Source organism: Streptomyces sp. NPDC052721 (assembly GCF_040678315.1).
GTDB lineage: Bacteria > Actinomycetota > Actinomycetes > Streptomycetales > Streptomycetaceae > Streptomyces.
Genome location: NZ_JBFATL010000034.1, coordinates 1 through 55,959 on the forward strand (window position 1 = coordinate 1; position 55,959 = coordinate 55,959).

The following is a 55,959-nucleotide window of genomic DNA, read 5'->3' on the forward strand; positions in this document are numbered from 1 at the left end:
TGCAGATTTCGCAATCCACACCGAACCCAGAAGGCCCTCACCTGTTCAAGCACCCAGCACGCGTGTCACCAACGTCCCGGGACAGCACACCTAGGTCCTGTCGTCAAACTCCCGTCGTCCGCCCGGAGGGCACCGAACCCAGAAGGCCCTCACCTGTTCACGCACCCAGCACGCGTGTCACCAACGTCCCGGGACAGCACACCTAGGCCTCTTCGGGCAGGTCGTACGAGCCGTACTCGGGGCTGCCCGCCAGGTCGTACGTCTGGAGGGAGATGCCCGAGCCGGTGACGTGGCCGGAGCGGTGGGTGAAGCGGGTGGGGAGCGTGCCCTCCGTGAACAGGCGGCGGCCGGCGCCGAGGACGACCGGGAACGTGAGCAGGTGCAGGGTGTCGACGAGCCGCAGGTCCAGCAGCGAACGGACCAGGGCGCCGCTGCCGTGGATCTGGAGTTCGCCGTCCGTGCGCTCCTTCAGGGCCGTGACCTCCTTGGCGAGGTCACCGGAGACGACGGTGGTGCCGGCCCACCCGGGTGCCTGGAGGGTGGCGGAGACGACGTACTTCGGGAGGGCGTTGAGCTTGCCGGCGATCGGGTGGGCGGGGTCGGTCACCTTCGGCCAGTAGGAGGCGAAGATGTCGTACGTACGGCGGCCGAGCAGGAAGCCGCCCGCACGGGCGAAGACCTCGGTGACGAACCCGCCGAAGTCGTCGTCGGCGAGCGGGAAGCTCCAGCCGCCCTGGTCGAAGCCGCCTGAGGTGTCCTCCTGGGGGCCGCCGGGCGCCTGGTGGACGCCGTCGAGGGTGACGAAGATCGTGGAGACGAGCTTGCCCATGGCGGGTGCCTTCTTCCGGGTGCGGGGTCTGCGGTCATCAGGTCAGACCCCGCGCCCGCCCGCAACTCATCGGTCCGCCCGCGTGTCCCCGGGAGAACCCGGCTCAGCCGGCGTGCGTGGAGAACAGTCCGCCGGTCGGGCCCTGCTTGTCGCCGCCCTGGGCCTTCTTCAGGGCGTTGGCGAGGCTCTCGATGGTGAGGGACTGGAGGATCACCCGGCCGTTTCCCTCCAGCGTGGCCAGGGACAGGCCCTCGCCGCCGAACACGGCGTTCATCAGACCCTGGCGGTTGAGGCCGCCGACGCGCTGGACGCCGTACTGGATGCCCTCCTCGAAGGCGACCACGCAGCCGGTGTCGACCTCGATGCGGCCGCCGAAGTCCGCCGGGTTCAGGTCGATGAAGTTGCCCGCGCCGGCGATGATCACCGTGCCGTGCCCGGTGAACTTCTCCAGGATGAAGCCCTCGCCGCCGCTCATGCCGGTGCGCCCGCCGGCGAAGGCGATGCCGAAGTCGACGGTGGACTCGGCGGCCACGAAGGCGTCCTTCTCCGCGAACCACGCGCGCGTGCCGTCCAGCTCCAGGGCGCGCATCTCGCCGGGGAGCACGCCCGCGAAGCCGACCGTGCCCTCGCCGCCCTGGGCGGTGAAGTACTGGAAGGCCAGCGACTCACCGGCGAGCATGCGCTGGCCGACCTGCATGGCGGTGCCCATGGCCTGGCGGAGCAGACCGCCCATGCCGCCCGAGCCGCCCTGCTGCTGCCCGCCGCTGCCGGACGGGCCGGACAGCCGCGTCTCCATGGTCACGTTCGTGGTTTTGAACAGGAACTTCCCGGCCTCGCAGTACACGGTCTGGCCGGGGTGCAGGTTGACGACCGCCATCTGCATGGCGTTGCCGACGATCTCTTGCTTAAGGGTCACGAGGGGAGAACGCGAAAGGAGGAGGGAAGAGTTCCGACGGCCCGGAACAGGGTCCGCGCGGGTGCCGCGCGGGACGCCCCGGTGCGGTCCGGCCGGGGCGCCCCACGCGCGCGTGGACGGGCATCGGCGCGGGGATCAGCCGCCCAGTTCCTGGTGGCGGGCGGCGAGGCCGCTCGCGCCCTGCTCGGTCAGGGAGCCGAACAGGCGCAGGCGGGAGATGCCGCCGTCGGGGAAGATGTCGATCCGCGCGTGGGTGCCGACCGCCGGCTCGGGCAGGACGAAGCGGTGGTCGGTGTCGGGCTGGAGGCGGGTGCGGGGCAGGATCTCCCGCCACTCGCCGTCCTCCCCGTCCTTCACGGACACCGAGGCCCAGCCGGCGCTGTTGCCCTTCAGGTAGGCCGTGTCGATCTCGATAGCGCGGATCCGGGACTGGGCGGCCAACTGGTAGCGGATCCAGTCGTTGCCCTGGTCGCGGCGGCGGCGGGTCTCCCAGCCGTCGTCCATCTTGCGGGAGCGGCCCGGCTGGATGGTGTGGGTGGCCGGGGAGTAGAAGAGGTCGGAGGCGTCCTCGACCCGGCCGCCGTTCTCCAGGGCGACCACGTCGAAGGTGCCGAGGACCGCCAGCCACTCGGGGTCCGGGACGACCTCGCCGTAGACGCGCAGGCGGGCGATGCCGCCGTCGGGGTGCTGGTTGACCCGCAGGTGGGTGAAGCGCTGCTCTACGGTGACCTCGAAGCCGTTCGCCGCGTGGCCGCCGACGGCGGTGCGCGGGACGATCGTCGTCCACTTGACGTCGTCGCCCAGCAGCTCCTCCGGGGAGGGCGAGCCGGGTACGGACGTGGCCTCGACCGAGACGGCCTGCGGGTAGTTGCCGCGGAAGTGGGCGGTGTCGACGACGATCCCGCGGATCACCCCGGGCGCGCCGAGGCGGACCAGCGCCCAGTCGTGGTCCTCGGCGGTCGGCCACGGGTGCTCGGCAGAGGCACCGCGCCGGCGGCGGGTCTCCCAGCCGTCCATGATCTTGCCCTTGTGCCCGAAGCGCTCGGGGTCGAACTCGGCCCGCTCGGGCACCAGCAGGTTCTCCCGCTCGGCGAAGAACTCGTCGTTGGCGGCGATGACGCCGGCGCCGAGCCGCCGGTCGGCGAGGTTGGCGTACTGGGTGAAGGGGAAGTCGGCGGTGCGGTAGTCCGCGTAGGGGTCGCCGCCTCCGTAGGGGTTCGCGTCGCCGGTGAAGCTGGCCCAACTCGAATGTTGCTGCGCCGTCACGGTGATCAGGGGGTCCTTTCTGGAGTCGGCCGGGTGCGGGGGGTGGCTCACTGGGGGCGGGCGAGCAGCGTGCCCTTCGGCGCGGTGAACTCGCCGTCGGCGACGATGCGTTCGCCGCGCAGCCAGGTGGACTTGACGACGCCGTACAGGGTCCTGCCGGCGTAGGCGGTGACCCGGTTGCGGTGCTGGAGGCCGGCCGGGTCGACGGTGAAGGTCTCGTCGGGGGCGAGGACGGCGAAGTCCGCGTCGTGGCCCGGGGCGATGGCGCCCTTGGAGGCGCCGAGGCCGGCGAGGCCGGCGGTCCGCGTGGACATCCAGCGGACGACGTCCTCCAGACCGTGGCCGCGCCTGCGGGCCTCGGTCCAGACGGCGGACAGGCTGAGCTGGAGGCCGGAGATGCCGCCCCACGCGGTGGCGAAGTCGTCCGTCTTCAGGTCGGCGGTGGACGGCGAGTGGTCGGTGACCACGCAGTCGATGGTGCCGTCGGCGAGCGCCTCCCAGAGCAGGTCCTGGTTGGCGGCCTCGCGGATGGGCGGGCAGCACTTGAACTCGCTGGCGCCGTCCGGGACTTCCTCGGCGGTCAGGGTGAGGTAGTGCGGGCAGGTCTCCACGGTGATGCGGACGCCCTCGGCGCGGGCGGTGCGGATCAGCGGCAGGGCGTCGCTGGAGGACAGGTGCAGTACGTGCACGCGCGCGTTCAGGCGTGTGGCCTGCGCGATGAGGTTCGCGATGGCGGTGTCCTCGGCGTCGCGCGGGCGGGAGGCGAGGAAGTCGGCGTACTTCGGGCCGCCTTGCTGCGGGGCCGCGGCCAGGTGGTGCGGGTCCTCGGCGTGCACGATGAGCAGCCCGTCGAACCCGGCGATCTCGGCCAGGGACCGGGCGAGCTGCCCCTGGTCGAGGTGCGGGAACTCGTCCACGCCGGACGGGGACAGGAAGGCCTTGAAGCCGAAGACGCCGGCGTCGTGCAGCGGGCGCAGGTCCTTGACGTTGTCGGGCAGGGCGCCGCCCCAGAAGCCGACGTCGATGTGTGCCTTGTCCCGGGCCACGTCCTGCTTGATCCGCAGGTGTTCGACCGTGGTGGTCGGTGGGAGGGAGTTGAGCGGCATGTCGATCAGGGTGGTGATGCCGCCGGCCGCCGCCGCGCGGGTGGCGGTCCAGAAGCCCTCCCACTCGGTGCGGCCCGGGTCGTTGACGTGCACGTGGGTGTCGACCAGGCCGGGCAGCAGCACGTGGTCCCCGACGTCCTCCAGCCGGGCGGTGGCCGGGACCTCGGCGTCGTAGGGCAGGACGGCCGTGATCGTCCCGGCGGACACGGTGACGGTGGCGGCCCGTGTCCCTTCCGGAGTGATCACGCGCGTGGAGCGCAGCACCAGTTCAGCGTCGGACACCCGAACCCCTCTCTCTACCCCGCCGTTTTACGTCCAGGAAACGGGATTTACACCCACGCAACGGACTTCAACGTTCTGTTGAAGGAGTCTTCACTCCCGGTTCTCCGCCGTCAAGAGGCACACTTCCGGGCAGCATCGAAGCGGTACCCGCTCTGGACGTTTCCACAAAGCGGAATTAGAATTCCAGCAAGCAGAACGTAGCTATGGACAAGCAGGGAGTCAACCGACTGCCGGGTAGGCTTCTGCTCCCCCCGCCAGTCCCGAAAGGAACGCGCCGTGCCGACGTCCAGCGCCAGCACCACCGACTCCGCCAAGCCCTCCGCCGCCGGCGGGGTGCAGTCCCTGGAGCGCGCCTTCGACCTGCTCGAGCGGATGGCGGACGCGGGCGGCGAGGTGGGTCTGAGCGAGCTGTCCGCGGCGAGCGGACTGCCGCTGCCGACCATCCACCGGCTGATGCGCACGCTGGTCGCCTGCGGCTACGTCCGCCAGCAGGCCAACCGGCGCTACGCCCTCGGACCCCGGCTGATCCGCCTCGGCGAGTCCGCCTCCCGGCTGCTCGGCACCTGGGCGCGGCCGTATCTGGCCCGGCTGGTGGAGGAGACCGGCGAGACGGCGAACATGGCGCTGCTCGACGGGGACGAGATCGTGTACGTGGCCCAGGTGCCGTCGAAGCACTCGATGCGGATGTTCACCGAGGTCGGCCGGCGGGTGCTGCCGCACTCGACCGGCGTGGGCAAGGCGCTGCTGGCCGGGGTGCCGGACGACGAGGTGCGGGCGCTGCTGGCCCGGACGGGCATGCCGGCCGCCACGGAGAAGACCATCACCACGCCGGAGGGATTCCTGGCGGCGCTGGAGGAGGTGCGGCAGCTGGGCTACGCCGTGGACGACAACGAGCAGGAGGTCGGGGTGCGGTGCCTCGCGGTGTCCGTGCCGGACTCCCCCACGGCGGCCGCCATCTCCATCTCCGGACCGGCGGGACGGGTCACGGAGGCGGCCACGGAGAAGATCGTGCCGGTGCTCCAGCAGATCGCCGGCGAACTGTCGACGGCGCTGGCCAGCCAGAACCAGGGCTGACGGGGTACGGCGCCGGCCCGGCCGGTACGCCGGGCGTCGCCACGGTGAGCCGGACGGCCGGGGGCTGACCAGGACGACGTCGGGAGCTGATCCCTGCAACGCTCGGGGCGTCCGCTTCGAGGGCGACGGCCACGTGCGTCCCCCGGGGCGCCCAGCCATGACCACCTGCCGCCGGCGACCGGGGCACCGGGGATCGCTCCCGCACCCCGGCTCGCACCCGGCTGAGTACCCGTACTCATGCGCCCCTCCAGCCCCCGCGGACAAGGTGGCGGGTATGGACCTCCCCGTCGCCCCGCCTGCCTTCGACGCCACCACCGGTCCCGCACCTCACCGCCGCCGTGCCGACCGGGGTGCGGATGTCGGAGCCGGGTGCGGGCTGGTGTTCCTGGAGCTGGTCGCTCTCGTCGTGATCTTCGGGCTCTGGGCGTTGTCCGGCTGGACCCTCTATACGGCCGAGACCGTCACCACCGATCCGTTGTGGAACTACCTGGCCGCCGCCGGCGGAGTCGGCGTCCTCGCCCTCGCGGCGGGCCTGATCGCCGCGCGGTCCGGTGCCGTCGTGACGGCGGTCACCCAAGCTGTGACGGCCGCCCTGGTGTGCCTCATCGTCTTCGGCGGAGCCGCCGCGCAGTCCCACCAGGACCAGGTCTGCCGTGACCTGCCGTCGGCATCGGGCTGCCGGGGCGACGAGCAGCCGTAGCGGACGGCCAGGCCCTGTCGTTGTGATCATCCCGGCGTCGCGGGCCCTGGCACGCGCATCTGCCGCGTTGTCGTCGGTTGCCGGCTCCCCCACGCCCGGCTGCGCTCACGCGGGACCCCTCGCGTTGGCGCCCTCCTCCGCCGCGCAGCTGCACGCACCGGGCCCCGCCCGGCTCGGCTCGAAGGCACCGCACCTCGCAGCCGGCCCGATCCGAACGACAGGGCCTAGTCGCGGGGCGGTTCGCCGAACAGGTCGACGGCGTCGCGGACCTGGGACAGCCCGGGGGCCAGCGCGCTCATCGAGCCGATCGCGCCGGCGATCAGCAACAGGGAGCTGCGCAGGCGCGGGATCTCCGGCAGGCCGCCGGCGGCCATCGCGGCCAGCGCCGCGAGTTCGTCCTCCGCTATCGCCCGGTCGGGGAAGTCCGCCGGTATCGCGGCGAGTTCGCGGCGCAGCCGGGACACCGCGGTCCGCAGTCCCGCCACCCTCGGGTCCTCGTCGCTGCCGGTCACTGGCCTCTGCCCCAAGCTCCGCAACACAGCCCTCCCCCCAGACACGCGGTCGTGCGCGGGCCAGTAAACGCCACCCCGTGCGGGAGCGCCACAGCGCGGACCGAAATTCAGCCCAAGGGAATCGGCACCGGAAAACCGGCCGATTCCACGGCCGTCGGGTATGCAGGACCCATGACGGACAACCAGGATCTTCAGGTGGATGTCGCGGGGCTGCTGCTCGCCGCCGGCGGCGGCAGACGGCTCGGCGGACGCCCCAAGGCACTGCTGCCGCACCGGGGCCGGCCCCTGGTCGAGCACGCGGTCGGGGTGCTGCGCGCGGCCGGATGCGAGCGGATCCACGTGGTGCTGGGCGCCGCGGCGGACGAGGTGCGCGAGCGCGCCCGGCTCGACGGCTGTGTGCTGGTGGACAACCCGGACTGGGCGGCGGGCATGGGCTCCTCCCTGCGCGCGGGGCTGGCCTCCCTCGCCGGTACGGGTGTCCGCGCCGCCCTGGTGAGCCTGGTCGACCAGCCCGGCATCGGGCCGGCCGCGACGGCCCGGGTGCTCGGCGCCTACAAGGACGAGACCTCGCTGGTCTCGGCCGCCTACGCGGGGGTACGCGGGCATCCGGTGCTGTTCGGTGCCGCGCACTGGGCGGGCATCGCGGAGACGGCCACCGGCGACCGCGGGGCGCGGGCCTACCTGACGGCGCACGAGGGGGAGATCCGGCTCGTGGAGTGCGCGGACGTCGCCGAGCCGTACGACATCGACACGGAGGCCGACCTGAGCCACCTTCAGTGAACCGGTGGCACCGGGCGCCACCTTGCCTCGTCTCGAAGAGTCTCGACATCAACAAACCATTGAACTTCCACGATGAGGAAACTAGTATCCACTGATCAGAAGCGCCTGTCCGCACAGTCGGCGCTCACTGTCCCGTTTCGTGCCACTTGGCACCAGGTGCCACCGCTGAAGGAAGTGACAGCTCATGTCCGCACCAGCGCCGTCCCCGCTGGCCATCGTCGACGCCGAGCCCCTGCCCCGGCAGGAGGAGGTCCTCACGGACGCGGCGCTCGCCTTCGTGGCGGAGCTGCACCGGCGGTTCACCCCGCGCCGTGACGAACTCCTGGCCCGCCGGGCCGAGCGCCGCGCCGAGATCGCCCGCACCGCCACACTCGACTTCCTGCCGGAGACGGCCGCGATCCGCGCGGACGACTCCTGGAAGGTGGCTCCGGCCCCGGCCGCGCTGAACGACCGGCGCGTCGAGATCACCGGGCCCACCGACCGCAAGATGACCATCAACGCGCTCAACTCTGGCGCGAAGGTGTGGCTCGCCGACTTCGAGGACGCCTCCGCGCCCACCTGGGAGAACGTGGTCCTCGGCCAGCTCAACCTGATCGACGCCTACACGCGGAACATCGACTTCACCGACGAGCGCACCGGCAAGTCGTACGCCCTGCGGCCGGACGAGGAGCTGGCGACCGTCGTCATGCGCCCGCGCGGCTGGCACCTGGACGAGCGGCACCTGGCCGACACCGGCGGCCGTGCCGTCCCCGGCGCCTTCGTCGACTTCGGCCTGTACTTCTTCCACAACGCGCAGCGGCTGCTCGACCTCGGCAAGGGCCCGTACTTCTACCTGCCGAAGACCGAGTCGCACCTCGAAGCCCGCCTGTGGAACGACGTGTTCGTCTTCGCGCAGGACTACGTCGGCATCCCGCAGGGCACCATCCGCGCCACCGTCCTGATCGAGACCATCACGGCCGCGTACGAGATGGAGGAGATCCTCTACGAACTGCGCGACCACGCCTCCGGGCTGAACGCCGGCCGCTGGGACTACCTGTTCTCCATCGTGAAGAACTTCCGTGACGGCGGGCCGGAGTTCGTCCTCCCGGACCGCAACGCGGTCACCATGACCGCCCCGTTCATGCGGGCGTACACCGAACTCCTCGTCCGCACCTGCCACAGGCGCGGTGCGCACGCCATCGGCGGCATGGCCGCCTTCATCCCCTCCCGCAAGGACCCCGAGGTCAACAAGGTCGCCTTCGAGAAGGTGCGCGCCGACAAGGACCGCGAGGCGAACGACGGCTTCGACGGCTCCTGGGTCGCCCACCCCGACCTGGTCCCGATCGCCATGGAGTCCTTCGACAGGGTCCTCGGCGACAAGCCGAACCAGAAGGACCGCCTCCGCGAGGACGTCCACGTGGAGGCCGCCGACCTGATCGCCATCGGCTCCCTGGACGCCAAGCCGACGTACGCGGGTCTCGTCAACGCCGTCCAGGTCGGCATCCGGTACATCGAGGCCTGGCTGCGCGGGCTCGGCGCGGTCGCCATCTTCAACCTGATGGAGGACGCGGCCACCGCCGAGATCTCCCGCTCGCAGATCTGGCAGTGGATCAACGCCGGCGTCGAGTTCGAGAACGGCGACCGGGCCACGCCGGAGCTGGCCCGCAAGGTCGCCGCCGAGGAACTGGACGCCATCCGCGAGGAGATCGGCGAGGAGGCCTTCGCCGCGGGGCACTGGCAGGAGGCGCACGACCTGCTGCTGCGGGTGGCCCTGGACGAGGACTACGCCGACTTCCTCACCCTGCCGGCGTACCAGCAGCTGCGCGACTGAGGCCCTGACCCGCCGAGCGGCCCCGGGGACGCTCCCGGGGCCGCTCGGCGGGTCAGCCCAGGTGCACCGACCAGTCCTGTTCCGCCGCCGGCTTGCCGTGCAGGTCGGGGACCCGCTTCAGCCAGTCCGGGCGGCCCGCCTGTGTCCTCGCCGCGCGGGCGGCCTCCTCGGCCGCCAGCTCCTCGCGGCTCGGGAAGTCGGTGGGCAGCCACTGCGGGGAGAGCCGGACCCGGTCCAGCAGGTAGCCGACATAGGCGTCCCGGACGTCGTCGGGCGTGGCGAACCCGGCGTCCTCGGCGAGCCAGGCGTCGGGCACCTCGGCGACGATCCCGCGCAGCAGCTCCTCCGTCACCCGGGGCGCCAGTTCGGCGTCGGCGGCGCGCACGTCGGGGCCGTAGTGGCCGAGGGCGTGGTGCCGGAAGTCGTACCGCCGCCCCGGGGCCGTGGTGTCCCAGCGGTGGTGGAAGACGAGGGCGGCTCCGTGGTCGATCAGCCACAGGCGCGCGGGCGCGGTGCCGAGGGTGGGCCAGACCATCAGGTTGGAGCTGTGGACCGTACGGTCGACGTTCACGGTCAGCGCGTCCAGCCAGACGATCCGGCCGGCCTCCAGCGGGTCCACCGGGAACGCCCGGGCGATCTCCGGGGTGAAGTCCCGGGCGCCGGGCAGATAGTCCATGCCGAGGTTGACGCCCGCGCTGGCGCTGTGCAGCTCGCGCACCTCCTGATGTTCCTCCCCGGCGGCGATGGCCGGGTCGAAGTGCACGAGGACCAGCTCGGGGAAGCGCAGGCCGAGCGCGCGGGCGAGTTCACCGACGATGATCTCGGCGACCAGCGCCTTGTGGCCCTGCGCGGACCCGGTGAACTTCACCACGTAGGTGCCCAGGTCGTCGGCCTCCACGACTCCGGGCACGGAGCCGCCGGAGCGGAGCGGGGTCACGTATCGAACGGCAGTCACGTCGCGCAGCACACCGGCCAGACTACGGCAGGTCAGGCGTTGGCCAGCGGGTTCGGTAGCGGCAGGTAGCGGGCGTCCGCGCCGTCCGCGGCTGTCCAGCGCAGGAGCAGGTTCGTCTTGCCGGGCAGGGCGGGGGCGGTGAGCAGGGCGGGGATCTCGGGGAGGTCGTGCCGGGCGAGTTCGCGGCGGGCGGCGGGCCAGGGGTCGAGGCCGGGGTGGTGCTCGGTGAGGGCGCCGGCGATCTCGATGAGGTGGTTGACGACCAGGCAGTACACCAGCCGCTCCCAGCCGGCGGCCCGGGTCACGTCCGGCAGCAGCTTGGCGCCCTCCGCGTCCCGGAACAGGGCCTGCACGGGTGTGCCGGCCGCGTCCACGGCGACCAGCGTGTTCTGCAGGTGGGCCTCCAGGACCACCCCGTGGTCGTCGAACGCGGTCAGGGCGGGCGGCACGACCTGCCGCAGGTACGCCTCCCACCAGGCGGCCGGGTCGGTGGCGGCGGCGAGCGGGCTGCCCTCGAAGCCCTCGGCGAGACCCGCCGCGAGCAGAGGGGTGGCGCCCGGCAGCAGATGCCCGCCCAGCCCGTCGCGGACCAGGACGGCCAGTTCCTCGAAGGCGAACGCGGCGGTGCGGTAGCCGCGGTCGCTGAGCCAGGCCGCGGGCGGGCCCATCGCCGCGAACGCGTGCCGGGCGGCGGTGTCGGTGCGGCGCAGTCTGCCCAGGTCGTGGCGCCACAGCCGGCGGATGTCGTTGGTGATGCGGACGTCCAGGCTGAACTTCAGGAACAGGTCGCGGCGGGGTTCGTACACCGTGCGGACGGCGGCCGTGGGCCAGGTGTCGAACGGGGTCGTGCCCAGCCGCAGCAGCCGCCCGTCGGAGAAGGCGGGCGCGAGGTCGCGGGCGACGAGGTCGAGCTGCCAGGGGTGGGCGGGCAGCAGCCGGTAGCCGGGCGGGGCGGCGCCGAGGGCGTCCAGGGCCCGGGTGTCGCCCTCCTCGGCCACCTGGTCCTCGCGGACGCCGAGCAGCACCAGCGGGAACCGGGCGTGCGCCTCGGGGGCGTACGGCAGCCAGGACGCGACCGGGCCGCCGCCGCGCGCCTTGGGAGCCGGGTGGTGGGGGTGGCCGGTGAGCAGGGACTGCTCGGAGCGCAGGTACGGGTCCTCGGGCGCCGTGGCCCGGGCGCGGGCGGTGAGCAGGGCGGCGATCGCGTCCCGGCTGTCGATCATCTCGGCGGGCAGGTCGCCGCCGGGCAGCCCGGTGTGCCGGCGCAGCTCCTCGGCGACCAGTTTGACCAGCTCCGAGTGGCCGATGCGGCGCCAGGCCCCGGCCGTGTACAGCTCGGGGTCGGCGGGGCGCCGCCCCGGGCGCACCCGCAGCAGCCGGCCGTCCGGCAGCCGGTGGACACGGCGGTCCCCGGCGTCCGGGAGCGGTTCGGCGACCTCCCGCAGCAGGCAGTTGAGCAGGGGCGCGGTCGCGTACGCGTCGGCGCGGCGGCCGACGGCGCCGTCGGGGGGTGTGAGGTCCACGCGATCCATTCGTTCTTCGTCCAGGGGCCGCCGTCTTCCCCGGGGCGCGCCGGGTGCGCCGTGCGGGAGCCGGTGACGATCAGTATGGCTGCCGTCCCGGACAATCGTGGCGTGCCCCGTGTACCCGAGGAGCCGACCGTGCACCGTCCCCCGACCGCCGACGCCGAGATCGCCGAGGAGCTGGCCGCCGTCCGGCCCGCACTGCTGCCCCGGTACGCGGCGGAGCTGCCCGGTGCCCGCGCCGCCGTGCTGACCCGGCTGTGGCGGGCGCTGGCCCACGAGCCGCTGCCGTGGCTGACCGGCCGGGTGTCCGGGGCGGACGGCCTCGCCCTGCGTCTGGCCGACGGGCGGACCCTGCACGGGCCGCACGCGGATCCGTACGCCACGAGCGCGTACGTCACCGCCGTACGCCTGGACCGGGAGCGGTACGGCGATCCGGCGCGGCTGATGACCGCGCTCGGGGTGCCGCACGCGTCCGGCTTCGCCGCGGAGCTGGCGCACAGCGTGGCCTCGCTGGCGCTGTCCCGGGCCGGTGCCGATCACCCGAAGAAGTGGCCGGTGCAGGATTGGGAGTGGGAGCAGCGGGTGGTCGACGGGCACCCCTACCACCCCAACTGCCGTTCCCGTCCGGGTTTCTCGGTGGCGGACCAGCTGGCGTACGCCCCCGAGCACGGGCCGGTGGTGGAGCTGGGGACGGTGCCGGTGCCGGCGGACGGGTGCCTGGTGTCCGGCGACTGGCCGGCCGAACTCCGCGACGGTGACCGCCTCTTGGTGCCGGTACACCCGTGGCAGGCCACGCGGGTGCTGGGGCGGTCGTACGACCTGTGGCGCCCCGCCCGCCCGCTGATGTCCCTGCGCACCCTGGCGGTGCCCGGCGGCCCGCATGTGAAGACCGCGCTGAGCGCCCGGCTGACGTCGTCGGTGCGGGACATCTCCGTGTCCTCGGTGCGGGCCGCGGCGCCGCTGTCCGCGTTCGCCGAGGACCTGGCGGCGCGCACGGACGGCCTGCTGCGCATCACCCGCACGCTGGGGGCGGTCACGGCCCACTCCCCCGACCTGGCCGCACTGCTGCGGGAGTCGCCGGAGGTGTACGCCGCTCCGGGTGAACGCGTCCTCCCGGTGGCCGCCCTCGCCACCACGTCCCTGCCCGGCTCCCCCGCCTGGCTGGCCGCGTTCACCCGGCTGGCGCTCACGGTGGGCCTGCGCCTGCTGGATCTCGGCGTGGCCCTGGAGGCCCACGGCCAGAACCTCCTGGTCGTGCTGTCGGCCGACGGCACCCCGCTGCGCCTGGTCTACCGCGACCTGGCCGACATCCGGATCAGCCCCGCCCGCCTGACCGGGCACGGCATCACCCCGCCCGCCCTCACGGGCCGCCTGATCACCGACGACGCCACCGCCCTGCGCCGCAAGCTGTTCGGCTCCCTGGTGGCGGGGGCGCTGGCGGGCACGGCGGGGTCGGGGCGGGCACTGGGCACAGCCCTGGCCGCCGCCGTACCCGACCTCCCGCCCACCCCGGACCTGGCGGCTCTGCGCGAAGGCCCGCTTCCGGCGAAGGCGTTGACGCTGATGCGCCTGTCACCCGGCCACACCGGGGACATCTGGACGTCTCTGCCTCATCCCCGCGCGGTACCGTCCCCTGCCCGGGGCTGATTTTGCGTCATGTTCCCTGGCTGAAACAGCCGTTGCCCTACGCTTCTCCGTCCGGCGGTGTACCCCTGATGAGCCAGCCAGGACACGAGAGTTCCGAAAGCAGCAGATGACTGACGACGACCGCAGTGACAGCCTGATGTCGCCGATCCGGCCCGAACAGCTGGATCCGGGGGCCGTGATCGCCCAGTCGCTCGACAACCAATGGGTCCCCGCGCAGCTCACCCGGGAGATGATCCAGCGCGGTGAGTCCTTGGACCAGGTCGACCGCCGACGTGTGCGGGAGGTGCGGGCCGAGTACTTCCGCAGCCTCATCAACGCCAGCCAAGTCGTGATCAACCGCGCCTACTTCTACAACAACGACGCGATCAGCCGTGACCTCGCCGAGGAGGGGGAGGCCCGCGCGGCGCACCGCAAGCTGCTCGCGTCGGGCGCGATCGTCCCGTTCCTGCTGCGGGAACGCCACCCGGCCGAGGAGCCTCCCGCCCACCTCCACCTGCGGCGCGACGGCTTCACCGCCTGGCAGGAGACGCTGGCGGGCATGTCCGCGGGCGACCGGGTGCGCTGTGTGCGCATGTCCTGGGACGACTCCGCCGGCGACCAGGAGAACCGGGACCGCACCCGGATCCGGCTCTACCAGCCGTTCACCGAGAAGGTCCAGGGACTCACGGCCAAGGACATCGACATCCTCGCCGCGCAGGTCGGCGTGGCCCGCGAGGACACGGACCGGTTTTGCGAACGGCTCGGTGAGGTGGTCGCGTTCAGCAACGGCCTCAGCGTGCGCAGGCAGCCGGTCGTGCGCAACACCCTGTACGAGGAGTTCGTGACCGTCCCGGGCACGAACGTGGCGGAGGGCAGATACGACCGCGCCAAGCCCTTCGCGGCGGAGATAAAGCAGCTCCTGGACCTCATCTACAACGTCAACCTGGCCGACGCCCTGGGGCGTTACCCCCTCACACCGGTCGGCAGCCTGCGGCGCGTGGTGCTGCAGGAGGCCCGCGAGGCCACGTCCGCCACCGTCGGTGTCGTCCAGGACCCGGAGCAACTGCTGACGTTCCTGCGCCAGCAGACCTTCGCCGTCGTACAGGACCACCTGACGCCCCAGGCGGTGAACGACCTGACCCTGCACGACATCTGGCGGCTGCGGCAGACCCCGGCCTGGAACTCCTACATCAAGGCGTTCGGCGCACTGACCGCCGCGCCGGAGACGTTCCACGACGGCGTCGGGCAGGTCTTCGACTCCTACGTCCGGCTCAACGCGGAGATCCTCCGGCTCGCGCGGGAGCGCCGGCAGGCCCAGCCGTCCCCCTGGCGCCCGGTGGTCGAGGTCGTCGTCACGGTGGGCGCGGCCGTGTTCACCGCCGTCAGCGGCAACGACATCTGGGAGATCGCCGGTACGGTCCTGCCGCTCACGGTGAGCGGCTCGCTGACCGGCTCGGTGCAGTTGGTGCTGCGCAACCACATCGCCGGACGGCAGGAGCAGAGGTTCGCCCGCGAGATCGCCTCCGTACGACTGGCGAGTGAACGAGAATGGTCGCAGTTCCACGACCTGGTGCGGCGCCTGCCCGGGTACCGGGACACGACGGGCCGGGTTCCGACAGGCACGGCCTCGACGACCACCCAGGACAACGAAGACCTGCCCGACTACTGACGAACCGATGAGCCGGAGTACCCCTTTGCCCAGCCTGCCGAGGCCCCGATGAACCGTTACGAGGCGCTGCGCCGGGACGTCCCGGAGTGGTTCCGCGACGACCCCGAGGGGATCCGGATCCTCACGGACCCGGCGGTGATCCGCGACGCCCGCCGCCAGGTGACCAGGGCCGAACGACGCGGCCCCGGCGGGCTGTTCGGGGACCTGTGGGCACGGCTGCGGGCCGTGCTGCGGCCGGTCCCGGCGGGTGTGGTGTCGGCCGGCCGCTACCTGTGGTACCTGCGCGACCCGGTGCGCTTCCCCGACGGCCGCCTCGGCCTGTACGACCGGATCCTGCCGCCCCCGGACTCCTCTCCCGGCGTGGTGGTCCTGCCGCTGCTCGGCCCCGCGAAGAGAGTGGTGCTGGTCGAGCACCACCGGCACGCCACCCGGAGCCGGCACTGGGAGGTGGTGCGCGGCTTCGGGGAACCGGGCGCCACGCCCGCCCAGAACGTCACCCGGGAACTGCGGGAGGAGATCGAGGCCACGCCGACAGCGGTGATCTCCCTGGGCGAGCTGCACCCCGACACCGGGCTGCTCGCGCACAAGGTCCTCCTCTACGCGGCGTGTGTGGACGGCATCGGCGCGGTCGAGAGGGGAGAGGCGATCCACCGGGCGATCACGGTGACGCCGGCCGAGGCGGAGGAAATGGTGGCCGACGGGCGGATCACCGACGGCTTCACCGTCGCCGCGCTGTACCGGGCTCGTCTGGCGGGCGTGTTCGGGACTCCGGCGCCGGGCGACGGGGCCTGAGGTGCGGCGGCCTGGCCGCCCCGGGACGGCGGGCGGCGGCCGTTTTGGAGGACGGCCTGTCTGATCAATAGGATCCGGCGATGATCAGAAGACAACGGCTGGCGGCGGGCGTCTGTGCTCTGCTCGCCGCCCTGACGGCCGGGATCGCGTTTCCCGCCGGCGCGGTCGCCGATGAGACGGACCAGGCCGCTCCGAAGGTCGAACTGGTGCTGGACGTCAGCGGTTCCATGCGCACCCGTGACATCGACGGCGGCACCCGGATGGCCGCGGCGAAGCAGGCGTTCAACGAGGTGCTGGACGCGACCCCCGAGGAGGTCCAGCTCGGCATCCGTACGCTCGGCGCCAACTACCGCGGCAACGACCGCAAGGAGGGCTGCAAGGACACCGAGCAGCTCTACCCGGTCGGCCCGCTGAACCGGACCGACGCGAAGACGGCCGTGGCCACGCTGGCGCCGACCGGCTGGACCCCGATCGGACCCGCGCTGCTGAAGGCGGCGGACGACCTGAACGGCGGCGACGGCACCCGCCGTATCGTCCTGATCAGCGACGGCGAGGACACCTGCCAGCCGCTCGACCCGTGCGAGGTGGCCCGGGAGATAGCCGCCAAGGGCATCGGGCTGACCATCGACACCCTCGGCCTGGTGCCGGACGCCAAGACCCGTGACCAGCTCAGCTGCATCGCGGACGCCACCGGCGGCACCTACACCGACGTGCGTCACACGGAGGAACTGAGCGACCGCGTCGGCGAGTTGGTGGACCGTGCGGCCGACCCGGTGGTCACACCGGTGGCCACCGAGGGGGCGGACCGGTGCGAGAAGGCGCCGACGCTCAAGTCCGGCCTGTACACGGACCGGGCGGAGTTCGGGCAGCAGCGCTGGTACAAGGTGGACGTCGAGCCCGGCCAGGAGCTGCGCGCCTCGGTGAGCGTGGCGGACGACCGGGCCGTCCAGCCGAACCACGGTGTGCTGCTGCGGGCGGTGACCGTGCACGGCCGGGAGATCGTCCGCGGCGAGGCCGCCGGCACCGGCCGTACGGACGTCGTCTCCACCGGTCTGCGCTACCCGAAGCCGGACAGCGACGACGACGCGGCGCCCACGGAGACGGTGTGCCTCCAGGTCACCAGCTCCTTCTCGGCCGCGTCCGGCGTCAAGACGACCCCCGGTCTGCCGCTGGAGCTGACCGTCGACGTCGTCGACGGGCCGTCCGGTCACCACGACGTGGCCGCGTTCGGTCTGGGCCGTGGCTGGTGGCTGCTCGGCGCGCTGGTGCTGATCGGCTTCCTCGCCGGTCTGCTGTGGGGCTGGCTGTCGCGCTGGCGGGTCGCGGTCTGGAGGACGAACTGATGCGGATCACACGTGTGTGGGGCGCCGCCCTGCTGGCGCTGGGGCTGGCCGCGGGACCGGCCGCCGCCGACTCCTCGCCCTCCCCGAGCGCCTCCACGGACGGCGGCGCGCCCACCCGGGCGGGCACCTCCTTCCGTACGGCGACCGAGATCGACCAGGGGCAGCAGGCCACCGCCTCCGGCTCCACCGGCGACTATCTGTACTGGTCGTTCCCGGCGGACACCGGGCAGCGCCCCACCGTGAAGGCGACGGTGAAACTCCCCGACGCGCACGGCGCGGAGACCTGGCAGCTCGACGTGTACGACGGTCTGCGGCGCCGCCAGTCCTGCCAGTACGGCGCCCAGACCCGCACCGCCGCGCAGGGTGCCGCCTCGGTGGAACTGGCCTGTGTGCTGCGCACGGTGCGCGGATGGGCGGAGCCGTGGGCCAACGACCCGCTGCCGGGCACGTACTACATCCGGCTGACGGTGGTGGACCTGGGCGCCGCCGACCTCGGTAAGCCGGTGAGCGCCGAGGTGCACGCCGACTCCAAGGACATCGGCGGCGCGGCGGCCGTGGACGGCTCGCTGGGCAAGCCGCTCGTCCCCGGGATCGCCGTCACGTCGGAGCAGGACGAGGACGGTTCGAAGGGTGCCGTGCTGTCCAGCTTCGGGTCGGACGACGGCTGGTCGTCCGGGTGGTGGTCCGACCGGTGGGTGTGGACCGGGATCGGAGCGGTGCTGGCCGCGCTCGCCGGGATCGGGGGGTACGTGCTGACGCGGGGGTCGGGGCGGCCGTCCCAGGTGCCGCCGAACGTGTGAGCCGGTGCAGTGCGAAGGCCCGCCTGACGGCGGGCCTTCTTTTTTGTGCTCACCGGGTGTTCACGCCTCCCGAAGTGCCTTGGCGAGCGTGCCGTCCCCGGTGACCGTCACCCGGCCGTCCCGTACCGCGTCCGGCAGCCCCGTCTCCCCCCGGGCGATGGCCTCGCAGGTCGCCGCGTCCATCACCAGCCGCGCGTCCGCCTCGCCGGGCGCGGGCCCGTCGCCGTACACCGGCCCCTCCTCCGCGCCGACGTGGAGGTGGAAGTCCCCCTCCTCCAGGCGGACTTCCACGACACCCTCCCCGTCCAGCGCCCGCAGCAGCGGCAGTGCGAACCAGTGCGCGCGGACCGCGTCGGTGGGCCTGCGCTCCCCCAGCTCCTCCTCGCCCCACGCGCCCAGCGCCTGCAGTACGGGCAGCAACCTCCGCCCGCGCTCGGTGAGTTCGTACACGTACGCCGCACCGGGCGGGGGCAGCCGCCGTCTGGTGGTGAGCCCGTCCCGTTCCATGTCCTTCAGCCGCGAGGCGAGTACGTCCGTGCTGACGCCGGGCAGGTCCGCGTGCAGGTCCGTGTAGCGGCGCGGGCCGGCGAGCAGTTCGCGGACGATCAGCAGGGTCCAGCGGTCGCCGACGAGGTCGAGGGCGCGGGCTGCGGAGCAGTACTGGTCGTAGCTTCGGCGAGGTGACATGCGACGCAGTCTAGACGCGTTGTTGGACTTTCCAAGCTCCCACTTGGTAAAACCAAGCATCACGAGTTTCCGGAGGGGCGCATGGAGTTCCGGCAGTCCAACAAGCTCAGCGAGGTGTGCTACGAGATCCGCGGCCCGGTGATCGAGCACGCCAACGCGCTGGAGGAGGCGGGGCACAGCGTGCTGCGCCTGAACACCGGCAATCCCGCGGCCTTCGGCTTCGAGGCGCCGGAGGAGATCCTCCAGGACATGATCCGGATGCTGCCGCGGGCACACGGCTACACGGACTCCCGCGGCATCCTCTCCGCCCGCCGCGCGGTCGCCCAGCGCTACCAGAACCTGGGCCTCGAAGTGGACGTGGACGACGTCTACCTGGGCAACGGCGTCTCGGAGCTGGTCTCCATGGCCGTGCAGGCGCTGGTCGAGGACGGCGACGAAGTCCTCGTCCCCGCGCCGGACTTCCCCCTCTGGACGGCCGTCACCACGCTGGCCGGCGGCAAGGCCGTGCACTACCTGTGCGACGAACAGGCCGACTGGAACCCGGACCTGGCCGACATGGCGGCGAAGATCACCGACCGCACCAAGGGCGTGGTCATCATCAACCCGAACAACCCGACCGGCGCGGTCTACCCGAAGGAGGTCGTCGAGGGCATCCTCGACCTGGCCCGCCGGCACGGCCTGATGGTGTTCGCCGACGAGATCTACGACCAGATCCTCTACGACGACGCCGTCCACCACTCGGCCGCGGCGCTCGCCCCCGACCTCGTCGTCCTCACCTTCTGCGGCCTGTCCAAGACCTACCGGGTGGCGGGCTTCCGCTCCGGCTGGCTGGTGGTCACCGGGCCGAAGCAGCACGCCAAGGACTACCTGGAGGGCCTGACCATGCTGGCCTCCATGCGGCTGTGCGCCAACGCGCCCGCCCAGTACGCCATCCAGGCAGCACTCGGCGGACGCCAGTCCATCGGCGAACTCACCGTGCCCGGCGGGCGGTTGTACGAGCAGCGGAACGTGGCCTGGGAGAAGCTCAACGAGATCCCGGGCGTGTCCTGCGTCAAACCCAAGGGCGCGCTGTACGCGTTCCCGCGCATCGACCCCAAGGTGCACCCGATCCACGACGACGAGAAGTTCGTCCTGGACCTGCTGCTGCGCGAGAAGATCCAGGTGGTCCAGGGCACCGGCTTCAACTGGCCCTCCCCCGACCACTTCCGCATCCTGACCCTGCCGCACGCGGACGACCTGGAGGCGGCGATCGGCCGGATCGGCAGGTTCCTCAGCGGGTACCGGCAGTAGTCGCCTGGCCCGTATCGCGCATTCGTGCGAAGATCACCCCCGTTGACGACCGGGGGATCGACGCGGGGCGGACCGCCCATCGGCCGCCGGTGCGGGCCTGACCAGCGCCGCACCCCCCGGTCCGGTTCGGCAGACCAGTCGGACCCGTCAGACCAGGGGGAGCAGCAGTGTTCTCGTACGGACAAGGCCGTACGCACGGAAAGCGCCGTACGGCCGCCGCCGTGCTGTGCGCGGTGATATTCGGGCTCGCGGCGCCGGGCGCCCGGGCCGCGGAAGAGCCCCGGCCGCCCGCGCCCGCCGCGGGGCAGGAGGCACGGCAGGCCGCGCGGTTCTGGACCGCGCGGCGCATGGCCGACGCCCGGCCGCTGGACGCGGCGCGGCACGTGCCGGCGGCGCCGGGAGCGTCGACCGCGGCGGCGGCCCGGCCGAAGGGCACCCTGTTCGGGGGAACCCGCCTGGTGGGGACGTTCTTCGGCGCCGACGGACCGCGCGGCACCACCTGGCACTGCACCGGCAGCGTGATCGACACCAAGGCGCGGAACATCGTCCTCACCGCGGCCCACTGCGCGCTGAACATGAAGGACGACTACATCTTCGTCCCGAAGTTCGTGAAGGGCGCGGCCCCCGACCGGCAGCCGTACGGCATCTTCCACATCCAGCGGATCTTCATCGACCCCCGGTACGTGCCCGACCGCGGGTCGACCACCACCAAGAAGGCCGCATCGGACCTGGACACCGCGTTCGCCCGGGTCTCGGCCAACCAGCGGGGCACGTCCCTCCAGGACGCCGTGGGCGGCGGCCTGACCTTCACCCGGCCCGCCGGCTACACCCACCGCGGCGTCACCGTCGTCGGCTACCCCTCCCACCGGCACAACAGCGCCGGACGCGCCGTGAAGTGCACGGTCCCGACCAAGCAGCTGCGCGGCTACCGGCAGCTGTCGATGACCTGCGGCGGCTACTACGGCGGTGTCTCCGGCAGCCCGTGGATCACCGACTACAAGGACGACGCCCGCACCGGGCACGTCATCGGCAACCTCGGCGGCTACAACGGCGGCGGCAACGACGCAAACGTCGACTACATCAGCTACGCCACCGCGTTCGGCGCCGACGCCGCGAACCTCCTCGCCGACGCCGTCGCCGGCCAGGCCCCGCCCGCCGACCTGCCGCCGTACCGGGGCGTCAAGGGCACGCTGCCGGGCGGAGCCGCACGCTGGCGCAAGGCCGCGCTCATGGCGTCCGGGGACTACACCGGCGACCGGCACGGGGACCTGCTCGTGGTCTGGTCCGACGGCGGAGTCACCCTGCACCCGGGCGACGGCAAGGGCGGATTCACCGCCGAGAAGCGGCTGCGGCAGGCCAACTCCACCTGGACCCACGCCCGTACCCTCACCGGCGGCACCTTCACCGCCGGCGACCGGTCCGGCCTGCTGGTGCGCTGGTCCGACGGCGAGGTCACCCTCTACCCACAGCCCGGCCCCTCCGGCCTGGGCCGGGAGATCCGGATGGCGCCGCCCGGCTCGGCGTGGAAGAACGCCGTCCAGTTCACCTCCGGAGCGTTCCGGGCGGACGGCGGCACGGGGCTGCTGGTCCGCTGGGCCGACGGCGCGCTCACGCTGTACCCGCAGGCCGGGGCCGATGGCCTCGGCACCGGCACGCGGCTCGTCGCGGCGAACGGCACCTGGACCAAGGCCGCGCTGCTGGCCGGCGGCGACTTCGACGGTACGGCCGGCGGGGACCTGCTGGTGCGCTGGGCGGACGGCGCGCTCGACACGTACGCCGGCACCTCGGCGGCGGGGCTCGGCACCAGGACGCGGGTGCGCGGCCCGAACAGCCTGTGGCGGCACGCACAGGTGCTGACGGTCGGCGGCTTCCGCCACGGCGGCTCCGGCAACGACCTGATCGTGCGCTGGTCCGACGGGGAGACGACGCTGTACGCCGACACCGGCACGAAGGCGGTCGGCACCGAACACACGCTGGTCCATCCCGGCACCTGACCGCGCCACCGCGTACGTCCCGGGTACTTCCGAGGGGGAAACCCATGCGAGCGACCACCTGCCTCGCCGTGCTCACGGCCGGCCTGGCGCTGACGGCCTGCGGCACCGGCACGACGGCCGCACCGGACGCCACCGCACCGCCCTGCCGGACCGCCGCACTGACGTGGACGCTGTCCCTGCTCGACGGGGGCGGCACAACGAAGGGCGACGGCGGGCCCGACGCGCGGCTCACCGCTGTCAACAAGGGGCCGGGCACCTGCGTGTTCTCGGGCTACCCGGTCCTGGAGATCCACAACGGCAAGGCGGAGAGCATCGAGGGCACCGGACAGGGCCGCCCGGCCTCCCTCGCCCTGCCCGGCAAGGCGTCCGTGACCGTGGACCTCCGCTACACGCGCCGTGGCGCGGAGAACGCGGGCACCTGGTGCGTACGGCAGGGCGAGGCCTCGGTCCGGGCACCGCACGACACCCGTGGCACCGTCGTCCCCGTCACGGACGCGCACGGGAAGGCCGCCACGATCGACGCCTGTGGGGAGACCCTCGCCATGGCGGTGCCCCGCCGCACCCGGCCGGGTCCTTGAGGCGACAGACCTTCGGACCACGAGCCGCCACGCACAAGCCGTCGCCCCGGGGACCGGCCGTCTGGCGCAGTCCGTCCTGCGGGCGGCGGGCGCCCTGTGCCACCGTGCCGTCATGGGTGACCTCTTTCTCGTGCGGCACGGTGAGACCGAGTGGTCGCGGTCCGGGCGGCACACGGGCCGGACCGACGTACCCCTCACCGAGCACGGGCGGGAGGAGGCGCGCCGGCTGGTCCCGCTGATCCGCTCGCACCGGATCGGGGCGGCCTTCGTCAGCCCGTTGCAGCGGGCCCGGGAGACCGCCCAGCTCATCGGGATCCCGGACGCGCGGATCGACGCCGACCTCTGTGAGTGGGACTACGGCGGCTACGAGGGTGTGACCACCGTGGACATCCAGCGGAACCGGCCCGGCTGGTTCCTGTTCACGGACGGCGTCGCCCCCGGGCCGCCGGACCACCCGGGCGAGACCCCGGAGCAGGTCGGGGAGCGCGCCGACCGGATGCTGGCCAAGGCCGACGCGGCGCTCGCCAACACGGAGGGGGTCGTCGTGCTGATCGCCCACGGCCACTTCCTCCGCGTCCTCACCGCCCGCCGCCTGGGCCTGCCACCCCGGCACGGGGCCCTCTTCCAGCTCGCGACGGGGGCGCTGTGCCGACTCGGCACGGAGCACGGCCGGCCGGTCGTCGCCGGGTGGAACATCCGGCCCCGGGTGGGGTGAGGAGCCGGGCGGACAGGCCCCGGGCCCGGCTGAGGAGCGGGGGGCGTTGTCAGACCCGGGTCGTACTGTGCCGATGAGCCACCCGTCCGGCGGCCCTCATGACAACAGCACCGGGAGGAGCCCCCCGTGACCCGACCGCCCACACCCGCGCAGCGGCGCGTGATCGAGGACGCCGATCCGGTCACCGGCCGGCTGCGCGGTACCGAGGCCCAGCTCGCGGCGCTGGTGAAGCGGGGCCTCGCCTTCCGGCATCCCCGGCCGCCGCACGACCACTTCCTCACCCCGGCGGGCCACCGGATACGGGATGCGGTGCCCGAGCCAGCGGCGGAGCCGGCGCCGGACACCGGTGTGTTCACGGCCCGCGTCGGCGGCGAGGAGGAGCCGCCCGCGTCCGGTCCGGCGCGGCAGCGCGAGGTGCACAGCGCCTGGCAGGGGCTGCTGGAGCTGCGCCGGATGACGAATCCCGACGGCTCGGCGGACCGCCCGTGCGGGTGGGAGCGGACGCATCTGGTGCGGGCGGCGGCGCTCGCGCTGGAGGCGGCCGGGCACCGGCCGGCGGGCGGGGACACGGACGGTTACCGGGTCCGGGCGACCCCGCAGCCGGAGGCGGTGGCGGTGTACGCGCCGGACGCGCAGACGCTGGCGGCTTGCGCGGTCACACTGGAGCGGGCCGGCTGGCAGACGGGCGAGTACACCGAGCCCCGGACGAGAGCGCGCTATCTGCTGGCCTCGCCGCGCCGGGTGTGACCGGCGTGTCAGGATCGGTCGACCCAAGAATCGAACAGGAGAAGGGCAAGCAGTGGCCGAACCGTTTTCCGTCCGTGTGACCGTCCGCGGCTACGAGACCGATGTGCAGGGGCATCTCAACCAGGCGGTGTACCTCAACTACGCCGAGCACGCGCGCTGGTCGCTGCTCCAGGCGGCCGGGATCAGCCAGGCCCGGCTGGTGGGCCAGGGCGTCGGTCCGGTGGCGCTGGAGACGACCATCCGCTACCGCCGTGAGCTGCTCGCCGGCGACGAGGTCGACGTGACCTGCGCGTTCGAGTGGGGGGAGGGAAAGACCTTCCGGATCCGCCAGGAGATCGTGAAGACCGACGGCACCCTGGCGGCCGAGGTCGTCGCGGTGGGCGGCCTGCTGAACCTCGCCGAGCGCAAGCTGCTGGCCGACCCCCGGGAGGTGTTCAAGGAACTGGCGACGGACCCCGGCCTGTTCGGCCTGTAGGCCCGCCGGGGGCCTACGCGTCGAGCGACTCCGGCTGGTGCTCGGCGTCGTGGGCCGCCCGCGCCTCGGCGACGTACACCCGGTTGCGCTCGGCCCCGTCGGTCAGCCGTTGCAGGGTGTCGTTCGACTCGTGTGCGACGGGGGTGCGTTCGTACTCCACCTTCGGCGGCACAGTCGGATGGACGGGCGGTTCGCTGGGCCTGGCGGTCCTGTCGACGCCGGCCGCGAGCCGCACCGGGGACCTGCTCGCCGACGGCACGTCCCCGGTGCCCGCGACCGCCGAGGGCGACCGGCTGGCGTTCACCGTGGCGACGGGCATCGCGGCGACGGCCCTGGCCCTGGCGGCACTGGTCCTGCGCGAGCGCCGCGCCTGACGCCGGGCGAGGACACGGGGCCGGTCGCGCCTGACCTCCGCTGGGGCGGCAGGGCGCGGGTCACGCGCGGAGATGCGGGGCGCGCGCGGAGGATGGGATGCTCCGGTTCATGCCCGCACGCCGTGTCAAGCCCAGTCTGTACATCTCCGTCGACATCGAGGCCGACGGACCGATCCCCGGGCCGTACTCCATGCTGAGCCTCGGCGCGGCGGTCGCCGGGGTGCAGGACGGCGCCGGTTTCACGGCCGTCGACCCCGAGGAGCGGACCTTCTACCGTGAACTGCAACCGATCAGCGAGGAGTTCGTGCCGGAGGCGCTGGCGGTGAGCGGTCTGGACCGGGCCCGGCTGACCGCCGAGGGTGCCGAACCTGCCGTGGCGCTCGCGGAGTTCACCGCGTGGGTGCGTGAGGTGAGCGCGGGCGCGCAGCCGGTGATGTGCGGCTACCCGGCGTCGTACGACTGGACGTTCCTGTACTGGTACCTGATGCGCTTCACCGGGAGCAGCCCCTTCGGGCACTCGGGGTGCCTGGACATGAAGACGCTGTACGCGACGAAGGCCCGGCTGCCGCTGCGGGCGGTGGCGAAGGGGACCATGCCGCGCGAGCTGCTGTCCCGGCGCCGGCACACGCACCACGCGCTGGACGACGCGATCGAGCAGGCGGAGTTGCTGGCCAACCTCATGAAGTGGCCGGGGGCCACGGCGTCGCCGCCCGCTCCCCCGGCCTCGTGACTCCTGGCCGTCGGCCTCAGTGCGCGGCGGCGATCTCCTGCCCCGCCTCCATGGGATGGGTGACGTCATGGGCCTCGCGGCCCTTGCCGAGGTGGTTGAAGAGGAGGTTGAGCACCACGGCCGTGACGCAGCCCGTGGAGATGCCCGAGTCCAGGACGATCTTCGCGGTCTCGGGGAACGCGTGGTAGAACTCCGGCGCGGTGATCGGGATGATGCCGACCGCGAGGGACACGGCCACGATCAGGACGTTGTTGTCCCGGTCCAGGCCGGCCCGGACCAGGGTCTGGATGCCGCTCGCGGCGACGGAGCCGAACAGGACGACGCCGGCGCCGCCGAGGACCGGCCGGGGTACGACCGCGATGAGCGAGGCGGCCATCGGGCACAGGCCCATCAGGACCAGGAAGCCGCCGCCGGTCGCGACGACATAGCGGCTGCGGATCCTCGTCATCGCCACCAGGCCGATGTTCTGGGCGAAGGCGCTGCACATGAAGCCGTTGAACAGCGGGCTGATCGCGGAGCCCAGGGTGTCGGCGCGCAGGCCGGCCGCGATGGTCTTCTCGTCCGCGGGCCGCTCCACGATCTCGCCGAGCGCCAGCATGTCGGCGGTCGACTCGGTCATCGAGACCACCATCACCACGCACAGCGAGAGGATCGCGGCGAGCTGGAACTGCGGGGCGCCGAAGTGGAACGGGGTGGGGAAGCCGACCACGTCGGCGTGGGCGACGGGGCTGAAGTCCGTGACGCCGAACGGTATCGCGACGAGCGTGCCCACGACCAGGCCGAGCAGGACGGCGATCTGCTTGACGAAGCCGCGGGTGAAGCGGCGCAGCAGCAGGACGATGAGCAGGGTGATGCCGGCGAGGGTGAGGTAGGTCGTGGAACCGTAGTCGTCCGCCCGGGGGTCGGGGCCCTGGGCCCAGCCGAAGGCGACCGGCAGCAGGGACACGCCGATCAGGGTGATGACGGAGCCGGTGACGACCGGCGGGAAGAAGCGGACCGCCTTGCAGAAGACGGGCGCGGCGAGGAAGCCGAGGAGGCCGGCGACGATGACCGCGCCGAAGATGACCGGCAGGGCGTCGGACTTGTCCTCGGTGGAGGCGACGATCGCGGTCATGGGGGCGACACCGGCGAAGGTGACGCCGTTGACGAAGGGCAGCCGGGCGCCGATCTTCCAGAAGCCGAGCGTCTGGAGGAAGGTGGCGAGGCCCGCGGTGAACAGGCAGGCACCGGTGAGGAAGGTCAGGTCGGTCGCGCTCAGGCCAATGGCCGCGCCGACGATGAGCGGTGGGGCGACGACCCCGGCGTACATGGCGGCCACGTGCTGCAGGCCGCTGGTCGCCATTTTCAGGGCGGGGAGTTTCTCGTCTACGGGATGGGCGGCCACGGCGGGTCCTCCGGGTGGGTAACACGTCGTCGTCGACGTGGGTTTCATGGAGGTGGTGCGGGTGGGCATGGGGCACCTCCCTGTTTCGGGCGAAGCCGAGAGCTGGGGGAGGGACCTGACGGGAGGTGGCGCGGTGAGCGGGGGCGAGCGGTGCGGGGGTGACCGTCCCCGGGGCGCGTGGCGTGCACCCGCCCCGGGGACGGCGTGCCGTGGATCCCGCTCGGATCCACGGGTCCCGGCCGGGAGCCGTCCCTCCCGGCCGGAGTCTGTACGGGCCTGAGCCGGATCAGGCCTGCGCGGTGATGCGGGCCAGGCGCTGGGCCTCCGCGCGGGTGGAGACGGCGATGGCGTCCTCGTCGACGGTGAGCAGGCGGCCGTTCTCCACGATCTGCCGGCCGTTCACGAACGACGCGGTGACCGGGGCCGCGGCGCCGAAGACGAGCGCGGTCACCGGGTCGGCGATGGAGGCGTGGGCGAGGGTGTCCATCTTCCACAGCACCAGGTCGGCGAGCTTGCCCGGCTCCAGCGAGCCGATCTGCTCCGCCCGGCCGAGGACCTGCGCGCCGCCGTGGGTGCCGAGCCGCAGCGCCTGGCGGGCGTTGAGGGCGGCCTCGCGGTGGGCGCCGAGGCGGTTGATCAGGAGGGCGTTGCGCAGCTCGGTGTGGAGTTCGCCGGACTCGTTGGAGGCGGTGCCGTCGACACCGAGGCCGACCGGGACGCCCGCCCTGAGCATGTCGGGGACGCGGGCGATGCCGGCCGCGAGGCGGGCGTTGGAGGACGGGCAGTGGGCGACGCCGGTCCTGGTGCGGGCGAACGCGGCGATGTCGGAGTCGGTCATGTGGACGCAGTGCGCCATCCACACGTCCTCGCCGAGCCAGCCCGTGGACTCGAAGTAGTCGGTGGGGCCCATGCCGAACAGCTCGTGGCAGAACTTCTCCTCCTCCACCGTCTCCGAGCCGTGGGTGTGCAGCCGTACGCCGAGACGGCGGGCCAGCTCGGCGCCCTCGCGCATGAGTTCGGTGGAGACGGAGAACGGCGAGCAGGGGGCCACGGCCACCTGGGTCATCGCGTCGAAGGAGGCGTCGTGGTGCTTCTTGACGGTCTCCTCGGTGGCGGCGAGGGCGCCCTCCAGCGTCTCGACGGCGAAGTCCGGGGGCAGTCCGCCGTCCTTCTCGCCGCGGTCCATCGAGCCGCGGGCCAGCGTGAAGCGGACGCCCGTCTCGGCGGCGGCCCGGATGATCGAGCCGGACAGGTCGCCGGAGCCGTGCGGGTAGACGTAGTGGTGGTCCATGGCGGTGGTGACACCGCCCCGGGCCATCATGGCGAGGGATCCCCGCGCGGCGGCGTACGTCATCTGCTCGTCGATCCGCGCCCAGGTGGGATAGAGCGCGACCAGCCAGTTGAACAGGTTGTGGTCGGTGGCCAGGCCGCGGGTGATCCACTGGTAGAAGTGGTGGTGGGTGTTGACCAGACCGGGCGTGGCCAGATGGCCGGTCGCGTCGATCCGGCGCACCACGTTCTGAAGGTCCTCGGGGGCCTTGCCCGCGCCGACCGACTCGATCCGGTTGCCGGCGAGGACGAGGTACCCGGAGGCGTGCTCGGTGTCGCCCGCGTCCACGGTGGCGATGGCGCAGTTCTCGATGACGACGCGCTCGGCTGCCGATGGTGCCATCGTGCTTCCTTGTCTTTCAGTGGCGGCCCGTGAACGGGGGGTGTCCACGGGAAGGGCACGGCAGGACCCTAGGAGGATTTGAGTGCCGGAGCCGGTTGCCCGCTCCGGGTGCCGAGGTGGTGGAAGAACAGGTTGAGCAGGACCGCGACGAGTGCGCCCGCGCTGATGCCGGAGCCGAGCACGGTCTGCGCCCAGGCCGGGAAGCCGGCGTAGAAGGCCGGCGCGGCCAGCGGGATGATGCCGGCGCCGAGGGCCACGGCCACCAGGATGATGTTGGAGCTGTCGTCCAGGCCCGCCTCGGACAGCGTACGGATCCCGCTGACGGCGATCGAGCCGAAGAGGACGATGCCGGCGCCGCCGAGGACCGGCATGGGGACCAGGGAGACGACCGCGCCGAGGACTGGGAAGGCGCCGAGGACCAGCAGGGTGCCGCCGGCGACGGCGACGACGTACCGGCTGCGCACCCGCGTGAGGGAGACGACGCCGACGTTCTGCGCGAAGGCCGAGGTGGGGAAGCCGCCGAAGACGGGGCCGAGCAGGGTGGCGATGCCGTCGGTGCGCAGGCCGCGGGTGATGGTCCGCGCGTCGGCACGGCGGTCGCAGATCTCGCCGAGGGCGAGCATGCCGGCGCTGGACTCGGTCATCAGCACCAGCACCACGATGCACAGGGAGAGGATGGCCGCGGGCTGGAACTCGGGGGCGCCGAAGGCGAACGGGGTGGGCAGCGCGGCGACCGGCGCGGACTTCAGGCCGCTGAAGTCGGCCATGCCGAACGGGATCGCGGCGAGGGTGCCGACGAGCAGCCCGGACAGCAGCGCGATCTGCTGGACGAAGCCCTTGCCGAAGCGCTGGATCAGCAGGATGACGGCGAGGGTGAACCCGGCGAGCGCGAGGTGCCGCATGGCACCGAAGTCGGCGGCGGTCTTGTCGCCGCCCTGCGCCCAGCCGACCGGTACGGGCATCAGCGTGACGCCGATCAGGGTGATGACGACGCCGGTGACCAGGGGCGGGAAGTAGCGGAGCAGTCGGCCGAAGAACGGGCCGAGGGCCAGGCAGAAGGCGCCGGCGACCATCACCGCGCCGTAGACGGCGGGGAGTTGGTGGCCTTTTCCGTTGGTCTCGGCGATCGCGAGGATCGGGGCGATGCCGGCGGAGGAGGCGGCGTTGACGAAGGGCAGCCGGTTGCCGACGAGGCCCTTGACGCCGATGGTCTGCAGGATGGTCGCGACACCCGCGATGAGCAGGCTCGCGGCGATGAGCCGGGTGCGGGCCGCGATGTCGAGCCCGCAGGCCTGGCCGATGATGAGCGGAGGAGTGACCACGCCCGCGTACATGGCGGCGATGTGCTGGAGCGCGGCGGGGACGAGCCGCGAGAGGTGGAGCTTCTCGTCCACCGGGTGCACGGACGTGACGGCGTCCTCGGTGTGCTCCGGCGGGGTGGAACAGGGGGCTGTGGCGGGCCCCTTCGCAGGCTGTGCCATTTCGTTCCCTCCGGTGTGGCGGGCCCCCGGCCCGGGTGGCGGGGCCGGGGGCGCGCGTCCCGCGTCAGAGGTTGGTCATGTCGACCGGGATACGGGCCTCACAGCCGTCCCGCAGGATGGTGGCCTCGATGAGGCCGTAGGGGCGGTCGGCGGCGAAGTAGACCTCGTTGTCGTTCTTCAGTCCGAACGGCTCCAGGTCCACCAGGAAGTGGTGCTTGTTCGGCAGCGAGAAGCGGACCTCGTCGATCTCGCCGCGGTTGTTGATGATGCGTGCGCCCATCTGGTACAGCGTCTGCTGGAGGGAGAGGGAGTACGTCTCGGCGAAGGCCTGGAGCATGTGCTTCTTCGTCTGCTCGTAGGACTTCTCCCAGTGGGGCATCTTCTGCTCGTCGTCGGTCCAGTTGAACCGCCAGCGGCCGGAGACCTGGGTGGCCAGGATGCGGTCGTACGCCTCCTGGAGGGTGGTGTACTTGTCCTTGACGTAGCCCCAGAACTCGGAGTTGGTGGAATTCATCACGACCAGGTCCTTCAGCCCGGATATGACCTCCCACCGCTCGCCGTCGTAGGTGATCTGGGTGAGGCGGGTCTCCTGGCCCTTGCGGACGAAGGAGTGCTTGACCTCGTCGGCGCCGATGAACCTGGAGTTGGCGTCGGAGGTCTCGATGCGCTCCCAGGCGTACTCCTCGATGCGGATGCGCGCCTGGTGGATCGGCTCCTGGCTGGTGACGAAGTGCCGGGCGAGGTGGATGCCGAACTGCTCGGCGGACTCGATGCCGTACTCCTTGGCGAACGCGAACACCGTGTTCTTGGTGGTGTCGGTCGGCAGGACGTTGGCGTTGGAGCCGGAGTAGTGGACGTCGTCCATGTCGCCGCTCAGCGCGACGGAGACGTTGAGGTCCTTGATGTGATGGGTGGCGCCGTCCCGCGTGATCTTGACGACTCGGTTCTCGGCCTTGCCGTACTGGTTCTGCCCCAGCATCACCGGGCGGGCAGGGCGGGAATTGACGGTCATTTAGCTAGCTCCCTCGGTAAACGGAGTAGCCGAACGGGTTGAGCAGCAGCGGTACGTGGTAGTGCTCCCCGGGGTTCACGGCGAAGGTGATCGCCACCTCCGGGAAGAACACGGGCGACGCACCGCTGTCCCGATTCGCGGGGGCGTCCTGCTGCGCATCGGCTTGCTTCTTCGCGAAGTACGGCTCCACCTCGAAGTCGAGCCGTACGTGAGTGGTCCCCTCCGGCAGCGCCGGCAGGTCCTTGCACCGCCCGTCCCCGTCGGTCGCGGAGCCGCCGAGCGCCGTCCAGTCCGCCTCCCGGCCACTGCGGGCACAGAGGTGGACGGCGACGCCCTCGGCGGGGCGGCCGATCGAGGTGTCCAGGATGTGCGTGGACACGGAGGCGGTGGTGCTGGTGCTCATGGTGTCAGGCGTCCTCTTCGACGAGTCGGGCCAGTCGGATGCGGTTGATCTTGCCCAGCTCGGTGCGGACGATCTCCCGCTCCTGCTCCGGCGCGTTCCCGATCCGCTCCTTGACCGCGTCCCGCATCTGCTCGCCGGTCCGGCCGGTGGCGCAGATGAGGAAGACATGGCCGAACTTCTCCTGGTAGGCCAGGTTCAGTTCGAGCATCTCCGCCTTGAGCTCGTCGGAGGCGCCGGCCATGCCGCGCTGCTCGCGGGCGGAGGCCGGGTCGCCGGGCTTGGGGCGCCCGATCGGCGGGTGCCCGGCCATCGCCTCCTCGAGGTCCGCGCCGGTCAGCTCGGCCATGGCGGCGTCGCTGGCGGCGTAGAGGTCCTCGGGGGTGGCGTAGGGGCGGGCGGCGAGCAGTCGCCGGGCCCACTCGGTGGAGGCGCACGCCTCGCGGAGGGCGGCGAGGGCCGCGCGCTCCTCCAGATCGTTGAACCGGGCCAGGCCCGGGGGCGTGGAAGTCGACGTCACGGGAGCCTCCGTGGCCGGATGCGGCCTTCGTGCTGAACGGGCTGCGAACAGCTAACGCCCTCCGAAACACGACGTCAACACTTTGTTGAAAATTCGGGGTGACGCGGAGGTTTCCGCGCCCGGCTTCAGGCCCCCTTCTCCCGGTTGAGGTAGTTGTAGACCGTGAAGCGGCTGACGCCGAGCGCGCTCGCCACGGTCTCCACGCCGTGCCGCACGGCGAACGCGCCGCGCGCCTCCAGCACGCGTACGACCTCCTGTTTCGCCTTGCGGTCCAGGTCGGCCAGCGGCCGGCCCGCCCGGCGCTCCATGGCGGCGAGGATGTGGTCGAGGGAGTCGGCCAGCTGGGGCAGGCGTACGGCGACGACGTCGACGCCCTGCCAGGCGAGGACGACGTCCTCGGCGCCGGCCTCGTCCGGCGGGAGCATCTCCCCGCCCATGGCGTCGACCAGCGGTTTCACCGCCGTGATGAAGGGCTCGTCCCCGTTGCCGGTCATGCGCCCTCTCCGATCACGTTGACCTGCAGCGAGATCCGGGTGGCACCGGCTTCCAGGCTCTTGCGCAGCAGCGCGTCCACGGCGGACAGCACCGCGTCGGCGCCGCCCTCCGCCGTGTTGCCGAACGGGCCGACGTCCACCGCGTCCAGCTGAGCCGCCTCGATCACCTCGCGGGCCGCCAGCGCGTGCGCGGGCGCCTCGTCCAGGTCGAAGGGCTCGGTCGTGAACTCCACTCTCAGTCGCACTGTGCCCCCATGGCATCTGCTCCGGCCCGCGCGTTCCGCCAGGTCCGCGGCGGCGGGTCCGACCGCCCAGGCCGCTTGGGGAGACCTTAACGGACGCCCGTGCCCACCCGGCCTCCCACGCAGATCCGGCTTTCCCCGGTCTTGGTGCGACGGACGGGCCGCCCGCCCGCGTAGAGCAGAGGACGTCGGACCACACAGGGAGGGGAGCGCGAGGTGCCCACATTCGGGAGAGGCGTGTTCAGAGGTGCCAGGGGAACGGCGATCGCGGCGACGGCGATGGCCGTGCTGACCGCGTCACAGGCGCCGGGGGCGGTATCGGCGCAGGCCTCGCAGCCCGCGCGGAAGGCGCCAACCGGTGAACACGGCCCCAGCGTGTCCGGCGACACCCCGTTCCGCACCGGCATGCCCCCGCTGCGGACGCGTGACGGGGCCCCGGCACAGGCGGTGAAGGGTGGCGCACTGCCCGCCGGCGTGTTCGCCGCGTACCGGCGCGCCGAGGAGGAGCTGGCACGGACGACGCCCGGCTGCGGGCTGCGCTGGCAACTGCTGGCCGCGATCGGCCAGGTGGAGTCCGGACAGGCCCGGGGCGGCCGGGTGACCCCGGACGGTACGACCGTGACACCCGTCCTCGGCCCCCGGCTGACCGGCGGCGCCTTCGCCGTCGTACCGGACACCGACGGCGGCGCGTACGACGGGGACACGGTGTACGACCGCGCGGTCGGCCCGATGCAGTTCATTCCGTCGACCTGGGCCCACTGGGGTGCGGACGGCAATGGTGACGGGCGTGCCGACCCGAACAACGTCTATGACGCGGCGCTCGCCGCCGGCCGCTACCTGTGCGCGGGCGGCCGTGACCTGTCGAACCCGGCCGAGCTGGACCGGGCGATCCTCGGCTACAACCACTCGGCGGCCTATCTGCGCACGGTCAGGGCCTGGTACGCGTACTACCTGACCGGACACCGGGTGGTGCCGGACGCCTCCGAGGGGTCCCGGGCACAGCGGCCGGGGCCGCCGTCCCGTCCGCCGGCCGCGAAGCCCTCCCCGAAGCCGTCGCAGGACCGGAAGCCGGGCCCGGGCCCGTCGCGCACGCCCTCGGCGCCACCCGCCTCGCCCTCCCCCACCCCGTCCCACGAGCCCGACGCCCCGCTGGAGTCGCAGACGCCGCTGGTCCCCGTCCCCGAACCGACCCTCACCCTGCCCGGCGGTGGCGTGCTGCCCGACGCGGGGCCGCTGACCAGCGACGGCTAGACCCGGCAACGGCTGGAACACGATCAGGGCCTCCCCCTCCACAACCGCGGATACTGGGCGGTAATGTCGCCACCCGCCGGGAGCACAGGACCGGCGGGTGAGTGCGAAGGGGCTCTCATGGCGACGGACATGCCTGCGGACACAGCGGCCGAGGAGCGTTGGCAGCGTATGTGGAGCCACCGTGAGCAGTTGCTCAGGGTGGCCCGGCGCCGCTCGATGAGCCAGGAGGACGCCGAGGACGCCGTGCACGAGGCGATGCTGCGGGCCGCCGAGCGCCGGGACCTCGACGACGAGCGGCTCGGCGCGTGGCTGACGACGGTGACGATGCGCCTGTGCGTCGACCGGTACCGGCAGGTCAGGCGCGAGGCCGAGGTCGGCAGCCGCCCCACGCTCGTCGCGCCGGGCCCGGTGCCCGTCGAGGAGGCGGTGTGCGACCGGGCCGAGGCGAAGTGGCTCGCCGTGCGCAGCGGGGAACTGCCGGCCCGGCAGGCGGAGGCGCTGCGGCTGAAGTCCGAGGACCTGGACGTGAGCCAGGTCGCCGTGCGGATGGGGCTCAGCTACCGGACCGTCGAGTCACTGCTCGCCCGGGCCCGGCGGACGCTGCGCGCCTCCCTGGCCGGGACGCTCGGACTCGTCCTGTTCCTGGTCGGGCGCGGGCGACCGCGCGGTGGCGGGAAGGTGCAGGCCGTGGCGGTCACCTCTACGGCGGCGACCCTGGCGGTGGCGGGGTTCGTGCTGCCGTACGCGCTCGACGGCGGCGGCCCGGCCGCTCCGGCCCGGCAGCCGGCGGTGTCCAGCGGGGCACAGGTGTTCCGGAGCGACAGCACCGGGCGGGCGTTGCCACCGAAGACGCACAGGCCGTCGGTGGCGGAGCCGAGTCGGGCGGCGACTCGCCCGCCCACCGGCGAGCCCGTCCTCCCCGCGCTTCCCGAGCTGCCGGTGAAGTCCGCGGTGCCGTCCGTGCCGTCCGTACCGTCCGTACCGGCGCTACCGACCGTGCCGTCCCTCCCGTCGGCACCGGGCCTTCCTTCGGCACCCAGCCTTCCGCCGGCACCGTCCCTCCCGTCCGCTCCGGCACTCCCGTCCGCGCCGTCTCTCCCGTCGGTCTCCCTGCCCGCAGCCACCCCGAGCCTGCCTCCCCTGAAGCTGCCGTAGCACGCCGTTGACACATCCGAAAAAAACTCGTGGCCGTCGCGACGGACGCCCCGCCCCTCCCCGTAGAGCAGATGTCGGAGCTGCTCCACGGGCGAAGGATGGAACCGGATGGGTGTCGAGATCTGTGTGGAAGGGCTGACCAAGTCCTTCGGCCGGCAGGTCATCTGGCAGGACGTCTCGCTGACGCTGCCCGCCGGGGAGGTCTCGGTGCTGCTCGGCCCCTCGGGGACGGGCAAGTCGGTGTTCCTCAAGACGCTCGTCGGGCTGCTGAAGCCGGAGCGCGGCTCGGTCGAGGTCGCGGGCCGGGACATCACGCGGCTGCGCGAGCACGACCTGTACGAGGTGCGGAAGCTGTTCGGGGTGCTGTTCCAGGACGGCGCGCTGTTCGGCTCGATGAACCTGTACGACAACATCGCCTTTCCGCTGCGCGAGCACACCCGCAAGTCCGAGAGCGAGATCAGACGGATCGTCCTGGAGAAGATGGACATGGTCGGGCTGATCGGCGCGGAGGGGAAGCTGCCCGGCGAGATCTCCGGCGGTATGCGCAAGCGGGCCGGGCTCGCCCGCGCTCTGGTCCTCGATCCGCAGATCATCCTGTTCGACGAGCCGGACTCGGGCCTCGACCCGGTGCGCGTGGCCTATCTCAACCAGCTCATCGTCGACCTCAACGCACAGATCGACGCGACCTTCCTGATCGTCACCCACGACATCGCCTCGGCCCGCCAGGTGCCCGACAACATCGGGCTGCTGTTCCGGCGCGAGCTGGTGATGTTCGGGCCGCGCGAGCAGCTGCTGACCAGTGAGGAGCCCGTCGTACGGCAGTTCCTGAACGGCCGGGTGCAGGGGCCGATCGGCATGGCGGAGGAGAAGGACGCGGCCCAGGTCGAGCAGGAGCTGGCCCAGATGGACGAGGGCGGCGTGACACGGGAACTGACTCCCCGCCTGCTGCCGAGCCCCGGCATTCCGCGCTCGCCCCGCTGGGAGGCGATCGCGCGACGGGAGGCCGAGCTGCACGGTACGGGGGTGACGGGCGGATGAGGCTCTCCCCGACGGGTGCGCTCAGGCACACGGGCAACCTGTTCGCGATGGCGCTGGACGTCCTGCGCACCCTGCCCCGACGGCCCTTCCAGGCACGGGAGTTCATCCAGCAGGCGTGGTTCGTGGCGAGCGTCACGATCCTGCCGACGGCGTTGGTCTCCATCCCGTTCGGGGCGGTCATCGCGCTGCAGATCGGCAGCCTGACCCGGCAGCTGGGCGCGCAGTCCTTCTCCGGTGCCGCGTCCGTGCTCGCCGTGCTGCGCGAGGCCTCGCCGATCGTCACCGCCCTGCTGATCGCGGGCGCGGGGGGCACGGCGATCTGCGCGGATCTCGGGGCGCGCAAGATCCGGGACGAGATCGACGCGATGCAGGTGCTCGGCATCGACCCGATCCACCGGCTCGTCGTACCGCGCGTACTGGCGTCGATGGTCGTGGCCGTGCTGCTCAACGGGCTGGTGTCGGTGGTCGGCGTGGCGGGCGGCTACTTCTTCAACGTCATCCTGCAGAACGGCACCCCCGGCGCCTACCTGGCGTCCTTCACCACTCTCGCCCAGCTGTCCGACCTGTGGGCGGCCGAGATCAAGGCGCTCGTGTTCGGGGCGATCGCCGCGATCGTCGCCTCCTACAAGGGGCTCACCGCGCAAGGCGGGCCGAAGGGCGTGGGCGACGCCGTCAACCAGTCCGTGGTGATCACCTTCATGTTGCTGTTCGTGACCAACTTCGTGATGACCGCGGTGTACTTCCAGGTCGTCCCGCAGAGGGGTTAGCCGATGAGACTTCTCGACCGCCCCATGCGCTCACTCGAAGAGCTGGGCACCCAACTGTCCTTCTACGGCCGCTCGCTCGCGTGGACCGGCCGCACCCTGCGCCGCTACAAGAAGGAGATCCTGCGGCTGCTCGCCGAGGTGAGCTTCGGCCGGGGCGCGCTCGCCGTCGTCGGTGGCACGGTCGGCGTGATCGCCTTCCTGTCGTTCTTCACCGGCACCGAGGTCGGCCTCCAGGGCTACGCGGCCCTGAACCAGCTCGGCACCTCGAACTTCGTGGCGTTCCTTTCGGCGTACTTCAACACCCGGGAGATCGCCCCGCTGGTGGCCGGTCTCGCCCTGTCCGCGACGGTCGGCGCCGGGTTCACCGCGCAGCTCGGCGCGATGCGGATCAGCGAGGAGACCGACGCGCTGGAGGTGATGGGCGTGCCGTCGCTGCCGTTCCTGGTGACGACCCGGATGATCGCCGGCTTCGTCGCGGTGATCCCGCTGTACGTGATCGGGCTGCTGTCCTCCTACCTGGCCGCCCGCACCATCACCACCGGCTACTACGGGCAGTCGACGGGCACGTACGACCACTACTTCCACCAGTACCTGCCGCCGGTGGACGTGCTGTGGTCCTTCGGCAAGGTGATCGTCTTCGCCGTGCTGATCATCCTGGTGCACTGCTACTACGGCTACTACGCGAGCGGCGGTCCGGCGGGCGTCGGCGTCGCGGTGGGCCGGGCGGTGCGGACGTCGATCGTCGCCGTCAACGTCCTGGACTTCTTCCTGAGCCTCGCGATCTGGGGCGCCAACACGACCGTACGGATCGCGGGGTGAGAGCAGTGCGCATGCACCGATGGAGGCTCAGGCTGTACGGCATCGCGTTCCTCGCCGTGCTCGCGCTGCTGCTGTCGCTCGCGGTGGCCGTCTACCAGCAGGCGTTCACGCCCGTCGTGCGGATCACCCTGGAGGCCGACACCCTCGGCAACCAGCTCGATCCCCGGGCCGACGTCAAGCTGCGCGGGCTGCTGGTCGGCGAGGTGCGCGAGGTGCACGCGGACGGCAGGAAGGCGACCCTCGACATCGCGCTCAACCCCCAGCACGTCAGGTACATCCCCTCCGACGTGCACGCGCGCCTGCTGCCCAAGACGCTGTTCGGCGAGAAGTACGTCGACCTGGTGGCGCCCGCTCACTCCTCCGCCCGGCCCATCCGCGCCGGGGACGTCATCACCCAGGACCGTACGAAGACCGGCATCGAGGTGCAGCAGCTGATGAACGACCTGCTGCCGCTGCTGCGCACGGTCAGGCCGGGCGAACTGAACGCCACACTGTCGGCGTTCGCCACCGCGCTGGAGGGCCGCGGCGACCGGATCGGCGACAACCTGACCCGGGTGGAGGGCTATCTGCGCCGCCTCAACCCGCACCTGCCGTCGATCAAGGAGGACATCACGCGCTTCGCCGACGTCGCCGAGGTGTACGGCGACGCCGCGCCCGACCTGATGCGGATCCTGCGCAACACGGTCACCACCAGCCGGACGATCGTGGAGAAGCAGGACCAGCTGGCGGCGGGGCTCCGCTCGACCGCCGCCGTGGCGGGCACCGCGGACGGCTTCCTGTCCGACAACGGCGACCGGCTGATCACCCTCGGCCGGGTCTCCCGCCCCACGCTGGAGCTGTTCGCCCGCTACTCCCCCGAGTACCCGTGCCTGTTCCAGGGCCTGGTCCGGCAGGAGAAGGCGTCGGAGGACGCGTTCCGGGGCGGCGAGATGCGGATCACCCTGGAGGTCGTACGGCCGCAAGCGGCGTACCGGCCCGGTGAGGAACCGGTCTACGGCGAGCGGTCGGGGCCGAACTGCCGTGGGCTGCCGCATCCGCAGGTGCCCGGGCCGAAACCCCATCTCAACGACGGTACGTCCGCCCGGAGTCCGGGCGGCGCACTCCCCGGAGGTGTCAAGGTGTCCGCCACCGAGGCCGAGCAACGGGCCGTCGGCTCGCTCGTGGCCCCCGTCATGGGCGTCCCCGCGGACGAGGTGCCGCCCGTAGCGACCCTGCTGTTCGGGCCGCTCGCGCGCGGAACGGCGGTGAGCGTCGCATGAGCAGGGCAGGAGCTGGGCAGACCGCCGCCCCGCTGATCAAGTTCAGCCTGTTCGCGCTGGTCACGACGGCGGCGACGGCCCTGCTCGCCGCCACCATCGTCAACGTCTCCTTCACCCCGAAGGACAGCTACCACGCGGTGTTCAGCGACGTCACCGGGCTGGAGACCGGGGACGACATCCGGGTGGCCGGCGTGCGGGTCGGGGAGGTCGAGGACATCCGGATCAAGAACCGGACCCTGGCCGAGGTCACGTTCACCGTGAGCGCGAACCGGCCGCTGCTCGCGGGCACCCACGCGGTCGTCCGCTACCGCAACCTGGTCGGGCAGCGGTACATCGCACTGACCGAGGGCACCGGCGACGGCTCCCGGCGGCTGCGGCCCGGGGGCACCATTCCCCTGGCCCGGACCCAGCCGGCGCTGGACCTCAACGCCCTGCTGAACGGCTTCAAGCCGCTGTTCGCCGCGCTCAGCCCGAGCGACGTCAACCAGCTCGCCACCGAGATCGTCCAGACCCTCCAGGGGGAGGGCGGCACGGTGAACAGCCTGCTCGCGCACACCGCCTCGCTCACCACGACCCTCGCCGACCGCGACCGGCTGATCGGCTCGGTGATCGACAACCTCAACACCGTCCTGCGGACGCTCGACAAGCGCGGTTCCCGTTTCTCCGATCTGCTCACGCAGCTGCGCCGGGTGATCTCCGGGCTGTCCGCCGACCGCAAGCCCATCGGGAAGTCCCTGGTGAGCATCGGCGATCTCACGGAGGTGACGGCGGGGCTGCTGAAGGACGCGCGTCCACCGCTGAAGGACGACATCGCCGGGCTCGGCGAGCTCACCGGAACGCTGAACGACAACGAGAACACGGTGGAGGGCGTCCTGCAACGGCTGCCGAACAAGCTCGACAAGCTGACCGGGACGGCGTCCTACGGTTCCTGGTTCAACTTCTACCTCTGCGACTTCGACGGACGGATCGTGCTGCCGAAGACGAAGCAAGTGATCACTCCGGAGCTGCACGTGGCACGGGCGAGGTGTGGCGGATGAGACTGCGTGTCCCACGGCAGCCTCGGCCTGAGCCCCTGGTGAAGGTGCGCGTCCAGCCGCCGAAGCTGCCGCGACTCCCCCGGCTGCCGAAGCGCAAGAGCCGGCCCGAACCCCTCGTGAAGGTACGGGTCCTGCCGCCGAGGCTGCCCCGGATCCGGCTGAAGCGCCCACGGCTCAAGCCCTTCCGCGAGCGACGCCCGGTCGTGATCGGTGCCGTCGGCCTCACCGTCCTCGCGCTGCTCACGGTCGCCGCCTTCAACGCCGACAGCCTGCCGCTGATCGGCGGCGGCGAGACGTACAGCGCGGCCTTCTCCGAGGCGGGCGGCCTCAAGCCGGGCGACGAGGTGCGGATCGCCGGGGTCAAGGTCGGCAAGGTGGAGGACGTCGGCCTGGACGGCGACCATGTCAAGGTCACCTTCAAGGTGAAGGGCGACCCGGCGTTCGGCACCGGCACGGGCGCGTCGATCCGGGTCAAGACGATCCTCGGGGCCAAGTACCTGGCCCTGCACCCGAAGGGGCCGGGGCAGCTCAGGCCGGGCAGCGAGATCCCGCTCCGGCGGACCGTGTCGGCGTACGACGTCGTCCAGGCCTTCAGCGACCTGACGACCACCACCGAGGAGGTCGACACGGACCGCCTGGCGAAGGCTCTGGACACGATCTCCGTCACGTTCCAGGACTCGCCCGCAGAGGTGCGGGCCTCGATCAAGGGACTGTCGAGGATCTCCCGGACCGTCGCCGCCCGCGACAAGGCGCTGCGCGGCCTCCTCGACCACGCGAACGGAGTCACGAAGGTGCTGGCGGACCACACGAAGGACTTCTCCGCGCTGGTGAAGGACGGCGACGAGCTGTTCAAGGAGATCGCCAAACGGCGCGCGGCGATCCACAAGCTGCTCACCAGCTCCGCGCTGCTGGGCATCGAGCTGTCCGGCCTGGTCGACGACAACAGCAAGGAGATCGGGCCCGCCCTGAGGAACCTCCACACCTTCGTGACGATGCTCGAACGCAACCAGAAGAGCCTCGACCGCAGCGTCCAGTCGCTCGCGCCGTACGTGCGGCTCTTCACCAACACCCTCGGCAACGGCCGCTGGTTCGACTCCTACGTCCAGAACATGGTCGCCGCCCCGGTCACGCCACGGACGGGAGGCACCCGATGACCCGCAGACTCCTGGCCCTGTTCACCGCGCTCGGCGTCGTCGTGGCGCTCGCCGTGGTCCTGTGGCCGAGCCCCGACCCGGTCCGCGTCACCGCCTACTTCCCGCGCACCGTCGGCGTCTACCCCGGCTCCGACGTCCGCGTCCTCGGCGTCCGCATCGGTGAGGTCACGAAGATCGAACCGGAGGGCGGCCGGGTCCGGGTGGAACTGGAGTACGACCGGGGCCGCAAGGTCCCCGCCGACGCGCAGGCCGCCATCGTCAACTCGTCGGTGGTCAGCGACCGTTACGTCCAGCTGCTGCCGGTGTACCGCAAGGGCGCGGTGCTGCGGGACGGTGACGTCATCCCCGAGTCCCGCACGGCCGTCCCCGTCGAACTGGACCGGATCTTCGACAGCCTGCACACCACCGCCGAGGCACTGGGCCCGAACGGCGCCAACGACAAGGGCGCGCTCTCCCGGCTGCTCGGGGTGAGCGCGGACAACCTCCAGGGGCAGGGCGATAACCTCCACCAGACGGTAGAGGACCTCTCCCAGGCGGTCACCACGCTGTCGGACGGGCGCGGCGACCTGTTCGGGACCGTGCGGAACCTTCAGGTGTTCACGGCGGCACTGGCGGCGGACGACCGGAGCGTGCGGTCGTTCAACACGGACCTCGCCGACGTGGCCGGGCAACTCGCCGGGGAGCGCAAGGATCTGGCTGCCGCGCTGAAGTACCTGGCAGCAGCGCTCGGTGACGTGTCCGGCTTCGTGAAGGGCAACAAGAAGGCGCTGACCGGGGACGTGAAGGGCCTGAGCAAGGTCACCAAGGTGCTCGTCAGCCAACGGGCAGCGCTGTCGGAACTGCTGGACGTCGCCCCCACGGGCCTGTCGAACCTGCAGAACGCCTACAACCCCGCGGCCGGCACCCTCGACACCCGCGACAACGCGCAGCCGGCGCAGGATCCGGCGTCGCTGCTGTGCTCGGTCCTGAAGACGACCGGGGAGGACCACGACGACTGTGCCGGGCTGAAGAAGCTCTTCGCCTCCCTGCCCGAGGTGCCGGCGGTCCCGGCGACGACGGGCACGGTCGACAAGACCCTCGGCGGAATCCTGGGGGCACGGGCATGAGCGTGCGGCACAAGGGGCGGGTGGCCGCCTGGACGGCGGTCGGCTCGCTGCTGCTGACCGGCTGCGAGTTCAACGGCTGGTACGACATCCCGCTCCCCGGCGGGGCCGCCTCGGACGGCCACGCCTACCACGTGACGGTCGAGTTCAGGGACGTACTGGATTTGGTGCCGCAGTCCGCGGTCAAGGTCGACAACGTCACCGTGGGCGCGGTCGAGAAGGTGGAACTGGACGGCTGGCACGCGCGCGTGCGGCTCAGGATCGCCGACTCGGTGAAGCTGCCCGGCAACGCGATCGCGGGCCTCAGGCAGACCAGCATGCTCGGTGAGAAGTACGTGGCCCTGTCCGCCCCGGCCGGCACCGCGCCCGTGGGACGGCTCCGGGACGGCGACCGCATCCCGCTGTCCCGCAGTGGCCGCAACCCGGAGGTCGAGGAGGTGCTGTCGGCGCTGTCCGCGCTGCTCAACGGCGGCGGGGTGGCCCAGTTGAAGACGATCACCGTCGAGCTGAACAAGGCCCTGGACGGTCGCGAGGACCGGGTCAGGTCGCTGCTGAAGCAGCTCGACACCTTCCTCGGCGGCCTCGACGACCAGCGGGCGGAGATCGTGCGCGCGCTCGAGGGCGTCGACCGGCTGGCCGCGCGGCTGGGGAAGGAGAAGAAGTCGATCGCCCTGGCCGTCGACACGATGCCGCCCGCCCTGAAGGCCCTCGCCGATCAGCGCCGGAACCTGACGAAGATGCTCACCGCCCTGTCCAGGCTCGGCAAGACCGGCACCAGGGTCGTGAACGCCTCCCGGGACGACACCGTCGCCAACCTCAAAAAGCTCCAGCCCATCCTGCGGGAGCTGAACAAGGCGGGCGACGACCTGCCGAACTCACTGGAGATCCTCACCACTTACCCGTTCCCGCGCAACGCCACGGACGCGATCAAGGGCGACTACGTCAACCTCAGGATCACCGCCGACCTGGACCTGGCAGACCTCTACGGGAACGTCACCGACACACCGGGCAAGGGCGGGAAGTCCCCGGCACCCAAGGCCCCGGATCTTCCCGGCGTCCCCACGCCCACCCCCCTCCCGTCCCTGCCGTCCCTGCCGTCCGTCCCGTCCCTCCCGGACAGGCCGTCCCCGCCGGACACCCCGTCCGTGCCCCCCGTGCCCTCGACGCCCTCCGACGGCAGCACCCTGCTGTGCCCCCCGGTGTGCACCGCCGCCTACGGCACGGCGGACGGCTCGCGCCGCCTCCCGGCCGGGGTCGACCTCGGCCTCGCCGAGCTGATGCTGAAGGGGATACTGCCGTGATCACACGTACGGTCAAGGCCCAGTTGCTCGCCTTCGCGGCCGTCACCGCCCTCGGGGTGTCGTACGTCGGCGCCCGGTACACGGGCCTGGTGGACGACGTCCTCTCCCGCGGGTACACCGTGCGCGCCGACTTCGCCGAGTCCGGAGGCGTCTTCCCCGGCGCCGAGGTCACCTACCGCGGTGTGCCGGTGGGCCGCGTGGGCGATCTGAAACCGACCGGGTCGGGGATCTCGGTGGCGCTCAGGATCGAGGACGGCGCCCCGAGGATCCCGGCCGACACGCTCGCGGTGGTCGCCAACCGTTCGGCGGTGGGCGAACAGTACGTCGACCTCCAGCCGCGGGGGCCGGGCGGGCCGTACCTCATGGACGGCAGCCCGATCCCCCGCAGCCGCACCCGGACCCCGCTGCCGGTCACCGACCTGGTCCTCAGCCTGGACCGGCTCGTCACCTCGGTCGGCAAGGACGACCTGCGGACCACCGTGGACGAGCTGGGCAAGGCGTTCTCCGGCACGGGGCCCCATCTGAGCCGTCTGGTGGACTCCGGCGACGCGCTGGTGGAATCGGCGTCCGAGTCGCTGCCCCAGACGGTCTCGCTGATCGAGGACTCGCGGAGGGTCCTCAGGACGCAGGCCGACCAGGGGTCGGCCATCAAGTCGTTCTCCCGCGATCTGGCCCAGCTCACCGAGCAGCTGAAGTCGAGCGACGGGGACCTGCGCCGGCTGATCGGCACCACCGTGCCCGCCACGCGGGAGGTCGACTCCCTGCTGAAGTCCACGCGACCGCATGTGCCGGTGCTGCTGGCCAACCTCATCAGCGGCGGCCAGGTCACCGTGGCCCGGCTGCCCGGCGTCGAGCAGGCCCTGGTCACGCTCCCGCTCAACGTCGCGGGCAGCTACACGGTCATCCCCGGCGACGGCACCACCCACTTCGGGCTCACCGTGAACGCCGACGACCCGCCCGCGTGCACCCAGGGCTACGGCACCCAGCGGCGTGACCCCGCCGACACCGGCACCCGCCCGGCGAACACGCAGGCGCGCTGCACGGCACCGCGCGGCGGCAAGACCTCGGTGCGCGGCGCGCAGAACGCCCCCGGCGCCACGACCGGTCCGGCCGGCGCCGGCCGGGCCGCGTTCGTGGCCCCGTACGACCCGGAGACCGGCACCGCGACCGGCCCGGACGGAACGCCCGTCGAGATCGGCTCGACGGGCGGCGAACAGAGCGTGTTCGGAAAGGAGTCGTGGCAATGGCTGCTCGTGGGACCGATGGCATGACAGGGGGGCGCAGGAGACTGCTGTCGGGGGGTCTCGTCGCCGCGACCGTCCTGACGACCGTGCTGTCCGTGTGGCTGGGCCTGAAGCTGGCCGGCCAGCGGGAGGCGGAGCAGCGCCGTCAGGACGTCCTGGCGGCGGCCCGCCAGTCGGCGCTGAACTTCACCTCGCTCGACTACCGGCACTACGACCGGGACAGCGGCAACGTGCTCAAGGGCGCCACCGGCGACTTCAAGAAGCAGTTCGCCGCGCAGACCCGGCAGCTGACGAAGCTCGTCGCGCGGAACAGGTCGGTGTCCGAGGGGCAGGTCCTGGACGCGGGCATCGTGCGGTCCGACGAGCGTTCGGCCCGGGTCCTGGTCGTGGCCGACAGCAAGGTGACCAACACCGCCGCGCCCGAGGGCCAGGCGCGTACCTACCGGCTCCAGCTCGATCTCGTGCGCGTGGACGGCCGCTGGCTGACCTCCGACGTCGCGTTCGTGGGCTGACCCGCCGGTGAGGCCATCAGTGAGGAGAGACACCGTGGCGAACGCTACGTCCCGCACCCGCGGCAGCGGTTCCCCTTCCCGCCGCACCCTGACCGCGGCCGCCCGCGCGGCGGCGAAGCGCGCCGGGCGGCCCGCGCAGCCCGAGCGCGGTGCCCGCCAGGAGGAGGGGATCGCCGCCGGGCGCACCCTGCTCATCGACCCCCCGGCGGCCGGCTGGGAGGACCCGCCGGAGCCCGGGCCGTTCGAGGACGACCTGGTGGAGAGTGCACCCCCGCGCCGGGTCGGGCGGAGGGTGCTCACCGCGGTGCTGGGGGTCGTTCTCGTGGCGGCCCTGGTCGTGGCCGCCGTGCTCGGGTGGCGGTACCAGGAGGGGCGGCAGACGGAGCAGGCCCGCGGTGAGGCGCTCGCCGCCGCGCGGAAGGCGGCGCCGGTCGTGCTGTCGTACGACTACCGGCACCTGGACCGGGACTTCACCCGGGCCAGGGCCCTGCTGACCGGGCGCTTCCGTGACGAGTACGGCAAGACCACGAAGACGGTGGTCGCGCCGACCGCGACGAAGTACCACGGGGTGGTGAAGGCGACCGTGGCCGCACCTCCCGACGGCGGCGCCCCGGCTGTCTCCGTCGTGTCGGCCACCCCGGACAGGGCCGTCGTGCTGCTCTTCGTCAACCAGGTCACCGAGAGCACCCAGGTCTCGGGGCCCCGTCTGGACCTGAACCGGGTGCGGATGACGCTCACCCGGACGTCCGACGGCTGGAAGGTGAGCGGCGTAGACGCCCTCTGACCAGGCCTGTGTCAGTGCCCTCGCGCGGTACGCGCGGGGGCACTTTTTCGTGGGCTCTCTTGACAGTCCTCCCTCCCTCCAGGCAATCTTCCATTACGCAGAAAGTTACTTCCGCATTATGGAATTACAGGGAAGGGAGCGCCGCCCCCGTGGGATTCGCAGACCAGCGCTTCAACGTCAACCTGTCGATCCTCTTCACGGAACTCCCGCTCCTGGAGCGTCCCGCGGCCGCCGCCGCGGCGGGCTTCTCCGCGGTCGAGCTGTGGTGGCCCTGGATCGACTCCCCCACCCCCGCCCAGTCCGAGCTGGACGCCCTGAAGAAGGCCGTCGAGGAGGCGGGCGTCCGGCTCACGGGCCTGAACTTCTACGCCGGCCGGCTGCCGGGCCCGGACCGTGGCGCCCTGTCGGTCCCCGGCGAGGAGTCGGAGAAGTTCCGCGCCAACATCGACGTCGCGGCCGGTTTCGCGGCCTCTCTCGGCTGCGGGGCGCTCAACGCGCTGTACGGCAACCGCGTCGAGGGCGTGGATCCGGCCGAGCAGGACGCGCTCGCCCTGGAAAACCTGGTCCTCGCGGCCCGGGCGGCCGACCGGATCGGCGCGCTTCTTCTCGTCGAGGCACTGAACGAGCCGGAGTCGCCGCTGTACCCGCTGGTGAGCGCGCCGGCCGCGGTCGCAGTCGTGGACAAGGTCAACGAGGCGACGGGGCTCGGGAACGCGAAGTTCCTGATGGACCTGTACCACCTGGCCAGGAACGGCGAGGACCTGCCGTCGGTGATCGAGACGTACGCGGCGAAGACCGGTCACGTCCAGATCGCCGACAACCCCGGCCGCGGCGCCCCGGGGACGGGTTCGCTGCCGCTGGAGGAGCTGCTCGACCAGCTGAAGAAGGCCGGTTACGACGGCTGGGTGGGCCTGGAGTACAAGCCGGGCGACCGCCCGAGCGCGGAGGCCTTCGACTGGCTCCCGCGCGAAGCGCGCTGAAGGCGCCGACCCCTGACTTTGCCCAGCAGTTGAGAGAGGCACCCTCATGAGCAACGCACTTCCCAAGATCGCCTGGATCGGCCTCGGCATCATGGGCTCCCCCATGTCCGAGAACCTGATCAAGGCGGGTTACGACGTCACCGGCTACACCCTGGAGCGGGAGAAGCTGGACCGGCTGGCCGCCGCCGGCGGTACGGCCGCCGCCTCGATCGCCGAGGCCGTACGGGACGCCGACGTGGTGATCACGATGGTGCCCGCCTCCCCGCAGGTCGAAGCCATCGCCTACGGCCCGGACGGCATCCTCGAGAACGTCAGGCAGGGCGCCCTGCTGATCGACATGTCCTCGATCACCCCGCGGACCTCCGTCGACCTCGCGAAGAACGCCGAGGAGAAGGGCGTCCGCGTTCTGGACGCGCCCGTCTCCGGCGGTGAGGCCGGCGCCGTCGAGGCCGTACTGTCGATCATGGTCGGCGGTGAGCAGGCCGACTTCGACCAGGCCAAGCCGATCTTCGAGGCGCTCGGCAGGACCATCGTGCTCTGCGGTCCGCACGGCTCCGGCCAGACCGTGAAGGCGGCCAACCAGCTGATCGTCGCCGTCAACATCCAGGCGTGCGCGGAGGCCGTGGTCTTCCTGGAGAAGTCGGGCGTGGACCTGAAGGCCGCGCTGGAGGTGCTGGGCGGCGGCCTCGCCGGCTCGACCGTGCTGACGCGCAAGAAGGACAACTTCCTGAACCGCGACTTCAAGCCGGGCTTCCGTATCGACCTGCACCACAAGGACATGGGCATCGTCACCGACGCCGCCCGCACCGTCGGCGCGGCCCTGCCGGTCGGCGCCGTGGTCGCCCAGCTGGTCGCGTCGCTGCGTGCCCAGGGCGACGGCGGCCTGGACCACTCGGCCCTGCTGCGGGCCGTGGAGCGCCTGTCCGGCGCCCAGGTCTGACAGCCCCTCCCGGACTTCCGGGCCGCGGCGCCGCTGACACCTGTCCTGTCGCGCCCAGGCGGCGCCGCGGCCCGGAATCACCCTCACCACGGCACCGATTCAGTTCAACAAACTGTTGACGCCCAGATCGCCCCACTTCTAGGCTCCACAAAGCGGAAACAGGTTTCCGCTGACACCCGCACGGAAGGTCCACGATGTCGCAGCGCGTGCTCACCACCGAGTCCGGCGCCCCGGTCGCCGACAACCAGAACTCCGCCTCCGCCGGCGTCGGCGGCCCGCTCCTGATCCAGGACCAGCACCTCCTGGAGAAGCTCGCGCGCTTCAACCGCGAGCGGATCCCGGAGCGCGTGGTGCACGCCCGTGGCTCCGGCGCGTACGGCCACTTCGAGGTGACGGACGACGTCACCGGCCACACCCACGCCGCCTTCCTGAGCGAGATCGGCAAGCGCACCGAGGTGTTCGTGCGCTTCTCGACCGTGGCCGACTCGCTCGGCGGCGCCGACGCCGTCCGTGACCCGCGCGGTTTCGCGGTGAAGTTCTACACCGAGGAGGGCAACTACGACCTCGTCGGCAACAACACCCCGGTGTTCTTCATCAAGGACCCGATCAAGTTCCCGGACTTCATCCACTCGCAGAAGCGGGACCCGTTCACCGGCAGGCAGGAGCCGGACAACGTCTGGGACTTCTGGGCGCACTCCCCCGAGGCCACGCACCAGGTGACCTGGCTGATGGGCGACCGCGGCATCCCGGCGTCGTACCGGCACATGAACGGCTACGGCTCGCACACCTACCAGTGGACGAACGCGGACGGCGAGGCCTTCTTCGTCAAGTACCACTTCAAGACGAACCAGGGCATCCGCTGCCTGTCCACCGAGCAGGCGCAGGAGCTGGCGGGCAAGGACCCCAACTCCCACCAGACCGACCTGCTCCAGGCGATCGAGCGGGGTGTGCACCCGTCCTGGACGCTGTACGTCCAGATCATGCCGGCGGCCGAGGCGGCCGACTACCGCTTCAACCCGTTCGACCTGACCAAGGTCTGGCCGCACGAGGACTACCCGCTGCGGCGCGTGGGCCGCCTGGTCCTGGACCGCAACCCGGACAACGTGTTCGCCGAGGTCGAGCAGGCCGCGTTCTCCCCGAACAACTTCGTGCCCGGCATCGGCCCGTCCCCGGACAAGATGCTCCAGGGCCGGCTGTTCGCCTACGCCGACGCCCACCGCTACCGCCTCGGCGTCAACCACACCCAGCTCCCCGTGAACGCCCCCAAGGCGGTCCCGGGCGGCGCTTGGAACTACGGCCGCGACGGCTCGATGGCGCTCAACGCGCAGGGCCGCCACGCCAAGAACTACGAGCCGAACTCCTACGACGGCCCGGTGGAGACCGGCCGCCCGCTGTCGGCCCCGCTGGCCGTCCACGGCCACACGGGCACCCACGAGGCGCCCCCGCACACCAAGGACGACGACTTCTTCCAGGCGGGCGAGCTGTACCGCCTGCTGTCCGAGGAGGAGAAGTCCCGCCTGATCGCGAACATCGCCGGCGGCCTCTCGCAGGTCTCCCGCGACGACGTGATCGAGAAGAACCTGGCCCACTTCCACGCCGCCGACCCCGAGTACGGCAAGCGCGTGGAGGAGGCGGTCCGCGCCCTGCGCGAGGACTGAGCACCGGGAACCCGAGCAGCGTACGGGATCTGACCGGAAGTCATGGTTCCCGCACGCGGCCCGCGCGGCACGCACGGCGGCCCGGATGAGGGGTGGCCGCCGGGCGGAGAGCGCGGGCAGGGCGAGGACCGCGGCGGTGCGCGAGCCAGTGCGGTGGTCAAGGACCGGGCCCCTTCTCGACCAGAGGGAAGGGCACCCGGCTCCGTCGCCGCCACCGCGGTCCCACCCAGCCCCGCCCCTGGGGCCAACCCGCCCCGTCCGGCGGCGCGAACGACCTGTCGCGCCCAGCCTCGCGCCGCCGGACGGCAACCAACGCTCCCTGCACCGGGTCACTCCCCGGCGAGGGAGCGTTCGCCGTTACCGGGGCACCGGTCCGGCGTGCAGATCCATCCCCCGCGCCGCACGCTGAAGGCATGACTCATTACCCGCACATCGTGGTTCATCCCCCGGCGCTGGACGGCTCCCGGCGGGTCACCGAGGGGGACGTGGTGCTGGGGATCGCCTCGCATCTGGACGATGTCGTGGAGATTCTGCGCCTGGCCGACCTGGACCGGATCGAGGTGGAGCAGAGCGATCTGATCGAATGGCAGGGCGGCGGCCCGGACGACTGGCCCGGGCTGTCGGAGCACGAGCTGTGACGGCGGCGCGTACGGCAGCGGTCGTAGACCGGGTGCGCAACCCTCAAATCAACCTCTGAAGACCGCGGCGGAGGCTTCAACCACCCCTCGGCCAGGGCACATCAAGGGCACGCGGGGCCCGCCGGCACGGGGGCGGCGGGCCCCGTCCGGGGGTGTCTCATGGGTCGTACGCCATCGATTGCGCCGGCTGCGCCGGACCCGTACGCGGTCGCGCTGCTGAGCGGGGGCGACCGCGCCGCCGTCACGGTCGCCGTCCTCGGCCTGCACCTGCGAGGCGCGGTCGAGGCGGGCCGGCCGGGCACGCTGCGCAGGACCCGGACGGGCCGTGCCGAGCCCGTGCGGCATCCGCTGGAGAAGGCCGTCCGTACCGGCCTCTACCGGCCCGCCGGACCACGGGAGCTGCCCGGCCGGGCGGTGGTGCGGCGGGCCCTGGCCCGCATGCGGGCCGAACTCGCGGCGGACGGACTGCTGCGGGAGCTGCCGCCCCGCCGTACCCGCGCCACCCGCCGGCTGCTGGCGGAGCTGCGCGAGCGCCGCCCGCTGCCCGAGAGCCCGGACGGCCTGCCGGAGGAGGAGGCGCTGCTCGCCGTCGCGCTGTACGGCGAGCGGGCCCTGACCGTGCTCGTGCCGCACTTCGCACGCGAGGCCGGGCTCACCGGCCGGGGCGCGCTCGCCGACGAGGGCCGCTTCCCGTTCGGCCGGGGGAACAGCCTGCGCCACCTCATCAGTGGCGGGGACCCGTACGACAGTGCGGACCACGGCCTCGGCGGCTGGGGCGGGGACGACCGGGGCGGCGGCGCACACGGCGGGTACGACCACGGCGGCCACGGTCACGGCGGACACGACTTCGGGGGCGGGGGCGGCGGCGGGTTCGACTGAGGGCCCCGCGGGGCCGGCGGAACGGCACGGCGAAGGGGCGGCCCGTCTCCCCAGGCGGGCCGCCCCTCGTGTGCCGGACGCGTCAGACCTTCAGCGGCCTGATCGACGTCGGCGCGTGGCCCGGCTCGGTGGCCAGGTCCTCGAACTCGGTGATGTCGCTGATGTCCATGGTGCGGCTCATCGAGATGTTGGTGATCCGCTCCAGGATCGCCTCGACGACGACCGGCACCCGGTACTCGGCGGCCAGCTTCTTCGCCTCCTCGAAGGCGGCGCCCAGCTGGTCCGGCTCGGTGACCCTGATGGCCTTGCAGCCCAGCCCCTCGGCGACCTTGACGTGGTCGACGCCGTAGACCCCGATCTCGGGCGCGTTGATGTTCTCGAACTCCAGGTTGACCTGGAAGTCGATGTCCAGGCCGATCTGCGCCTGCCGGATCAGGCCCAGGTAGGCGTTGTTCACCAGCACGTGGACGTACGGGATCCGGTGCTGGGCGGCGACGGCCAGCTCCTCGACGAGGAACTGGAAGTCGTAGTCGCCGGAGAGCGCGACGACCGGGGAGTCCGGGTCGGCCTTGGCGACGCCGATCGCGGCCGGGATGGTCCAGCCGAGCGGGCCTGCCTGGCCGCAGTTGATCCAGTGGCGCGGCTTGTAGACGTGCAGCATCTGCGCGCCGGCGATCTGGGACAGGCCGATCGTGGTGACGTACCGGGTGTCCGGGCCGAAGGCCTTGTTCATCTCCTCGTACACGCGCTGCGGCTTCATCGGCACGTCGTCGAAGTGGGTACGGCGCAGCAGCGTGGCCTTGCGCTCCTGGGCGGAGGCGACCCAGTCGCCGCGGTCGGGCAGCCCGCCCTCGGCCTTCAGCTCCTTGGCGACCTGGACGAACAGCTCCAGCGCGGCCCTGGCGTCGGAGACGACCCCGTAGTCCGGCGGGAAGATCTTGCCGATCTGGGTGGGCTCGATGTCGACGTGGACGAACGTGCGGTCACCGCGGTAGACGTCCAGCTTGTAGCCGGTGTGGCGGTTCGCCCAGCGGTTGCCGATGCCGAGGACGAAGTCCGACTCCAGGAAGGTGGCGTTTCCGTAGCGGTGGGAGGTCTGCACGCCGACCATGCCGGCGTTCAGCTCGTGGTCGTCGGGCAGCGCGCCCCAGCCCATCAGGGTCGGCACGACCGGGGTCCGGGTCAGCTCGGCGAACTCCACCAGCAGGTCGGATGCGTCGGCGCCGATGATGCCGCCGCCGGCGACGATGACCGGGCGCTGCGACTCCAGAAGAAAGGTGATGGCCTTCTCGATCTGGGCGCGGGTGGCGGTGGGCTTGTAGACCGGCAGCGGCTCGTACGTCTCCGGGTCGAACTCGATCTCGGTGAGCTGGACGTCGATCGGCAGGTCGATCAGGACCGGGCCGGGCCGGCCGGAGCGCATCAGGTGGAAGGCCTGCTGGAAGACGCCGGGAACCTGCGCGGCCTCCAGGACGGTGACCGCCATTTTCGTGACCGGCTTGGCGATCGAGGCGATGTCGACGGCCTGGAAGTCCTCCTTGTGGATCACGTGGGTGGGCGCCTGCCCCGTGATGCACAGGATCGGGATGGAGTCGCCGATGGCGGAGTACAGGCCGGTGATCATGTCGGTGCCGGCCGGTCCGGAGGTGCCGACGCAGACGCCGATGTTCCCCGGCTTCGTCCGGGTGTAGCCCTCGGCCATGTGCGAGGCACCCTCCACATGGCGGGCGAGGGTGTGGCTGATGCCGCCGCCCTCCTTGAGGGCCTTGTAGAACGGGTTGATCGCCGCGCCCGGCACACCGAAGGCGTCGGTGACGCCCTCGCGCTTGAGGATCTCAACTGCCGCGCGGGCAGCGGTCATTCGAGCCATCGGGTACTCCTGCTTTCGGCTGACTGCGACTGTCGGATGCGCACTCCCGTCGCGCCCTACGGCTGCGCTATTCCGTATAGTGGAAAGTAGTTTCTACTATCTGGAAGCAATGTAGGTGGGTGGGCGAGAGGGCGTCAAGAGACGGCAACCAGGAGACGGCCGGTGTCCCAAGCGACGGACAGACGGGCGGCGGATGGAGCACGATGGGATCCCGGCCTCGACGCGATGCCTTGGAGTGGGCCATGCCCGAGAGCGTTCCGGTGCGCTGCCCCGCCTGCCGGCGCGAACACACGTACACCGCGCCGGCCTATCCCTGTGTGTGCGGCGCACAGGTCGCCCCGGCGCTGGACCGCCGGTCCGCACCGGCCGCCGTCGTCCACCGCGTCTGGGACGAGGACTGGATCACCGTCCGCTGCGGCTCCTGCGAACGCCCGGCCCAGTGGCCCCGCCCGGAGCTGGGATGCCCGTGCGGGACACTGCTGCGCATACCGGTGGCGCGGGCGGAGCAAGACGCCGCCGGCTCCGCCGTGCGCCCCGCCCCCGAGCCCCTCGTCATCCGCACAGCCCGTGATGCCGTCGCCGCCGCGGTGGTGTATCTGCGGCGGCTCGGTCATGAGGGGATTCGCCGCGCCGGCCAGCGGCCGCTGTCCGGGGTGGGGCTTGCCGCGCGCGGGCTGCTCGCCCAGGTGGATCCAGCGGCGCGCCGGGCCACGGTGCGGGACGTGGAATGTCTGTGGCTGACCGCCATGACGGAGTCCGTGAACTGCGTCTACTTCTCCCTCGCCGGGTACGCGGACGACGCCCGCGCACGCGCCGACGCCCTCGGCATCCCCCTGTTCGTCCTCGGCCCCTCGGGCGTCACCCGGCCGGTGAACGGCCCCGCCGAAGAGGTGCACGCCACGAGGCGCTGACCACCATGCGCCACCCCGGCCACCCGCACCCGGACACAACGAGGCCCCCGGGCCGGCGAGTCGAGATCCGAGACATCTCGCTCACGGGCCCGAGGGCCTCTCCTGTCGCACTTTGCCGCCCGTCATCCGGCCCCGCGGGTCGACGCCCGACCGGTCCTCCCGGTCGAGCGTCACTCCCCGCCGAGGGTCACGTCGGCCGCTGTGGCCGGAGACTGCTAGGCGCCCGTCACCACGTGCGTGTCCGTCGTGGTGGCCCCGGCGAAGTCCGTGTCCCCGCCGTAGGTCGCGGTGACGGTGTACGGGCTCCCCGCCGCGTCCGTGTAGGTGTGCGTGGTCGTCACGGTCCCTCCGGTGAGGGTTTGGGTGTCGGTCGGCGACCCGTCGCCGAAGTCGAACGTGACCGTCCCTGTCGGGGTCCCGGCCCCGGGAGCGACGGGCAGGACCGTGGCGGTGAACGTGACCGGCTCACCCACCACCGACGGATCCGGCGTATCCGTCAGCGCCGCGGTCGTCGCCGCCGCGTCGACGGTGTGGCTGCCCGTGGCCGTGGATGTGGTGTAGTCGCCGTCACCGCCATACGTAGCGGTGACGGTGAACGGGGACCCCGAAGTCGTCGCGTAGGCGTGCGCGGTGGTGGCGACACCACCGACCAGGGCCACCGGTGCCGAGACGTTGCCGTCACCGAAGTCGAAGACCACCGACCCCGTCGGAGCCCCCGTGCCCGGAGCCACGGGCGCGACGGTCGCGGTAAAGGTCACCGGCTCACCCACCACCGACGGGTCCGGCGCGTCCGTCAGCGCCGTGGTCGTCGCCGCGGGGCTGACGGTGTGGGTGCCCGTACCGACGGACGAGGTGAAGTCACTGTCACCACCGTAGGTCGCGGTGACCGTGAACGGGCTGCCGGAGGTGCTGGTGTACGAGTACGTCGCTGTCGCCGTGCCGCCCACCAGGGTCACCGTCTGGGACGGCGAACCGTCACCGAAGTCGAACGTGACCGCCCCCGTGGGAGATCCGGCCCCCGGACCGACAGGAGCCACCGTGGCGGTGAACGTCACCGGCTGACCCACGACCGACGGATCCGGCGCGTCCGTCACCGTCGTCGTCGTAGCGGCCTGGTTCACCGTCTGGGTGTCGGAACCGGTGGAGCCGGCGAAGCTCGCGTCGCCGCCGTAGGCGGCGGTGACGGTGAACGGGCTTCCGGTCGCGGAAGTGTAGGTGTGCGTCACCGTCGCCGTACCGCCCACCACGGTCACCGTCTGGGACGGCGAACCGTCACCGAAGTCGACGGTGACCGCCCCCGTGGGTGTCCCGGCACCCGGCGCCACCGGCGCCACCGTGACGGTGAACGTCACCGGCTCACCCACCACCGACGGGTCCGGCGAAGACGTCACGATCGTGCTGGTCGCCGCCTGGTTCACCGTCTGCGTGTCGGAGCCCGCGGAGGAGGTGAAGTTGCCGTCGCCGCCGTAGGTGGCGGTGACCGGGAACGGGCTGCCCGTGGTGGTGGTGTAGGTGTGCGTCACCGTCGCCGTGCCGCCCACCAGTGTGCCGCTCTGGATCGCCGACCCGTCACCGAAGTCGAACGTGACCGACCCCGACGGCGTCCCCGCACCCGGCGCCACCGGCGCCACCGTCGCGGTGAACGTCACCGGCTGACCCACCACCGAAGGATCCGGCGAAGACGCCACCGCCGTGCTGGTCGCCGCCTGGTTCACCGTCTGCGTGTCCGTGCCCGACGACGCGGCGAAGCTCGCGTCGCCGCCATAGGTGGCGGTCACGGCGAACGGACTGCCGGTCGTGGACGTGTAGGAGTGGTTGGCCGTCGCGGTACCGCCGACCACGGGCACCGTCACCGTCGCGCTGCCGTCACCGAAGTCG

At 72.1% G+C, this 55,959-nt stretch carries 54 protein-coding genes and 1 pseudogene (1 of these 55 only partly in view); 36 read left to right on the forward strand and 19 right to left on the reverse strand.

What is annotated here, in order from left to right; translation table 11 throughout:
- Nucleotides 1-202: 202 nt before the first annotated feature.
- The 4 genes from AB0L21_RS27875 to allB all read right to left on the reverse strand — a co-directional run bounded on the left by AB0L21_RS27875 (nt 203) and on the right by allB (nt 4,399).
- On the reverse strand, nt 203-829 hold the full coding sequence (locus tag AB0L21_RS27875) for a dihydrofolate reductase family protein (RefSeq protein ID WP_365706176.1): 627 nt from the start codon (nt 827-829) through the stop codon (nt 203-205).
- 103 nt (nt 830-932) lie between these two features.
- Nucleotides 933-1,745, reverse strand: a complete 813-nt coding sequence (locus AB0L21_RS27880; protein ID WP_365787129.1) for an AIM24 family protein — start codon at nt 1,743-1,745, stop codon at nt 933-935.
- A gap of 135 nt (nt 1,746-1,880) precedes the next feature.
- Nucleotides 1,881-3,011, reverse strand: a complete 1,131-nt coding sequence (alc, locus tag AB0L21_RS27885; protein WP_365706172.1) for an allantoicase — start codon at nt 3,009-3,011, stop codon at nt 1,881-1,883.
- A 47-nt stretch (nt 3,012-3,058) separates the two neighbouring features.
- Nucleotides 3,059-4,399 carry an allantoinase AllB gene (gene allB / locus AB0L21_RS27890; protein ID WP_365787131.1) on the reverse strand — a complete coding sequence of 447 codons (1,341 nt, stop codon included), beginning with the start codon at nt 4,397-4,399 and terminating at the stop codon, nt 3,059-3,061.
- A 276-nt stretch (nt 4,400-4,675) separates the two neighbouring features.
- Here allB and AB0L21_RS27895 point away from each other — a divergent pair, with 276 nt between their 5' ends.
- Together AB0L21_RS27895 and AB0L21_RS27900 are read left to right on the forward strand one after the other, a co-directional pair.
- Nucleotides 4,676-5,473, forward strand: coding sequence for an IclR family transcriptional regulator (locus AB0L21_RS27895; protein ID WP_365706167.1), 798 nt, complete (start codon nt 4,676-4,678; stop codon nt 5,471-5,473).
- A 274-nt stretch (nt 5,474-5,747) separates the two neighbouring features.
- Nucleotides 5,748-6,173 (forward strand): DUF6234 family protein, encoded by a 426-nt coding sequence (locus AB0L21_RS27900; RefSeq protein WP_365787133.1) that lies wholly within the window; start codon nt 5,748-5,750, stop codon nt 6,171-6,173.
- A 224-nt stretch (nt 6,174-6,397) separates the two neighbouring features.
- On the opposite strand, the gene AB0L21_RS27905 is transcribed toward AB0L21_RS27900, so the two are convergent.
- A complete protein-coding gene (locus AB0L21_RS27905) occupies nt 6,398-6,712 on the reverse strand; it encodes a DUF5955 family protein (RefSeq protein ID WP_365787135.1) in 315 nt (104 codons plus the stop codon).
- A gap of 144 nt (nt 6,713-6,856) precedes the next feature.
- Here AB0L21_RS27905 and AB0L21_RS27910 point away from each other — a divergent pair, with 144 nt between their 5' ends.
- Nucleotides 6,857-7,465 carry a nucleotidyltransferase family protein gene (locus AB0L21_RS27910; protein WP_365787137.1) on the forward strand — a complete coding sequence of 203 codons (609 nt, stop codon included), beginning with the start codon at nt 6,857-6,859 and terminating at the stop codon, nt 7,463-7,465.
- Between the two features lie 184 nt (nt 7,466-7,649).
- Nucleotides 7,650-9,275: a malate synthase A gene (gene aceB, locus AB0L21_RS27915; protein ID WP_365787139.1), complete on the forward strand. Its 1,626-nt coding sequence runs from the start codon at nt 7,650-7,652 to the stop codon at nt 9,273-9,275.
- A 52-nt stretch (nt 9,276-9,327) separates the two neighbouring features.
- On the opposite strand, the gene AB0L21_RS27920 is transcribed toward aceB, so the two are convergent.
- Nucleotides 9,328-10,242, reverse strand: coding sequence for a HipA family kinase (locus tag AB0L21_RS27920; RefSeq protein ID WP_365707158.1), 915 nt, complete (start codon nt 10,240-10,242; stop codon nt 9,328-9,330).
- Nucleotides 10,243-10,262: 20 nt separating this feature from the next.
- Complete coding sequence (locus AB0L21_RS27925) at nt 10,263-11,762, reverse strand: IucA/IucC family protein (RefSeq protein ID WP_365707156.1); 1,500 nt, start codon at nt 11,760-11,762, stop codon at nt 10,263-10,265.
- Nucleotides 11,763-11,891: 129 nt separating this feature from the next.
- On the opposite strand from AB0L21_RS27925, the gene AB0L21_RS27930 reads away from it, so the two are divergent.
- From AB0L21_RS27930 to AB0L21_RS27950, 5 genes are all read left to right on the forward strand, one after another.
- Nucleotides 11,892-13,403 (forward strand): IucA/IucC family protein, encoded by a 1,512-nt coding sequence (locus AB0L21_RS27930; RefSeq protein WP_365787219.1) that lies wholly within the window; start codon nt 11,892-11,894, stop codon nt 13,401-13,403.
- Nucleotides 13,404-13,509: 106 nt separating this feature from the next.
- Nucleotides 13,510-15,051 (forward strand): hypothetical protein, encoded by a 1,542-nt coding sequence (locus tag AB0L21_RS27935; RefSeq protein ID WP_365787141.1) that lies wholly within the window; start codon nt 13,510-13,512, stop codon nt 15,049-15,051.
- 48 nt (nt 15,052-15,099) lie between these two features.
- The gene (locus AB0L21_RS27940; protein WP_365707152.1) at nt 15,100-15,843 is read left to right on the forward strand and encodes an NUDIX hydrolase; all 744 of its coding nucleotides are present in this window, start codon (nt 15,100-15,102) and stop codon (nt 15,841-15,843) included.
- Between the two features lie 80 nt (nt 15,844-15,923).
- Nucleotides 15,924-17,186, forward strand: coding sequence for a VWA domain-containing protein (locus AB0L21_RS27945; protein WP_365787143.1), 1,263 nt, complete (start codon nt 15,924-15,926; stop codon nt 17,184-17,186).
- Complete coding sequence (locus tag AB0L21_RS27950) at nt 17,186-17,986, forward strand: hypothetical protein (RefSeq protein WP_365787145.1); 801 nt, start codon at nt 17,186-17,188, stop codon at nt 17,984-17,986. The genes AB0L21_RS27945 and AB0L21_RS27950 overlap by 1 nt, the downstream gene beginning before the upstream one ends.
- 60 nt (nt 17,987-18,046) lie before the next feature.
- On the opposite strand, the gene AB0L21_RS27955 is transcribed toward AB0L21_RS27950, so the two are convergent.
- The gene (locus AB0L21_RS27955) at nt 18,047-18,673 is read right to left on the reverse strand and encodes a winged helix-turn-helix transcriptional regulator (protein ID WP_365707146.1); all 627 of its coding nucleotides are present in this window, start codon (nt 18,671-18,673) and stop codon (nt 18,047-18,049) included.
- Nucleotides 18,674-18,754: 81 nt separating this feature from the next.
- Between AB0L21_RS27955 and AB0L21_RS27960 the strand changes: the two genes are divergently transcribed.
- The 6 genes from AB0L21_RS27960 to AB0L21_RS27985 all read left to right on the forward strand — a co-directional run bounded on the left by AB0L21_RS27960 (nt 18,755) and on the right by AB0L21_RS27985 (nt 24,472).
- The gene (locus AB0L21_RS27960; protein ID WP_365787147.1) at nt 18,755-19,963 is read left to right on the forward strand and encodes a pyridoxal phosphate-dependent aminotransferase; all 1,209 of its coding nucleotides are present in this window, start codon (nt 18,755-18,757) and stop codon (nt 19,961-19,963) included.
- A 167-nt stretch (nt 19,964-20,130) separates the two neighbouring features.
- On the forward strand, nt 20,131-21,957 hold the full coding sequence (locus tag AB0L21_RS27965; protein ID WP_365787149.1) for a trypsin-like serine protease: 1,827 nt from the start codon (nt 20,131-20,133) through the stop codon (nt 21,955-21,957).
- A 44-nt stretch (nt 21,958-22,001) separates the two neighbouring features.
- Entirely contained in the window at nt 22,002-22,535 is a 534-nt protein-coding gene (locus AB0L21_RS27970; protein WP_365787150.1) for a DUF4232 domain-containing protein, read from the forward strand.
- A gap of 112 nt (nt 22,536-22,647) precedes the next feature.
- Nucleotides 22,648-23,250 (forward strand): histidine phosphatase family protein, encoded by a 603-nt coding sequence (locus AB0L21_RS27975; protein WP_365707138.1) that lies wholly within the window; start codon nt 22,648-22,650, stop codon nt 23,248-23,250.
- A 126-nt stretch (nt 23,251-23,376) separates the two neighbouring features.
- A complete protein-coding gene (locus AB0L21_RS27980; protein WP_365787151.1) occupies nt 23,377-23,997 on the forward strand; it encodes a hypothetical protein in 621 nt (206 codons plus the stop codon).
- 52 nt (nt 23,998-24,049) lie between these two features.
- A complete protein-coding gene (locus AB0L21_RS27985) occupies nt 24,050-24,472 on the forward strand; it encodes an acyl-CoA thioesterase (protein WP_365707135.1) in 423 nt (140 codons plus the stop codon).
- 13 nt (nt 24,473-24,485) lie between these two features.
- Here the strand turns inward: AB0L21_RS27985 and AB0L21_RS27990 are convergent.
- Nucleotides 24,486-24,656 (reverse strand): annotated as a pseudogene (locus AB0L21_RS27990) (transcriptional regulator); the annotation flags it as partial.
- Here AB0L21_RS27990 and AB0L21_RS27995 point away from each other — a divergent pair.
- Nucleotides 24,616-24,846 (forward strand): hypothetical protein, encoded by a 231-nt coding sequence (locus AB0L21_RS27995; protein ID WP_365787223.1) that lies wholly within the window; start codon nt 24,616-24,618, stop codon nt 24,844-24,846. The pseudogene AB0L21_RS27990 and the gene AB0L21_RS27995 sit on opposite strands and share 41 nt — an antisense overlap.
- Nucleotides 24,847-24,955: 109 nt before the next feature.
- The gene (locus AB0L21_RS28000; RefSeq protein ID WP_365787153.1) at nt 24,956-25,576 is read left to right on the forward strand and encodes a 3'-5' exoribonuclease; all 621 of its coding nucleotides are present in this window, start codon (nt 24,956-24,958) and stop codon (nt 25,574-25,576) included.
- Between the two features lie 16 nt (nt 25,577-25,592).
- Here AB0L21_RS28000 and AB0L21_RS28005 read toward each other — a convergent pair whose 3' ends face one another.
- The 8 genes from AB0L21_RS28005 to AB0L21_RS28040 form a co-directional block, all read right to left on the reverse strand.
- The gene (locus AB0L21_RS28005; protein WP_365707132.1) at nt 25,593-26,960 is read right to left on the reverse strand and encodes a nucleobase:cation symporter-2 family protein; all 1,368 of its coding nucleotides are present in this window, start codon (nt 26,958-26,960) and stop codon (nt 25,593-25,595) included.
- Nucleotides 26,961-27,246: 286 nt separating this feature from the next.
- Complete coding sequence (locus AB0L21_RS28010) at nt 27,247-28,632, reverse strand: 8-oxoguanine deaminase (RefSeq protein ID WP_365787155.1); 1,386 nt, start codon at nt 28,630-28,632, stop codon at nt 27,247-27,249.
- A 68-nt stretch (nt 28,633-28,700) separates the two neighbouring features.
- Nucleotides 28,701-30,113 (reverse strand): nucleobase:cation symporter-2 family protein, encoded by a 1,413-nt coding sequence (locus AB0L21_RS28015; RefSeq protein WP_365787157.1) that lies wholly within the window; start codon nt 30,111-30,113, stop codon nt 28,701-28,703.
- A gap of 64 nt (nt 30,114-30,177) precedes the next feature.
- The gene (pucL, locus tag AB0L21_RS28020) at nt 30,178-31,125 is read right to left on the reverse strand and encodes a factor-independent urate hydroxylase (protein WP_365707126.1); all 948 of its coding nucleotides are present in this window, start codon (nt 31,123-31,125) and stop codon (nt 30,178-30,180) included.
- A gap of 4 nt (nt 31,126-31,129) precedes the next feature.
- Entirely contained in the window at nt 31,130-31,528 is a 399-nt protein-coding gene (gene uraH / locus AB0L21_RS28025) for a hydroxyisourate hydrolase (protein ID WP_365707124.1), read from the reverse strand.
- A gap of 4 nt (nt 31,529-31,532) precedes the next feature.
- Nucleotides 31,533-32,045, reverse strand: coding sequence for a 2-oxo-4-hydroxy-4-carboxy-5-ureidoimidazoline decarboxylase (gene uraD, locus AB0L21_RS28030; protein ID WP_365787159.1), 513 nt, complete (start codon nt 32,043-32,045; stop codon nt 31,533-31,535).
- A 125-nt stretch (nt 32,046-32,170) separates the two neighbouring features.
- A complete protein-coding gene (locus AB0L21_RS28035; protein WP_365787161.1) occupies nt 32,171-32,539 on the reverse strand; it encodes a helix-turn-helix domain-containing protein in 369 nt (122 codons plus the stop codon).
- Nucleotides 32,536-32,784: a hypothetical protein gene (locus tag AB0L21_RS28040; protein WP_365787163.1), complete on the reverse strand. Its 249-nt coding sequence runs from the start codon at nt 32,782-32,784 to the stop codon at nt 32,536-32,538. Before AB0L21_RS28040 ends, AB0L21_RS28035 begins: the two co-directional genes overlap by 4 nt.
- Nucleotides 32,785-33,510: 726 nt before the next feature.
- On the opposite strand from AB0L21_RS28040, the gene AB0L21_RS28045 reads away from it, so the two are divergent.
- The 18 genes from AB0L21_RS28045 to AB0L21_RS28130 all read left to right on the forward strand — a co-directional run bounded on the left by AB0L21_RS28045 (nt 33,511) and on the right by AB0L21_RS28130 (nt 51,300).
- A complete protein-coding gene (locus AB0L21_RS28045; RefSeq protein ID WP_365787221.1) occupies nt 33,511-34,032 on the forward strand; it encodes a lytic transglycosylase domain-containing protein in 522 nt (173 codons plus the stop codon).
- Between the two features lie 168 nt (nt 34,033-34,200).
- Nucleotides 34,201-35,187 carry a sigma-70 family RNA polymerase sigma factor gene (locus tag AB0L21_RS28050; RefSeq protein WP_365787165.1) on the forward strand — a complete coding sequence of 329 codons (987 nt, stop codon included), beginning with the start codon at nt 34,201-34,203 and terminating at the stop codon, nt 35,185-35,187.
- A 108-nt stretch (nt 35,188-35,295) separates the two neighbouring features.
- Entirely contained in the window at nt 35,296-36,225 is a 930-nt protein-coding gene (locus AB0L21_RS28055) for an ABC transporter ATP-binding protein (protein WP_365707115.1), read from the forward strand.
- Complete coding sequence (locus AB0L21_RS28060; RefSeq protein WP_365707113.1) at nt 36,222-36,992, forward strand: ABC transporter permease; 771 nt, start codon at nt 36,222-36,224, stop codon at nt 36,990-36,992. The genes AB0L21_RS28055 and AB0L21_RS28060 overlap by 4 nt, the downstream gene beginning before the upstream one ends.
- Nucleotides 36,993-36,995: 3 nt before the next feature.
- On the forward strand, nt 36,996-37,811 hold the full coding sequence (locus AB0L21_RS28065) for an ABC transporter permease (RefSeq protein ID WP_365707111.1): 816 nt from the start codon (nt 36,996-36,998) through the stop codon (nt 37,809-37,811).
- Between the two features lie 11 nt (nt 37,812-37,822).
- A complete protein-coding gene (locus AB0L21_RS28070; RefSeq protein WP_365787167.1) occupies nt 37,823-39,070 on the forward strand; it encodes an MCE family protein in 1,248 nt (415 codons plus the stop codon).
- Nucleotides 39,067-40,107, forward strand: coding sequence for an MCE family protein (locus tag AB0L21_RS28075; RefSeq protein ID WP_365707107.1), 1,041 nt, complete (start codon nt 39,067-39,069; stop codon nt 40,105-40,107). Before AB0L21_RS28070 ends, AB0L21_RS28075 begins: the two co-directional genes overlap by 4 nt.
- Nucleotides 40,104-41,261, forward strand: coding sequence for an MCE family protein (locus AB0L21_RS28080; RefSeq protein ID WP_365787168.1), 1,158 nt, complete (start codon nt 40,104-40,106; stop codon nt 41,259-41,261). Before AB0L21_RS28075 ends, AB0L21_RS28080 begins: the two co-directional genes overlap by 4 nt.
- A complete protein-coding gene (locus tag AB0L21_RS28085) occupies nt 41,258-42,367 on the forward strand; it encodes an MCE family protein (RefSeq protein WP_365787171.1) in 1,110 nt (369 codons plus the stop codon). Before AB0L21_RS28080 ends, AB0L21_RS28085 begins: the two co-directional genes overlap by 4 nt.
- Nucleotides 42,364-43,665, forward strand: a complete 1,302-nt coding sequence (locus AB0L21_RS28090) for an MCE family protein (RefSeq protein ID WP_365787173.1) — start codon at nt 42,364-42,366, stop codon at nt 43,663-43,665. Before AB0L21_RS28085 ends, AB0L21_RS28090 begins: the two co-directional genes overlap by 4 nt.
- Nucleotides 43,662-44,936, forward strand: coding sequence for an MlaD family protein (locus AB0L21_RS28095; RefSeq protein WP_365787175.1), 1,275 nt, complete (start codon nt 43,662-43,664; stop codon nt 44,934-44,936). The genes AB0L21_RS28090 and AB0L21_RS28095 overlap by 4 nt, the downstream gene beginning before the upstream one ends.
- Nucleotides 44,933-45,421, forward strand: a complete 489-nt coding sequence (locus AB0L21_RS28100; protein WP_365787176.1) for a hypothetical protein — start codon at nt 44,933-44,935, stop codon at nt 45,419-45,421. Before AB0L21_RS28095 ends, AB0L21_RS28100 begins: the two co-directional genes overlap by 4 nt.
- 34 nt (nt 45,422-45,455) lie before the next feature.
- A complete protein-coding gene (locus AB0L21_RS28105) occupies nt 45,456-46,205 on the forward strand; it encodes a hypothetical protein (RefSeq protein ID WP_365787178.1) in 750 nt (249 codons plus the stop codon).
- Between the two features lie 149 nt (nt 46,206-46,354).
- Nucleotides 46,355-47,185, forward strand: a complete 831-nt coding sequence (locus AB0L21_RS28110; RefSeq protein WP_365787180.1) for a TIM barrel protein — start codon at nt 46,355-46,357, stop codon at nt 47,183-47,185.
- A 46-nt stretch (nt 47,186-47,231) separates the two neighbouring features.
- Entirely contained in the window at nt 47,232-48,125 is an 894-nt protein-coding gene (locus AB0L21_RS28115; RefSeq protein ID WP_365707081.1) for a 2-hydroxy-3-oxopropionate reductase, read from the forward strand.
- Between the two features lie 194 nt (nt 48,126-48,319).
- Nucleotides 48,320-49,783 carry a catalase gene (locus AB0L21_RS28120; RefSeq protein ID WP_365707079.1) on the forward strand — a complete coding sequence of 488 codons (1,464 nt, stop codon included), beginning with the start codon at nt 48,320-48,322 and terminating at the stop codon, nt 49,781-49,783.
- Nucleotides 49,784-50,196: 413 nt separating this feature from the next.
- On the forward strand, nt 50,197-50,421 hold the full coding sequence (locus tag AB0L21_RS28125) for a hypothetical protein (protein ID WP_365707077.1): 225 nt from the start codon (nt 50,197-50,199) through the stop codon (nt 50,419-50,421).
- 159 nt (nt 50,422-50,580) lie between these two features.
- On the forward strand, nt 50,581-51,300 hold the full coding sequence (locus AB0L21_RS28130; protein WP_365707075.1) for a TIGR04222 domain-containing membrane protein: 720 nt from the start codon (nt 50,581-50,583) through the stop codon (nt 51,298-51,300).
- 82 nt (nt 51,301-51,382) lie between these two features.
- Here the strand turns inward: AB0L21_RS28130 and gcl are convergent, their stop codons facing one another.
- On the reverse strand, nt 51,383-53,170 hold the full coding sequence (gene gcl, locus AB0L21_RS28135; RefSeq protein ID WP_365787182.1) for a glyoxylate carboligase: 1,788 nt from the start codon (nt 53,168-53,170) through the stop codon (nt 51,383-51,385).
- 242 nt (nt 53,171-53,412) lie between these two features.
- Between gcl and AB0L21_RS28140 the strand changes: the two genes are divergently transcribed.
- Nucleotides 53,413-54,081, forward strand: coding sequence for a hypothetical protein (locus AB0L21_RS28140; RefSeq protein ID WP_365707071.1), 669 nt, complete (start codon nt 53,413-53,415; stop codon nt 54,079-54,081).
- A 215-nt stretch (nt 54,082-54,296) separates the two neighbouring features.
- On the opposite strand, the gene AB0L21_RS28145 is transcribed toward AB0L21_RS28140, so the two are convergent.
- Nucleotides 54,297-55,959: the 3' end of an Ig-like domain repeat protein gene (locus AB0L21_RS28145; RefSeq protein WP_365787184.1), read on the reverse strand. 2,483 nt of this gene lie beyond the right edge of the window; the window shows 1,663 of its 4,146 coding nt (coding positions 2,484-4,146); its start codon lies beyond the right edge, outside the window; the stop codon is at nt 54,297-54,299.

What these genes read in the sequence shown, in the direction of transcription:
- AB0L21_RS27875 (WP_365706176.1), bottom strand. Translation starts at nt 829, where the DNA reads ATGGGCAAGCTCGTCTCCACGATCTTCGTCACCCTCGACGGCGTCCAC.
- AB0L21_RS27900 (WP_365787133.1), top strand. Translation starts at nt 5,748, where the DNA reads ATGGACCTCCCCGTCGCCCCGCCTGCCTTCGACGCCACCACCGGTCCC.
- AB0L21_RS27910 (WP_365787137.1), top strand. Translation starts at nt 6,857, where the DNA reads ATGACGGACAACCAGGATCTTCAGGTGGATGTCGCGGGGCTGCTGCTC.
- aceB (WP_365787139.1), top strand. Translation starts at nt 7,650, where the DNA reads ATGTCCGCACCAGCGCCGTCCCCGCTGGCCATCGTCGACGCCGAGCCC.
- AB0L21_RS27925 (WP_365707156.1), bottom strand. Translation starts at nt 11,762, where the DNA reads ATGGATCGCGTGGACCTCACACCCCCCGACGGCGCCGTCGGCCGCCGC.
- AB0L21_RS27935 (WP_365787141.1), top strand. Translation starts at nt 13,510, where the DNA reads ATGACTGACGACGACCGCAGTGACAGCCTGATGTCGCCGATCCGGCCC.
- AB0L21_RS27940 (WP_365707152.1), top strand. Translation starts at nt 15,100, where the DNA reads ATGAACCGTTACGAGGCGCTGCGCCGGGACGTCCCGGAGTGGTTCCGC.
- AB0L21_RS27945 (WP_365787143.1), top strand. Translation starts at nt 15,924, where the DNA reads ATGATCAGAAGACAACGGCTGGCGGCGGGCGTCTGTGCTCTGCTCGCC.
- AB0L21_RS27950 (WP_365787145.1), top strand. Translation starts at nt 17,186, where the DNA reads ATGCGGATCACACGTGTGTGGGGCGCCGCCCTGCTGGCGCTGGGGCTG.
- AB0L21_RS27955 (WP_365707146.1), bottom strand. Translation starts at nt 18,673, where the DNA reads ATGTCACCTCGCCGAAGCTACGACCAGTACTGCTCCGCAGCCCGCGCC.
- AB0L21_RS27960 (WP_365787147.1), top strand. Translation starts at nt 18,755, where the DNA reads ATGGAGTTCCGGCAGTCCAACAAGCTCAGCGAGGTGTGCTACGAGATC.
- AB0L21_RS27970 (WP_365787150.1), top strand. Translation starts at nt 22,002, where the DNA reads ATGCGAGCGACCACCTGCCTCGCCGTGCTCACGGCCGGCCTGGCGCTG.
- AB0L21_RS27975 (WP_365707138.1), top strand. Translation starts at nt 22,648, where the DNA reads ATGGGTGACCTCTTTCTCGTGCGGCACGGTGAGACCGAGTGGTCGCGG.
- AB0L21_RS28000 (WP_365787153.1), top strand. Translation starts at nt 24,956, where the DNA reads ATGCCCGCACGCCGTGTCAAGCCCAGTCTGTACATCTCCGTCGACATC.
- AB0L21_RS28010 (WP_365787155.1), bottom strand. Translation starts at nt 28,632, where the DNA reads ATGGCACCATCGGCAGCCGAGCGCGTCGTCATCGAGAACTGCGCCATC.
- AB0L21_RS28015 (WP_365787157.1), bottom strand. Translation starts at nt 30,113, where the DNA reads ATGGCACAGCCTGCGAAGGGGCCCGCCACAGCCCCCTGTTCCACCCCG.
- pucL (WP_365707126.1), bottom strand. Translation starts at nt 31,125, where the DNA reads ATGACCGTCAATTCCCGCCCTGCCCGCCCGGTGATGCTGGGGCAGAAC.
- uraH (WP_365707124.1), bottom strand. Translation starts at nt 31,528, where the DNA reads ATGAGCACCAGCACCACCGCCTCCGTGTCCACGCACATCCTGGACACC.
- AB0L21_RS28035 (WP_365787161.1), bottom strand. Translation starts at nt 32,539, where the DNA reads ATGACCGGCAACGGGGACGAGCCCTTCATCACGGCGGTGAAACCGCTG.
- AB0L21_RS28045 (WP_365787221.1), top strand. Translation starts at nt 33,511, where the DNA reads ATGCAGTTCATTCCGTCGACCTGGGCCCACTGGGGTGCGGACGGCAAT.
- AB0L21_RS28050 (WP_365787165.1), top strand. Translation starts at nt 34,201, where the DNA reads ATGTGGAGCCACCGTGAGCAGTTGCTCAGGGTGGCCCGGCGCCGCTCG.
- AB0L21_RS28055 (WP_365707115.1), top strand. Translation starts at nt 35,296, where the DNA reads ATGGGTGTCGAGATCTGTGTGGAAGGGCTGACCAAGTCCTTCGGCCGG.
- AB0L21_RS28060 (WP_365707113.1), top strand. Translation starts at nt 36,222, where the DNA reads ATGAGGCTCTCCCCGACGGGTGCGCTCAGGCACACGGGCAACCTGTTC.
- AB0L21_RS28065 (WP_365707111.1), top strand. Translation starts at nt 36,996, where the DNA reads ATGAGACTTCTCGACCGCCCCATGCGCTCACTCGAAGAGCTGGGCACC.
- AB0L21_RS28070 (WP_365787167.1), top strand. Translation starts at nt 37,823, where the DNA reads ATGCACCGATGGAGGCTCAGGCTGTACGGCATCGCGTTCCTCGCCGTG.
- AB0L21_RS28075 (WP_365707107.1), top strand. Translation starts at nt 39,067, where the DNA reads ATGAGCAGGGCAGGAGCTGGGCAGACCGCCGCCCCGCTGATCAAGTTC.
- AB0L21_RS28080 (WP_365787168.1), top strand. Translation starts at nt 40,104, where the DNA reads ATGAGACTGCGTGTCCCACGGCAGCCTCGGCCTGAGCCCCTGGTGAAG.
- AB0L21_RS28085 (WP_365787171.1), top strand. Translation starts at nt 41,258, where the DNA reads ATGACCCGCAGACTCCTGGCCCTGTTCACCGCGCTCGGCGTCGTCGTG.
- AB0L21_RS28090 (WP_365787173.1), top strand. Translation starts at nt 42,364, where the DNA reads ATGAGCGTGCGGCACAAGGGGCGGGTGGCCGCCTGGACGGCGGTCGGC.
- AB0L21_RS28100 (WP_365787176.1), top strand. Translation starts at nt 44,933, where the DNA reads ATGACAGGGGGGCGCAGGAGACTGCTGTCGGGGGGTCTCGTCGCCGCG.
- AB0L21_RS28115 (WP_365707081.1), top strand. Translation starts at nt 47,232, where the DNA reads ATGAGCAACGCACTTCCCAAGATCGCCTGGATCGGCCTCGGCATCATG.
- AB0L21_RS28120 (WP_365707079.1), top strand. Translation starts at nt 48,320, where the DNA reads ATGTCGCAGCGCGTGCTCACCACCGAGTCCGGCGCCCCGGTCGCCGAC.
- AB0L21_RS28125 (WP_365707077.1), top strand. Translation starts at nt 50,197, where the DNA reads ATGACTCATTACCCGCACATCGTGGTTCATCCCCCGGCGCTGGACGGC.
- AB0L21_RS28130 (WP_365707075.1), top strand. Translation starts at nt 50,581, where the DNA reads ATGGGTCGTACGCCATCGATTGCGCCGGCTGCGCCGGACCCGTACGCG.
- gcl (WP_365787182.1), bottom strand. Translation starts at nt 53,170, where the DNA reads ATGGCTCGAATGACCGCTGCCCGCGCGGCAGTTGAGATCCTCAAGCGC.
- AB0L21_RS28140 (WP_365707071.1), top strand. Translation starts at nt 53,413, where the DNA reads ATGCCCGAGAGCGTTCCGGTGCGCTGCCCCGCCTGCCGGCGCGAACAC.